Origin of the sequence: Nocardiopsis halotolerans DSM 44410, from assembly GCF_000341065.1 — a bacterium.
Classification (GTDB): domain Bacteria; phylum Actinomycetota; class Actinomycetes; order Streptosporangiales; family Streptosporangiaceae; genus Nocardiopsis; species Nocardiopsis halotolerans.
In genome coordinates this window covers 1-56,343 of record NZ_ANAX01000328.1, presented here as the reverse complement: position 1 = coordinate 56,343, position 56,343 = coordinate 1, and the positions used below count along the sequence as shown (strand labels likewise).

55 protein-coding genes, 3 tRNA genes and 2 pseudogenes are annotated in these 56,343 nt (G+C 70.2%); 36 read left to right on the top strand and 24 right to left on the bottom strand.

The window, feature by feature from the left end; translation table 11 throughout:
* Positions 1 to 213 precede the first annotated feature (213 nt).
* From D455_RS0124140 to D455_RS0124130, 3 genes are all read left to right on the top strand, one after another.
* Positions 214 to 732: an NUDIX hydrolase gene (locus tag D455_RS0124140; RefSeq protein ID WP_017573249.1), complete on the top strand. Its 519-nt coding sequence runs from the start codon at positions 214 to 216 to the stop codon at positions 730 to 732.
* A 207-nt stretch (positions 733 to 939) separates the two neighbouring features.
* Positions 940 to 1,359, top strand: coding sequence for a hypothetical protein (locus D455_RS0124135; RefSeq protein ID WP_017573248.1), 420 nt, complete (start codon positions 940 to 942; stop codon positions 1,357 to 1,359).
* A gap of 87 nt (positions 1,360 to 1,446) precedes the next feature.
* The gene (locus D455_RS0124130) at positions 1,447 to 2,250 is read left to right on the top strand and encodes a DUF2786 domain-containing protein (RefSeq protein WP_017573247.1); all 804 of its coding nucleotides are present in this window, start codon (positions 1,447 to 1,449) and stop codon (positions 2,248 to 2,250) included.
* 211 nt (positions 2,251 to 2,461) lie between these two features.
* Here D455_RS0124130 and dnaN read toward each other — a convergent pair whose 3' ends face one another.
* Entirely contained in the window at positions 2,462 to 3,604 is a 1,143-nt protein-coding gene (gene dnaN / locus D455_RS0124125; protein WP_017573246.1) for a DNA polymerase III subunit beta, read from the bottom strand.
* A gap of 168 nt (positions 3,605 to 3,772) precedes the next feature.
* Here dnaN and D455_RS0124120 point away from each other — a divergent pair.
* Positions 3,773 to 3,861 (top strand) — tRNA-Ser (locus D455_RS0124120).
* A 76-nt stretch (positions 3,862 to 3,937) separates the two neighbouring features.
* Here the strand turns inward: D455_RS0124120 and D455_RS0124115 are convergent.
* Both D455_RS0124115 and D455_RS0124105 read right to left on the bottom strand, forming a co-directional pair.
* The gene (locus D455_RS0124115) at positions 3,938 to 4,144 is read right to left on the bottom strand and encodes a hypothetical protein (protein ID WP_026122932.1); all 207 of its coding nucleotides are present in this window, start codon (positions 4,142 to 4,144) and stop codon (positions 3,938 to 3,940) included.
* Between the two features lie 577 nt (positions 4,145 to 4,721).
* Positions 4,722 to 5,501: a GntR family transcriptional regulator gene (locus D455_RS0124105; protein WP_017573244.1), complete on the bottom strand. Its 780-nt coding sequence runs from the start codon at positions 5,499 to 5,501 to the stop codon at positions 4,722 to 4,724.
* Between the two features lie 30 nt (positions 5,502 to 5,531).
* On the opposite strand from D455_RS0124105, the gene D455_RS0124100 reads away from it, so the two are divergent.
* The 3 genes and pseudogenes from D455_RS0124100 to D455_RS35625 all read left to right on the top strand — a co-directional run bounded on the left by D455_RS0124100 (position 5,532) and on the right by D455_RS35625 (position 7,508).
* Entirely contained in the window at positions 5,532 to 5,987 is a 456-nt protein-coding gene (locus D455_RS0124100) for an NUDIX hydrolase (protein ID WP_241480357.1), read from the top strand.
* A gap of 582 nt (positions 5,988 to 6,569) precedes the next feature.
* Positions 6,570 to 6,989 (top strand): annotated as a pseudogene (locus D455_RS35630) (Clp protease N-terminal domain-containing protein); the annotation flags it as partial.
* Between the two features lie 57 nt (positions 6,990 to 7,046).
* A complete protein-coding gene (locus tag D455_RS35625; RefSeq protein WP_026122930.1) occupies positions 7,047 to 7,508 on the top strand; it encodes an NUDIX hydrolase in 462 nt (153 codons plus the stop codon).
* Here D455_RS35625 and D455_RS0124090 read toward each other — a convergent pair.
* On the bottom strand, positions 7,505 to 8,056 hold the full coding sequence (locus tag D455_RS0124090; RefSeq protein ID WP_026122929.1) for a hypothetical protein: 552 nt from the start codon (positions 8,054 to 8,056) through the stop codon (positions 7,505 to 7,507). The genes D455_RS35625 and D455_RS0124090 overlap by 4 nt on opposite strands.
* 408 nt (positions 8,057 to 8,464) lie before the next feature.
* Between D455_RS0124090 and D455_RS31560 the strand changes: the two genes are divergently transcribed.
* The 6 genes from D455_RS31560 to D455_RS0124060 all read left to right on the top strand — a co-directional run bounded on the left by D455_RS31560 (position 8,465) and on the right by D455_RS0124060 (position 10,307).
* Entirely contained in the window at positions 8,465 to 8,848 is a 384-nt protein-coding gene (locus D455_RS31560) for a hypothetical protein (RefSeq protein ID WP_017573240.1), read from the top strand.
* Positions 8,841 to 9,119, top strand: a complete 279-nt coding sequence (locus tag D455_RS34765) for a hypothetical protein (protein ID WP_051064703.1) — start codon at positions 8,841 to 8,843, stop codon at positions 9,117 to 9,119. Before D455_RS31560 ends, D455_RS34765 begins: the two co-directional genes overlap by 8 nt.
* Complete coding sequence (locus D455_RS0124075; protein WP_017573239.1) at positions 9,116 to 9,352, top strand: hypothetical protein; 237 nt, start codon at positions 9,116 to 9,118, stop codon at positions 9,350 to 9,352. Before D455_RS34765 ends, D455_RS0124075 begins: the two co-directional genes overlap by 4 nt.
* Before the next feature lie 40 nt (positions 9,353 to 9,392).
* Complete coding sequence (locus D455_RS0124070; protein WP_026122928.1) at positions 9,393 to 9,578, top strand: hypothetical protein; 186 nt, start codon at positions 9,393 to 9,395, stop codon at positions 9,576 to 9,578.
* 73 nt (positions 9,579 to 9,651) lie between these two features.
* On the top strand, positions 9,652 to 9,843 hold the full coding sequence (locus D455_RS0124065) for a helix-turn-helix domain-containing protein (protein WP_026122927.1): 192 nt from the start codon (positions 9,652 to 9,654) through the stop codon (positions 9,841 to 9,843).
* Between the two features lie 92 nt (positions 9,844 to 9,935).
* Positions 9,936 to 10,307 (top strand): VOC family protein, encoded by a 372-nt coding sequence (locus D455_RS0124060; RefSeq protein WP_026122926.1) that lies wholly within the window; start codon positions 9,936 to 9,938, stop codon positions 10,305 to 10,307.
* A gap of 26 nt (positions 10,308 to 10,333) precedes the next feature.
* Here the strand turns inward: D455_RS0124060 and D455_RS0124055 are convergent, their stop codons facing one another.
* The 3 genes from D455_RS0124055 to D455_RS35955 all read right to left on the bottom strand — a co-directional run bounded on the left by D455_RS0124055 (position 10,334) and on the right by D455_RS35955 (position 14,394).
* Positions 10,334 to 11,281 carry a universal stress protein gene (locus tag D455_RS0124055; RefSeq protein WP_040685090.1) on the bottom strand — a complete coding sequence of 316 codons (948 nt, stop codon included), beginning with the start codon at positions 11,279 to 11,281 and terminating at the stop codon, positions 10,334 to 10,336.
* Between the two features lie 78 nt (positions 11,282 to 11,359).
* Positions 11,360 to 12,268 carry a universal stress protein gene (locus D455_RS0124050; protein WP_017573236.1) on the bottom strand — a complete coding sequence of 303 codons (909 nt, stop codon included), beginning with the start codon at positions 12,266 to 12,268 and terminating at the stop codon, positions 11,360 to 11,362.
* Positions 12,269 to 12,456: 188 nt separating this feature from the next.
* The gene (locus D455_RS35955; protein WP_017573235.1) at positions 12,457 to 14,394 is read right to left on the bottom strand and encodes a nucleotide-binding protein; all 1,938 of its coding nucleotides are present in this window, start codon (positions 14,392 to 14,394) and stop codon (positions 12,457 to 12,459) included.
* A 175-nt stretch (positions 14,395 to 14,569) separates the two neighbouring features.
* Here D455_RS35955 and D455_RS0124040 point away from each other — a divergent pair, with 175 nt between their 5' ends.
* Together D455_RS0124040 and D455_RS0124035 are read left to right on the top strand one after the other, a co-directional pair.
* A complete protein-coding gene (locus D455_RS0124040; protein WP_017573234.1) occupies positions 14,570 to 15,544 on the top strand; it encodes an NAD(P)H-quinone oxidoreductase in 975 nt (324 codons plus the stop codon).
* A gap of 33 nt (positions 15,545 to 15,577) precedes the next feature.
* Entirely contained in the window at positions 15,578 to 16,129 is a 552-nt protein-coding gene (locus D455_RS0124035; RefSeq protein ID WP_017573233.1) for a bacterial proteasome activator family protein, read from the top strand.
* Positions 16,130 to 16,213: 84 nt separating this feature from the next.
* On the opposite strand, the gene serS is transcribed toward D455_RS0124035, so the two are convergent.
* From serS to D455_RS0123995, 8 genes and pseudogenes are all read right to left on the bottom strand, one after another.
* Positions 16,214 to 17,485, bottom strand: coding sequence for a serine--tRNA ligase (serS, locus tag D455_RS0124030; RefSeq protein WP_017573232.1), 1,272 nt, complete (start codon positions 17,483 to 17,485; stop codon positions 16,214 to 16,216).
* Between the two features lie 317 nt (positions 17,486 to 17,802).
* Positions 17,803 to 18,750 (bottom strand): prephenate dehydratase, encoded by a 948-nt coding sequence (pheA, locus tag D455_RS0124025; RefSeq protein ID WP_017573231.1) that lies wholly within the window; start codon positions 18,748 to 18,750, stop codon positions 17,803 to 17,805.
* Positions 18,751 to 18,760: 10 nt separating this feature from the next.
* Entirely contained in the window at positions 18,761 to 19,390 is a 630-nt protein-coding gene (locus tag D455_RS35615) for a DUF4446 family protein (protein ID WP_083922410.1), read from the bottom strand.
* Positions 19,391 to 19,426: 36 nt separating this feature from the next.
* Positions 19,427 to 20,284 carry a glycosyltransferase gene (locus tag D455_RS0124015; RefSeq protein WP_017573229.1) on the bottom strand — a complete coding sequence of 286 codons (858 nt, stop codon included), beginning with the start codon at positions 20,282 to 20,284 and terminating at the stop codon, positions 19,427 to 19,429.
* 11 nt (positions 20,285 to 20,295) lie between these two features.
* Positions 20,296 to 20,652 carry an STAS domain-containing protein gene (locus tag D455_RS0124010; protein WP_193789459.1) on the bottom strand — a complete coding sequence of 119 codons (357 nt, stop codon included), beginning with the start codon at positions 20,650 to 20,652 and terminating at the stop codon, positions 20,296 to 20,298.
* A 113-nt stretch (positions 20,653 to 20,765) separates the two neighbouring features.
* A complete protein-coding gene (locus D455_RS0124005) occupies positions 20,766 to 21,347 on the bottom strand; it encodes an ATP-binding protein (protein ID WP_017573227.1) in 582 nt (193 codons plus the stop codon).
* 123 nt (positions 21,348 to 21,470) lie between these two features.
* A pseudogene (locus D455_RS31540) lies at positions 21,471 to 23,428 on the bottom strand (PAS domain S-box protein).
* An 88-nt stretch (positions 23,429 to 23,516) separates the two neighbouring features.
* A complete protein-coding gene (locus tag D455_RS0123995; protein WP_017573224.1) occupies positions 23,517 to 23,849 on the bottom strand; it encodes a rhodanese-like domain-containing protein in 333 nt (110 codons plus the stop codon).
* A gap of 78 nt (positions 23,850 to 23,927) precedes the next feature.
* Here D455_RS0123995 and D455_RS31535 point away from each other — a divergent pair, with 78 nt between their 5' ends.
* Positions 23,928 to 24,512 carry an SSI family serine proteinase inhibitor gene (locus D455_RS31535; protein ID WP_017573223.1) on the top strand — a complete coding sequence of 195 codons (585 nt, stop codon included), beginning with the start codon at positions 23,928 to 23,930 and terminating at the stop codon, positions 24,510 to 24,512.
* Between the two features lie 285 nt (positions 24,513 to 24,797).
* Here the strand turns inward: D455_RS31535 and D455_RS0123985 are convergent, their stop codons facing one another.
* Positions 24,798 to 25,421, bottom strand: a complete 624-nt coding sequence (locus D455_RS0123985; protein ID WP_017573222.1) for a TenA family protein — start codon at positions 25,419 to 25,421, stop codon at positions 24,798 to 24,800.
* A gap of 339 nt (positions 25,422 to 25,760) precedes the next feature.
* Here D455_RS0123985 and D455_RS0123980 point away from each other — a divergent pair, with 339 nt between their 5' ends.
* The 10 genes from D455_RS0123980 (at position 25,761) to D455_RS0123935 (ending at position 38,584) form a co-directional block, all read left to right on the top strand.
* Entirely contained in the window at positions 25,761 to 28,178 is a 2,418-nt protein-coding gene (locus tag D455_RS0123980; protein ID WP_017573221.1) for a beta-xylosidase/alpha-l-arabinosidase, read from the top strand.
* 206 nt (positions 28,179 to 28,384) lie between these two features.
* Positions 28,385 to 29,506, top strand: a complete 1,122-nt coding sequence (locus D455_RS0123975) for a Gfo/Idh/MocA family protein (RefSeq protein ID WP_017573220.1) — start codon at positions 28,385 to 28,387, stop codon at positions 29,504 to 29,506.
* A gap of 61 nt (positions 29,507 to 29,567) precedes the next feature.
* Positions 29,568 to 30,569 carry an ABC transporter permease gene (locus D455_RS0123970; RefSeq protein WP_026122925.1) on the top strand — a complete coding sequence of 334 codons (1,002 nt, stop codon included), beginning with the start codon at positions 29,568 to 29,570 and terminating at the stop codon, positions 30,567 to 30,569.
* 3 nt (positions 30,570 to 30,572) lie between these two features.
* Positions 30,573 to 31,736 (top strand): ABC transporter permease, encoded by a 1,164-nt coding sequence (locus D455_RS0123965; RefSeq protein WP_017573218.1) that lies wholly within the window; start codon positions 30,573 to 30,575, stop codon positions 31,734 to 31,736.
* Between the two features lie 13 nt (positions 31,737 to 31,749).
* Positions 31,750 to 32,835, top strand: a complete 1,086-nt coding sequence (locus D455_RS0123960) for an ABC transporter ATP-binding protein (RefSeq protein ID WP_017573217.1) — start codon at positions 31,750 to 31,752, stop codon at positions 32,833 to 32,835.
* Positions 32,825 to 33,997: an ABC transporter ATP-binding protein gene (locus D455_RS0123955; RefSeq protein WP_017573216.1), complete on the top strand. Its 1,173-nt coding sequence runs from the start codon at positions 32,825 to 32,827 to the stop codon at positions 33,995 to 33,997. Before D455_RS0123960 ends, D455_RS0123955 begins: the two co-directional genes overlap by 11 nt.
* Before the next feature lie 76 nt (positions 33,998 to 34,073).
* Positions 34,074 to 35,960: an ABC transporter substrate-binding protein gene (locus D455_RS0123950; protein WP_017573215.1), complete on the top strand. Its 1,887-nt coding sequence runs from the start codon at positions 34,074 to 34,076 to the stop codon at positions 35,958 to 35,960.
* Positions 35,961 to 35,966: 6 nt separating this feature from the next.
* Positions 35,967 to 36,956, top strand: coding sequence for a DUF6807 domain-containing protein (locus tag D455_RS0123945; protein WP_017573214.1), 990 nt, complete (start codon positions 35,967 to 35,969; stop codon positions 36,954 to 36,956).
* The gene (locus D455_RS0123940; protein ID WP_017573213.1) at positions 36,953 to 37,696 is read left to right on the top strand and encodes a cupin domain-containing protein; all 744 of its coding nucleotides are present in this window, start codon (positions 36,953 to 36,955) and stop codon (positions 37,694 to 37,696) included. The genes D455_RS0123945 and D455_RS0123940 overlap by 4 nt, the downstream gene beginning before the upstream one ends.
* A gap of 324 nt (positions 37,697 to 38,020) precedes the next feature.
* The gene (locus D455_RS0123935) at positions 38,021 to 38,584 is read left to right on the top strand and encodes a pyridoxamine 5'-phosphate oxidase family protein (protein WP_017573212.1); all 564 of its coding nucleotides are present in this window, start codon (positions 38,021 to 38,023) and stop codon (positions 38,582 to 38,584) included.
* A 402-nt stretch (positions 38,585 to 38,986) separates the two neighbouring features.
* Here D455_RS0123935 and D455_RS0123930 read toward each other — a convergent pair.
* Positions 38,987 to 39,069, bottom strand: a tRNA-Leu gene (locus tag D455_RS0123930).
* Between the two features lie 227 nt (positions 39,070 to 39,296).
* Here D455_RS0123930 and D455_RS0123925 point away from each other — a divergent pair.
* The 8 genes from D455_RS0123925 to D455_RS0123890 all read left to right on the top strand — a co-directional run bounded on the left by D455_RS0123925 (position 39,297) and on the right by D455_RS0123890 (position 49,058).
* The gene (locus D455_RS0123925) at positions 39,297 to 40,064 is read left to right on the top strand and encodes an FhaA domain-containing protein (RefSeq protein WP_449289320.1); all 768 of its coding nucleotides are present in this window, start codon (positions 39,297 to 39,299) and stop codon (positions 40,062 to 40,064) included.
* Positions 40,065 to 40,348: 284 nt separating this feature from the next.
* A complete protein-coding gene (locus D455_RS0123920) occupies positions 40,349 to 40,855 on the top strand; it encodes an FHA domain-containing protein FhaB/FipA (RefSeq protein WP_193789458.1) in 507 nt (168 codons plus the stop codon).
* Positions 40,852 to 42,186 (top strand): Stp1/IreP family PP2C-type Ser/Thr phosphatase, encoded by a 1,335-nt coding sequence (locus D455_RS0123915; RefSeq protein WP_017573209.1) that lies wholly within the window; start codon positions 40,852 to 40,854, stop codon positions 42,184 to 42,186. The genes D455_RS0123920 and D455_RS0123915 overlap by 4 nt, the downstream gene beginning before the upstream one ends.
* A 6-nt stretch (positions 42,187 to 42,192) precedes the next feature.
* Entirely contained in the window at positions 42,193 to 43,605 is a 1,413-nt protein-coding gene (locus tag D455_RS0123910) for an FtsW/RodA/SpoVE family cell cycle protein (protein ID WP_017573208.1), read from the top strand.
* The gene (locus D455_RS0123905) at positions 43,602 to 45,062 is read left to right on the top strand and encodes a peptidoglycan D,D-transpeptidase FtsI family protein (RefSeq protein ID WP_017573207.1); all 1,461 of its coding nucleotides are present in this window, start codon (positions 43,602 to 43,604) and stop codon (positions 45,060 to 45,062) included. The genes D455_RS0123910 and D455_RS0123905 overlap by 4 nt, the downstream gene beginning before the upstream one ends.
* On the top strand, positions 45,059 to 46,633 hold the full coding sequence (locus D455_RS0123900; RefSeq protein ID WP_017573206.1) for a serine/threonine-protein kinase: 1,575 nt from the start codon (positions 45,059 to 45,061) through the stop codon (positions 46,631 to 46,633). Before D455_RS0123905 ends, D455_RS0123900 begins: the two co-directional genes overlap by 4 nt.
* 92 nt (positions 46,634 to 46,725) lie before the next feature.
* Positions 46,726 to 48,582, top strand: coding sequence for a Stk1 family PASTA domain-containing Ser/Thr kinase (gene pknB, locus D455_RS0123895; RefSeq protein WP_017573205.1), 1,857 nt, complete (start codon positions 46,726 to 46,728; stop codon positions 48,580 to 48,582).
* A 221-nt stretch (positions 48,583 to 48,803) separates the two neighbouring features.
* The gene (locus D455_RS0123890) at positions 48,804 to 49,058 is read left to right on the top strand and encodes a cell division protein CrgA (RefSeq protein WP_017573204.1); all 255 of its coding nucleotides are present in this window, start codon (positions 48,804 to 48,806) and stop codon (positions 49,056 to 49,058) included.
* 326 nt (positions 49,059 to 49,384) lie between these two features.
* Here D455_RS0123890 and D455_RS0123885 read toward each other — a convergent pair whose 3' ends face one another.
* Both D455_RS0123885 and D455_RS0123880 read right to left on the bottom strand, forming a co-directional pair.
* A complete protein-coding gene (locus D455_RS0123885) occupies positions 49,385 to 50,299 on the bottom strand; it encodes a rhomboid family intramembrane serine protease (protein WP_169552671.1) in 915 nt (304 codons plus the stop codon).
* A 40-nt stretch (positions 50,300 to 50,339) separates the two neighbouring features.
* Entirely contained in the window at positions 50,340 to 50,831 is a 492-nt protein-coding gene (locus tag D455_RS0123880) for a peptidylprolyl isomerase (protein WP_017573202.1), read from the bottom strand.
* Between the two features lie 305 nt (positions 50,832 to 51,136).
* Here D455_RS0123880 and D455_RS0123875 point away from each other — a divergent pair, with 305 nt between their 5' ends.
* Positions 51,137 to 51,736: a hypothetical protein gene (locus tag D455_RS0123875; protein ID WP_017573201.1), complete on the top strand. Its 600-nt coding sequence runs from the start codon at positions 51,137 to 51,139 to the stop codon at positions 51,734 to 51,736.
* An 84-nt stretch (positions 51,737 to 51,820) separates the two neighbouring features.
* On the opposite strand, the gene D455_RS0123870 is transcribed toward D455_RS0123875, so the two are convergent.
* The 5 genes from D455_RS0123870 to D455_RS0123850 all read right to left on the bottom strand — a co-directional run bounded on the left by D455_RS0123870 (position 51,821) and on the right by D455_RS0123850 (position 55,025).
* Positions 51,821 to 52,441 (bottom strand): DUF1707 and DUF4870 domain-containing protein, encoded by a 621-nt coding sequence (locus D455_RS0123870; protein WP_026122923.1) that lies wholly within the window; start codon positions 52,439 to 52,441, stop codon positions 51,821 to 51,823.
* Positions 52,442 to 52,675: 234 nt separating this feature from the next.
* Complete coding sequence (locus tag D455_RS0123865) at positions 52,676 to 52,990, bottom strand: WhiB family transcriptional regulator (protein ID WP_026122922.1); 315 nt, start codon at positions 52,988 to 52,990, stop codon at positions 52,676 to 52,678.
* 629 nt (positions 52,991 to 53,619) lie between these two features.
* Positions 53,620 to 53,692, bottom strand: a tRNA-Ala gene (locus tag D455_RS0123860).
* 214 nt (positions 53,693 to 53,906) lie between these two features.
* Complete coding sequence (locus D455_RS35610) at positions 53,907 to 54,029, bottom strand: DLW-39 family protein (protein WP_014912962.1); 123 nt, start codon at positions 54,027 to 54,029, stop codon at positions 53,907 to 53,909.
* 165 nt (positions 54,030 to 54,194) lie between these two features.
* Positions 54,195 to 55,025: a helix-turn-helix domain-containing protein gene (locus tag D455_RS0123850; protein WP_017573199.1), complete on the bottom strand. Its 831-nt coding sequence runs from the start codon at positions 55,023 to 55,025 to the stop codon at positions 54,195 to 54,197.
* Between the two features lie 311 nt (positions 55,026 to 55,336).
* On the opposite strand from D455_RS0123850, the gene D455_RS0123845 reads away from it, so the two are divergent.
* On the top strand, positions 55,337 to 55,645 hold the full coding sequence (locus D455_RS0123845; RefSeq protein ID WP_017573198.1) for a hypothetical protein: 309 nt from the start codon (positions 55,337 to 55,339) through the stop codon (positions 55,643 to 55,645).
* The last annotated feature ends 698 nt before the right edge of the window (positions 55,646 to 56,343 follow it).

The window sequence follows — 56,343 nt, the reverse complement described above, 5'->3', positions numbered from 1 at the left end:
TCTCCGAGCGCCTCGGGACGCTTTGTGACCTTCGCCCCCATGGCCCTCTTGGGTTCTCCGCGTCGGCCGCGCCGACATACGACGGCGGAGGCTCGGTGGTGCCTGCGAGATCGGGCACGTACACCGGGGGCTGCGGAAGTCGGTGGACGGGCCGTAGGTTCTACAGAGTGTGTCGAAGACGGCACCGGGTCCGGCGCGGAGTTGGAGGACGTGATGCTGAAGGGCGACGGGAACGGCTGGGTGAGCCTGCCGGACGGTTCCCGTAGGTGGGGGCTGTACGGCGCGGCGGGTCTACTGCTGTACGCCGTCGACGCGGCGGGCGACGGACACGTGCTGCTCCAGCACCGGGCGGGCTGGACCCACATGGGCGGCACCTGGGGCATCCCCGGCGGCGCCCGGGACCGGGACGAGACGCCCCTGGAGGCCGCCGTCCGCGAGTTCCGTGAGGAGGTCCACGGGGACCTGGGCGAGTACACCCTGCTGGGCGTCCACGAGCAGGACCTGACCGTGTGGCGCTACGACACGTTCATGGCGAGGCTGCCGACGCTGACGCCGTTCCGTCCGGGCAACTCCGAGAGCCAGGAGATCCGGTGGGTGCCGGTGGACTCCGCGGCCGCCCTCCCCCTGCTGCCCGCGTTCCGCTCCGCATGGCCGTACCTGCACGCGGAACTGACCTCCGCGTCCTCCTCCTCGCACAACGGCCACGGCCCGGGCACTTCCACGACCGGTTGAACGTTGAACCCTGTGCGGGCCCTCCCGTCGTCCTCCCCGGACGGGCGGCGGCGTCCCGGCGGTGTCCCGGCGGGGCGCTCGTCGGGAGGCGGACTCGGGGGAATGTCAGGGACGGAACCCTGATGCGCTCCGGGCCCCGGACCTGCATGCTGGAGGGGACGGCCCGGTGAAGAGCGGTCGTCACGCCATTCGACTGGAGCAGCGGACATGACACTGGAGCGGGGTAACTCATTCACTCCCGTCGCCTCGGCGACGATGATCTGGCCCTGGACCACCTCCGTGCTGGGCGGCGCGGCCGGTGGTGCCCTCTTCTTCCTCCTGAACCTGGGTTCGGGCCTGGGCGCCATCGCCTCGGGCCTGACCGCCGCGGTGGTCTTCTTCGCGCTGGTCGGCGGCGTGGGCGGCATGATCAGTAAGAAGGCCGACCGCCGGGGCAAGCGCTACGCGTCCACCTACCCGTTCCGGTACGCGGCCGTGCCGGCCGGAATCGGCGGTGCGGGCTACGCCCTCGTCAGCATCTTCAGCGGCGCGATCATCGGCGGACTGTTCGGTGGGCTCTTCGTCGCTGCGGCGATCTGGGTCACCGTGGGCCTCATTGCGATGGTGGTCGGGAACAAGAACGCCTAGGCTCGGTGTTTTCCGCCTTCGGCGGGAGGCCAGACACTCACCTAGGGAGACGACCGGGCGCCGATGACTGAATCTGCTCGTCAGAAGATGGTCGAGCGGGTCCGCGGGCTCCTCCGCATGGCGGAGGACCCCGCGGTTACTGATGCCGAGAGCCAGGCGTTCACCGCCAAGGCAGCCGAGCTGATGACCCGCCACGCGATCGCGGAGGCCGAGGCCCGCGCCGAGAGGGGCGAGGAGCCGGACGCGATCAACCGCATGGACTACACCGTCCCGGGGGTGGGTGGCCACGGCAAGGCGCGGGTGCGGGCGCTGGCCGACATCGCCGCCGCCTACGGGTGCCAGTCCGCGGTGCGGGGGAACACCTCCGAGAACACCGACCGCCTCATCATCCTCGTGGGCACGGTGAGCGCGCTGGACGCGCTGCGGATGCTGCTGCCGTCGATCTCCATGCAGATGGAGGCGTCGGCGAAGTTCATGAGTTCGTCCCACGTGGCGGACATCCGGGAGCTGCGCAACTACACGCGCTCGGAGCTGGAGACCGAGCGCAAGCGCTACTACCGGTCGTTCGTGCGCGCGTACGGGCAGGCGGTGGCCGAGCGGATCCGGGAGTTCCGGGCGCGGTTGCAGGAGATGGCCTCGCCGGGCGGCTCGGGCGGTTCCGGTGAGGGCGTGGACTCCGGGCGCGGCGCGGAGCTGGTGTTGCGGGACGACGTGCAGCGGGTGAGCGAGGAGTTCCAGAAGCAGTTCCCGCAGCTGCGCAAGCACCGGCCCGAGCGCACGCACAGCGCGGCGGGGTACCGGGCGGGTTATCGGCGGGGGCGCCAGGCCGAACTGGGCCTGGACACGCCGGTGGGAAGCGGCGGTTCGTCCTCGTTGGGCGAGGGCGAGTAGGCCTTCTCCGCGAAGTTGTCCACAGGCTGTGCACAGAACCGCCCCCGTGGCTGTTCTCGCATGTCAGAGGGGAAATGCGAGAGTTCCACAGGGGCGGTTCGCGTGTTCCTGAGGGTGATTACCCCGGGTTATCCACAGGCAGAACGCCCGCCTGTGGATAACTCTGTGGATAACGTGGCGGCACGGTAGAGAAAGGGACCAAAACTCTTGTTCAGGACACCCGCAAAGGCTGAACCAGGTAGCGGAAGGACGGCTTCTCACCTTCCTTGACCGGCACGTCGGTGAACACCGCGGGTTTGGTCGGTTCGGTGAAGTTGAGGTGGGCGGTGTCGGTCTCCACACCCGACAACCCGTCCATGAGGTAGTCGGGGCGGAAGGCCAGCCGCAGCGGATCACCCTCGTACCCCACCTCGATCGCCTCCATGGCCTGGGCGTCCTCACCCGAGCCCGCCTCCAGCACGACCTCGTTCCCGGAGAAGGCCAGCCGCAGCGGGGTGTTGCGGTCGGCGACCAGCGCGACGCGCTTGACCGCCTCCGCCAGCGGCGCCACGGCCACCTCGGCGCGCGCGGAGAACTCCTTGGGGAACCAGGCGGCGTACTTGACGAACTCGCTGTCGATCAGCCGGGTGGTGGTGCGGCGCTCGCCGTTCTCGAAGCCGATCATGCCCTCGCCCGGGGAGAGGCTGACGCCCTCGCCTCCGCTGACCGTGGACAGCGCGATGTCCACGTTGGACCGGGTGACCAGGCCGCGGACGGTGTCGTTGAGGGTGCGCGCGGGGACCAGGGCGGCCACGTCCAGGCCCGGGTCGTCGGGGCTCCACCACAGGTCGCGCACGGCGATGCGGTAGCGGTCGGTGGCGACCACGCTCAGGGTGTCGCCGGTGAAGTCGAGGTAGGCGCCGGTGAGCATGGGCAGGGTGTCGTCGCGGCTGGCCGCCGGGGTCACCTGGCGCACGGCCGCGGCGAAGGTGTCCGCGGCGACGGAACCGACCCTGCCGGGCATGCCGGGCAGGGTGGGGTAGTCCTCCAGCGGCATGGTGATGAGGGTGAAGCGCGCAGCCCCGCCGACGATGCGCAGTTTGGGGCCGTCGGTGTCGATGTGCACGGAGCCGGAGGGGAGGTTGCGCACGATCTCGGCCAGGAGGCGGCCGGGGACCAGTGCCGCGCCGGACTCCTCGGAGAGGACCTCGACCGAGGCGCGGGTGGAGACCTCGTAGTCGAAGCCGGACAGGTGCAGGGAGGCGCCGTCGGGGGAGAGCTCCAGCCGGATCCCCGCGAGCACCGGGACGGCGGGCCGGGAGGGCAGGGCCCGGGCCGTCCAGGCGACCGCCTCGGCGAACGCGTCGCGGTCCACTCGAAGTTTCACGGTGAGGCCTCCTCGTAGCGCTGTCGTCCACGACAACGTACCCAGCGGCGACGACAATGCCCCCTGCTTCGGACGAACTCGGCCGGAGGTTCCGGGCGGGCGGCGAGGGCCGATGGTCGTGGGCTACCATGACTGGCGGAGAGTTCCTCTCCGCGGGGAGGGTTCGCATAGCGGCCGAGTGCAGTGCTCTTGAAAAGCACCAAGTCCTTGACGGGACTTCGTGGGTTCAAATCCCACACCCTCCGCAGAAACCGGGGCCGGTGGCCCGGGACGTCACGACCAGCGACTCCCGGGCCACCGGCCCTTCTCCGTGTTCAGCCGCTACCTGTCCGATCGCCAGGGTTCGGGCAACAGCCCGCCCGCGCGCAGGTGTGCGTCCAGCGACGACAACAGCCGGTCGGCCTCGCGCAGGGCCGAGTAGGCCTCACCGGCGTGGCGGGGGCGGGCCCGGAGCGCCTCGGACAGGGAGTCGTACAGCTCCGTGGCCACGTCCGGGTCGAGGACACTCCATGGAATCGGCGTGCTCATGCGACCGCCCCCAGACCCATCAGGACGTCACCGACCAACTGCCTTCGCTGCCGAACCTCGTGAGCCACGTAGTAGCCGCGAACAAGGGCTTCCGGCGGGTCGACCACGGGCAGCCGCTCATGCCGGGTGTCGTCGGGAGCCGGGCGCGGAGCCGGAACCGGGAGAGTCGAGGAAACCGGCCCGCTGGCGACGGTTCCGGGATCGGCGGCGTAGCGACGCACCCGGGAGGCGCGGCACCTGCGGGCCTCAGCACGCACCTCGCGAGCGAGGACACGCGGCGCCGCGTGGAGCCCCCGCGACGGGCGAAGGCATCGGAGGATGACGGCCACCAAGGCCGTTACGATGTGCACTTGTCTGCCTGCTTTCATCAGGTTGACCGCGCCCCCGGATGCCTAGCCCGCATCGCGGGGGTCTGTTGTCTGTGGAGGTTGCGTCTGCACCGCAAGCCATCCCTTATACATGGGAGCAGCCTATCCACTCATGTATAGGAGTAGCGAGATTAGGTTGCCTTACTCATGTACATGAGTCAACCCTGTGGAGCAAAGAAGCCGCTCTACGGCGCCAGTAGCCATGCACCTCAGTCCGTGGCGGGGATCCGGTAGTCAAGTACGAACTGGTCAGCGGCCATGATCGTGTCGCACACCTCCACCACACGGCCGACCGTCGTCGCGGCGTTGCGCGTCAGGTGGATGATCGCGGAGCCGGGACTCAGGCTCAGTGCGCTCGCCTCCTGCTTGGTGGCCAGACGCGCCCGCACGGTCTCGGTGTACTCGGCGAACTCGTGACCGTGCTCTTCCAGCCGGGCGTAGATGCCACCGCCGCCGGGGTTCTCCTCGAAGAGTTCGGGGATGTCCCGCGCCACGTCCCACGGCAGATAGGACGTCGCTTCCTCGGTGGGGGTGCCGTCGCTGAAGTAGAGGCGGCGGCGTGCAAGGACCTTGTCGCCCTCGTCCACGCCCAGGCGCTCAGCGATCTCGGCGGGAGCGGGGACGGGTCCAATGGAAAGGACCTGAACGGTGGGCTTGACCCCGGCCTGTTCGGTCTCCGCGATATAGGCCGCCTTGCCCGCACGGCGGTGGGAGCGCCGGAAGCGGTCCGATGACTTACGGGTGACGGGAGGTCGGGACTTCACGAACGAGCCCTTGCCCTGAAACGTTTCCACCAGGCCGGTCGTGCGGAGCTGGGCCACGGCTTTGCGCACCGTGCCTGAGGAGACGCCGTAACGCTCCATCAGCGCGGTCTCGCTTGGAATCTCCTCGGCGGGAGCCAGGCACCCGGCTCTGATCTGCTCTTCGATGTCGTCCGCGATCTGGAGGTACCGGGGCTTGCCGGACCGCGCCCCTACAGTGCTCGCCATAGTCCTTCTGTTCCTCCTATGCTCCTGCACATGAGTAACAGCACCGGAGACAAGCCGTCAACGCCGTTGCACTCCGTGTCCGTGGCGGGAGCCGTCATCCGCGAGGACGGGCGGATGCTGGTGATCAAGCGCAGGGACAACGGCAACTGGGAGCCACCCGGCGGCGTGCTGGAGTTGGACGAGACCCCCGAGGAGGGTGTTGTCCGCGAGGTCTTGGAGGAGACCGGCATCCGCGTCGAGGTGGAACAGCTCACGGGCGTCTACAAGAACATGGCCCGCGGAATCGTCGCCCTGGTCTTCCGCTGTAAACCGTGCGGGGGCACAGAGCGAGCCACCTCGGAGGCGACCACCGTCGAGTGGCTCATGCCAGATGAGGTCGAGAAGCATATGGTCGAGGTCTATTCCGTGCGACTTCTGGACGCACTCACGTCGGGCACACCACACATCCGAGCCCACAACGGAGTACGCCTCAGTCCAGCCAGGTAGGCATCAGGACCTTGGTTAAAAACCACACATTCACGTGGTGGTGACCGCGAAACGCTGGAGCTGGCTCTTTGGTCGCGGACGGTGAGCGCAGGGGACCGGCTGGTTCCGTGGTCGGCCGACGGGTTCGGGAACCGGCAGATCGCCCAGCGGGGCAGCGTCTCTCCGGGCCAGCGATAGATTTTCAGTCTTCTTCCGCACAACCCTGCATATCAACTCTTATATTCTTGCAGGATCCAGCAATGTGCGTGAGGAGTAATCTGATCGAAGGAGTTTACGGAAATGGCAAGACTTCGGCCTGCAAAGAGTTGCAGCGACGCGTCTACCGTGCCATTCACGGTGACCGGGAACTGAGCCACCAAGGCGACCCGGGAACCGGCGATCGGACGGACGGAGTCAGACACGAGCACCACATTTTGTATATCGATAAGGTAAAATCACTGGTCGAAAACCAAGACAACATGGCGGCCTTCTTCTGTGGCGGATCCAGAAGTTTCCCAAAGCTCAGCACGTAGGCGTCGGCCATGTCGTCATCGGTCGGGGAGGCCTGGGACCAGGGCACTCCGCTTGACTGATGCGAGACTGATGGCCATGTTCGAAAGATACACACCCCAGGCCCGGCAGGTGGTCGGCCTGGCAGAGCACGAGGCGAAGAGGCTCAAGCACAGCTACATCGGGACCGAACACCTGCTTCTCGGGATCATCGGGGAACGTGAAGGCATCGCCGCTCAGACCCTGAAGTTCTTCAATGTCGACTACGCGACGGCTCGGGCGGCAGTGGCCAGGATCGGTGAGCGGGGAACCTGGTTTCGGCCAAAACATCGGCCCTTCCACGTGGATGCCAAGACCGCCTTCATGGGAGCCCTACACGCGGCTACCGAGCGGTCACACAACGCCATAGGCACGGAACACCTACTCTCCGGCCTGTTGCACGAGCAGCACAACGCAGCATCACGCGTACTCGAAAACCTGGGTGTCTCCTCTGAGCACGTCTCTCAGCGGATCAACCGAGCCTTGGACTATGTGACGCATTCAGTTGAGGAAAGGTCCACAGGCAGGAGGATCGACTACTACGACGACCCCGAGGCCCCAGCGGCGAACAGTCTCGTCCCGTCGGTGAACGTGTTCGTGGTCAACGAGTGCAACGAAGTACTGATGATCCGTCGTACCGACAACGACAACTGGGCCGTGCCCGGTGGCACCCTTGACCTGGGCGAGTCGGTACCGCAGTCCGCCGTTCGGGAAACCCTGGAGGAGACGGGGGTGACGTGTGAGATCACCGGAATCGTGGGCATCTACAGCGACCCGAAGCACATCATCTACTACACCAACGACGGTGAGGCCCGACAGGAGTTCTCCATCGCCTTCACCGCACGTCCGATGTCGGGTGAGCCCACACCGAGCGACGAGTCCAAGGAAGTCGTCTGGGTACCCAAGGACAAGCTGACCGAGTACCGCATGGACCGGTCCATGCGTGTGCGCGTGGACCACTTCCTCAGCGGAGGCCCCACCCACATCGGTTAGCGCTGGCCTGAGGAAGTGACCTCACCGTCGTTCTCCGAGTCCACATTCCAGCGCTCGGGCAGTTCGTCTCCGCAGAAGACGCAGACGAACTCGCCTTCACGCACGATGTTGCGTTCCTGGCACCAGGTACAACGGCGGAAGACGAACTCGTACGTGAACCCGCAGGGGCGTTCCAATCCGATGCGATCCAGGGCTTCGGCGACGGCGGGCCACGAGTCGGCATCCGGACAGTAACCCGTCGACTGGTTACTGATCTCGTGGACCACCCAACGATCGCCCCTGCGGAAGAAACCGATCTCGCCAGCGCTCAGTACTCGCCCGCCACCGGCACACGCCACGTGTTCGCTGCGCCGCGGTGCCAGCCGTAGGGCACCCTCGGTATCGACGACGAAGGTGAACGGTTCCGCCCACTCGTCCGCTGAACGTGCGGCGGCCCAGGCATCGAAGTCATCCGCGGAGTGAACCCGCCGCCCTTCATCGCCGGGGCGGACCATCGTCTTCAGTTCGGCAGGACCCACATACCGGTAGCTCCGACCCGGCGTGATCATGTCGTTCCGGATGCGGCCAACCGCCTCTCTACGTTTCGTACCGGCGCCGTCAGCAGCGCTGAGGAGCGGGTGATGGAGCGGCTCCCGCGCCCCGTGGACATGCCTCACATGTACCACGCTAACCTGCGTCCGTTTCGACTTCTTCGACGAACCGACCCCTGCCATGGACAGCTACGAGTCCGGTCCCCTCCAGTTCTGAGAGGGACAGTCGTGCCCCTTCGTGTGGTGTGACTTCACAAGATCACGAAGGGGCAGCATCTGGTCCAGGCCGGGTCTCGTTGGGGCCATCTTCCAGCGTCTCCGGGCGCCTCGGCTCGGTACCTTGTGGCCCAAGACTGTGTCAGGGGCAGCGGTCCATGCGGTTCAAGGGAGGCCCTCAGCAGTGCGCTGGCGAGAGAAGGGACGTGTGTGAAGAACGAGGCGGTCGGCCTCTCACCGGGTGACCTCGTCCGCGTCCGGGTCACGAGCCATCAGCCCTGGGGCGTGACGACCCGGGTGGTCGGACACGAGGGCACGGGCTCATCCGTCGACGCGGTACGCATCGACTCCCCGGAAGGCGGGCGGGCTGACGACCCGTACTTTCCCGAGGTCGGGGCCGAGCTGACCGCCGTCGTGTTCCGGGTAGGGACGGAGCAGCGCCCGTGGGTCCACCTCTCCCTGCGTCGCGCCCATCTTGAGAACCCCACGAACCTGATCGAACGGTCACCAGCGTCCGAGCTCCTGAAAGAGCGCGGTCAAACGCTGCGAGGTCAGTACGCACGGCGTCGGGAAAGCTGGAGGCACCTTGCCTGAGGAGTGGCGCAGCATCGACCGGCTGATCCTGGACGGACAGAACATCCAGGCCATTCAGGCGATCCGTGAGAAGTTCGGCCACCTGCGTCTACACGAGGCCGTCGATCTTCTGGAAACGCGCTTCGAGCACCTTCATGACAGCCGACCGGATGACTCAACGGTGAGCTCCGAAGGCCACCGGGGCAACCTCCACTCGTACGTGTTGGACGAAGCAGGAGATCAGCCACCTACCCAACCGAACTCAACTGTGGAGCAAGGAGCCAGCGCATGAACCCCCTCGGCTGGCGTTACGTCATCACGATCATCGGGGTGAGCGTTCCCGTCGTTCTGATGATCTCCCTGCCACTGGCCCTCCTGACCGACTGGGCGCCGGGGATCGCGACTGGGCTGGGAGGGCTTGCCGGGGGCCTCGTGGCTCCGCTGGCCGCCCACTGGTTCTGGTCGGGGCGCGGCCGGTCGCAGAACTCCTCCGGGAACCAGAACCAGCGTGAGAACCATCGCTGAACGAAGGGCTCCGGTGCCGCTGATCCGATGGAGCGCCGTTGTGGGTTTCGGCGTTCCCTACCTGGCGGGAACGCTCCTGCTCAGCTACGTGAGCGCCGCGTGGGCTTTCGTCTGGGCGGGGCTGTACTTCGCCGTCCTGTTCGGCTGGGCCGCATGGGAGCGGCGACGGCGTTCGAGGCGATCTCGTGGGCCCACCCCTCCCACCGGAGAGAAGCACGTCCCGTAAGCGTGCGTTACGGCGGCACCGAACTGCTGGAGTCTCGCTTCGAGCACCTTCCTACAGCCGACCGGATGACTTCATGGTGAGCCCCGACGGCCACCGATACGACTTCCGCCCACAGGCACTGCTCGGCGATCCGGACTGTGCCCGGCCGCTACCCGACCAACCGCCAGGGCTCTGGCAGCGGTCCACGGTGCGGCGTGCCATCGCGGTGCTCGTGGAGGAGGAACCCGTGTCCACGGTGCCCCAGCGCGGCACGTTCCGGAAGTAGCTTCACGAACCAGTGGGCTGGCCCGGGGGCGCTTCGGCGACGTGTCGACATGTCGGCGCATCGTTTCCGCGTGGCTGGGCAGTATGCGGCACATGATCGGACGACTGCACACCATCGCCATCGACTGCCCCGACCCCGACGCGCTCGCGGACTTCTACGCCGAACTGCTCGGGTTGCCCGTGACCAGGCGGAGCCGACAGTGGGTGGTCCTCGGCGAGGGGTGGCCGCAGGTCGCCTTCCAGCGCGCACCCGACCACAAGCCCCCCGCCTGGCCGGACCCCGAGCGGCCCCAGCAGATGCACCTCGACGTCTGGGTGGAGGACATCGAGGCGGCGGAGGAACGCGTGCTGGCGCTCGGGGCCAGCAGACTCGCGGTCGCGGAGGACGACCCCGGTGACCTGTTCCGGGTCTACGCCGACCCCGCCGGTCACCCCTTCTGCCTGGAGTACTCGCGGGACACCTGATCCCCGGGGCGCCCGCACGGGCGCCCCTACTCCTCCTCTCCGGCGTGGTGCGGGAGGATCACCACCGGAACCTCGGAGTGGTGCAGTACGCCCTGGCCGACCGAACCCAGGAGCAGCCCGCGCACGGTCCCCCGCCCCCGGGAGCCCACGACGATCGCGTCGGCGCGCGGCGCGTCCTCGGTGGCCTCGGCGGCACGCAGCAGCGCGTTCACCGGACTGTCCTGCGTACGCACCACGCTGACCTCGATGTCGAGGTCCTCGCGCCGCCTGCCGGTGGCCTCGACCAGCATCTCGCCCACCAGCTCCTCGGACCTGCGGTCGAACAGCTTCTCCTGGGGCTCGTAACCCATCGCGGTCATCGCGACCGGGTCGTACGGGTAGGGCACCTCCCAGCTGTTGACCACGACGAGCTCACCGTTGCTCTCCCGTGTCAGGTCCACGGCCAGGCGCAGCGCCCGGCGCGAGTTCGGGGAACCGTCCACCCCGACCACGATCCGCCGAAGGGAGGTGGTCTCGGGGCTGGGACCGTGCGAGGGCACCACCACGACCGGACACGGCGCCTGCGCGGCCACGCGGACACTGACCGAACCCACGAACACGGACGCGAACGCGCCCAGCCCCCGCGTACCGACCACGATGAGGTCGTGCACCCGACTGTGGCTCAGCAGCGCCAGCGGCGGCTCCTCCATCGCGGTCTCGGTCTCCACGACCACCGACGGCTGAACACGCCTCGCATGCTCCGCGGCGCTGGTCAACACCTCGTCGGCCTGGCCGGAGATCTCCTCGGTGGGGTCGAAGCGGGCGTATCCGGCGTTCGCGGACACGATCAGCGGCATCCCCAGCGCGTGGACGATCCGGAGCGGCACCCTCCTGCGGACGGCCTCGGCCGCCGCCCACTCCAGCGCCGCACGCGAGTGGTCGGAACCGTCGACCCCGACCACGACCCTGGCCGAATGCTCCTCGTTGCTTGGCATGGTTTCCCCCTTAGCACTGCGGTCCATCATCACCGCGAAAGGCGGTCGCCCCCGGCAACGGCGCGGGGACGCACCGCATCACTCGTCTCCGGAGTGCGGCGGCAGGACGGCGACGGGCACACGAGCGTGCCGCAACACCCCCTGGCTGACCGAGCCCATCACCAGCCCCCGGACCCCTCCGCGCCCGCGCGATCCCACCACCAGCAGGTCCGCGTCCTGCCCGGCCTCCAGAAGGGCGTCCACCGGGTTGGACTGCGTCCGGAGCGCCGTGATCTCCAGGTGCTCGGTCCGGTCGTCGACCACCTCCGCGAGCAGCCCCGCGACCACCTCCTCGGACTGGCGGTCGAACATGTCCTCGTGCAGGAGGCGGGCGTCCGCGGTCAGGGACTCGGCGTCCGCGGGCAGCGGCATCTCCCAGCTGTTGACCACCACGACCTCCGACCCGCTCACCAGGGCCTCGTGCAGGGCGAACCGGAGCGCCCGGCGGGAGGAATCGGAACCGTCCACACCCACCACGACACGCCCCCGGTGCGGCGGCGGGTTCTCCACGTGCGGGACGACCACCACGGGGCAGGGCGCTTCGGAGGAGGCGCGCACGCTGACCGAGCCGAGCATGATCGCCCGGACCCCGCCCAGACCGCGCGTCCCCACCACGATGACGTCCTCGGGCAGGGCCTCGTCGAGCAGGGCCGCGGGCGCGTCCTCCGGCGCCAGGACGGTCGCCACGTCCACCTCGGGTCGCGCCTGGTCCGCGTACGCGGCACCGGCGGTGAGCAGGTCGTGTCCCGCCTCCCGCAGGTCCTCGACGGTCGCGCGGCCGGACGCGCCGTGGGCACCGGTCACCACCGGCGTCCCCACGCCGTGCACGATCCGCAGCTGGACACCGCGCCTGGCGGCCTCCTCCGTCGCCCAGACCAGGGCGGCGTGGGAGGCGGGTGTACCGTCCAGGCCGATCACGACCGCGGGCGGGCGTTCCCGTTCGTCCATCACGGCCCCCTTTCCCTCACTCCTCCCCTGTCCGGAAGCGGCCCCGGGAAAACAGTGGGAGGGCCGGTGTGCCGTCTCCGGCCCCACCTCCCCCCCGCCGGGCGAACGCCTCCCCGACGGTCGCGGCCAGTTGGAGGTAGGCGTCCCGTGTGGCGGGTNAGGGCCGGTGTGCCGTCTCCGGCCCCACCTCACCCCCGCCGGGCGAACGCCTCCCCGACGGTCGCGGCCAGTTGGAGGTAGGCGTCCCGTGTGGCGGGTGCGAGCTGTTCCAGGTCCACCTCCGCACCCTCCTCCAGGTGACCGTCCCAAGGAACCCGCACCACGTCGCGGCAGCGACCGGCGAAGTGCTCCTCCAGCCTGTTGAGGTCCACGCTGCTCTTGCTGTTGGACCGCACCATCGACAGGACCACCACGGCGTTGCCGACGAGCGCACCGTGGCCGTGCGCCTCCAGCCAGTCCAGGGTGGCGCTGGCGCTGCGCGCCCCGTCCACGGACGCTGAGCTGACCAGGACCACCTGGTCGGCCAGCCCCAGCACCCCGCGCATCGCCGAGTGCAGGAGGCCGGTGCCGCAGTCGGTGATGCAGATGGAGTAGAAGTGCTCGACGATCCGGGAGACCTCCCGGTAGTCGGCGTCGCTGAACGCCTCGGAGACCGCGGGGTCGCGGTCGGAGGCCAGGATCTCCAGGCGGCTGGGCGCCTGGGAGGTGAACCCGCGGATGTCGGCGTAGCGCGACACCAGGTGGCGCTCGTTGAGCAGGTCGCGGATGGTCGCGGCGGTCTCCAGCCGCACCTTGTCCGACAGCGTGCCCCGGTCGGGGTTGGCGTCCACCGCGAGTACCCGGTCGCCGCGCAGGGACGCCAGCGTGGCGCCGAGGGCGACCGTGGTGGTCGTCTTGCCGACCCCGCCCTTGAGGCTGAGCACGGCCACACGGTGGTGCCCGGACGCCACGGGCGTACTGGCGCGGGCCACCAGCTCGCGTTCGCGCAGGACCTTGGCGGACTCCCCCGGGTTGATCAGGCCCAGGGTGGCGGTGTGCACGGCACGGCGCCACCCTCCGCTCGGACCCTGCCGCCGGTTGCGCACGAGGGTGGCGGCGTTGAGCGCGTCGGAGGTCTGCCGGTCCTGGTCGGTGCGCCGTTGGACGGGCGGGCCGGAGGACGCCGGTGCGGCCGGTGGCGGCGCGAGGTCCGCGCGCGGTCCGGTGAGCGCGGGCGGCGGTTCGGGGGCATGGGGCGGTACCGGCCGGGAGGGCTCGCCCGGCGCTGGCGCCGGAGGAACGCCGGGTGCCGGGTGCCCCCCTCCCGGCGGAGACCCCGGTTCCGTCCCGGTCGCCGGTCCCGTCCCCCGTTCGGGGTTGGTCTCCTGGCCGGGGTCCGTTCCCCGGACGGGCCCCGGCCCCTGGTCCGGATCGGTTTCCTGGGCGGGCCCCGGACGCGGTCCCGACACCGGTCCCGACGGCCCCGCGAGCGGACCGTCGCGTTCGGTCTCCAAGGGAGGCAACTGCTCGGGTTCGGGCACGTCGGAGTCGCGGCGCGACCTGCGGGGCGCCAACGGATCCTCCCCGCCCGGCCGGGCGGGGCGTTGGAGGCGCTGTCGCTGGGGGCGTCCGGGGCGTTGCGGGCGCCTGCGCGAGGCCCCCGGCATCAGGCGGACGGTGGCACCCCTCACCTCGTCCTCGGAGTCGTCGGAGGCGTCTGAGTTCTCAGAGCCGTCGGAGTCCTCCGTGGCGCCGGGGGATTCCGCCACCTCGGGAACCTCACGGAACACGGAGGCTTCCGGCCCCTCGGGCACCTCCGGCTCCGCCTCTCCCCCGACCTCCCCACCGGTGTCCCCGGCACCGTCCGCCGGGGCCGCCTCCCGCGGTCCCGACCCCGGCGGCAGCGGGAACGGGGTGTCCTCGGGCATGCGGGCGTAGGGAGGCGGAGGCGGCGCCTCCCCCTCGAACCCGCCGAACCACTGCTCGCGGGGAGAGGGCGCGGGCGCCACCGAACCCCGCACGGTGGCGGCCTCCTCGAACTCCTCCGGGCCACCCTCCGAGGCGCCCGGTTCGACGTGCTCCTCGGCCTCGGGTCCGGAGCCCGCCTCCGAGCCCTGACCCGACCCGTTCTGTTCCTGGTGTGCCACCGGAGTTCTCCTGCTTCAAGGGGGTGTGCTGTGGTGGGAGGGATACCCCAGCGGGGAAGAGACGGGATCCGCTCCCTGGGTTCACTCTTACCCGCCCAGCACCTCCGAAGCATCGGACGGGTGGACGGAGCGATCCGTTGCTTGCCGTGGAGCCTCCCCGGGTACTGTCTGGCTCATGCACGCGATCCGTATCACCGAACCGGGCGGCCCCGAGGCCCTGGCCTGGTCCGAGGTTTCCGACCCAGTCCCCGGCCAGGGAGAGGTCCTGGTGGACGTGGCCGCCAGCGCGGCCAACCGGGCCGACGTCGCCCAGCGCCAGGGCAACTACGCGCCGCCGCCCGGAGCCTCCGAGTACCCCGGGCTGGAGTGCTCGGGCACCGTCGCGGCGCTCGGCCCCGGCACCGAGGACTCGGGCTGGTCCGTCGGCGACCCCGTGTGCGCCCTGCTGTCCGGGGGCGGCTACGCCGAGAGGGTCTCCGTGCCGGTGGGCCAGCTGCTGCCGGTGCCCGAGGGCGTCGACCTGGTGGAGGCCGCCGCGCTGCCCGAGGTGGCCTGCACCGTGTGGTCCAACCTGGTGATGGTCGGCGGCCTGCGCGCGGGGGAGACCGTCCTGGTCCACGGCGGCGGCAGTGGCATCGGTACCTTCGCCGTCCAGTTCGCCCGTGCCCTGGGCGCACGGGTGGCGGTCACGGCGGGCAGCCAGGAGAAACTGGAGCGCTGCCGCGCGCTGGGCGCGGAGATCCTCATCAACTACAAGGAGGAGGACTTCGCCGAGCGCATGCGCGCGGAGGGCGGTGCCGACCTCGTCCTCGACATCATGGGCGGCGCCTACCTGGACCCCAACCTGCGCTCACTGGCCACGAACGGCCGTCTGGTGATCATCGCGCTGATGGGCGGGCGCCGGGCCGAGGCCGACCTGGGTCGTATGCTCGCCAAAAGGCTCTCCGTCCACGCGACGACCCTCCGTTCCCGTCCCCTGGACGAGAAGGCGGCCATCGTCGCGGGAGTACTCGAGCAGGTGTGGCCGTTGGTAGAAAATGGAACCATCCGCCCCGTCGTCGACCGTTCGATCCCGATGCGGAACGCGGCGGAGGCGCACCGCGTCATGGAATCGAGCGCGCACACCGGCAAGATCCTTCTCACCCTCTGACGGCGTGCCGACGACATCCACGTAAGGGGACTGATGAGCAGCGCAGACGACCGGGACGAGCAGTCCCGGGTACTGGTCATGGGAGCCGAGGAGAACGGCGTGACCGACGATGAGGGTTCGGAGGAGCCCCGCACCCTCGCCGACATGGTGGAGCAGCCCGCAAAGGTGATGCGGATCGGCAGCATGATCCGCCAGCTCCTGGACGAGGTGAAGGCCGCTCCGCTGGACGAGGCGAGCCGGGCCAGGCTCAAGGAGATCCACACCTCGTCCATCAAGGAGCTGGAGGACGGTCTGGCGCCCGAGCTCATCGAGGAGCTGGAGCGGCTGCCCCTGCCGTTCGCCGAGGGTTCGGCGCCCAGTGACGCCGAGTTGCGTATCGCGCAGGCGCAGCTGGTGGGATGGCTGGAGGGCCTGTTCCACGGCATCCAGACGACCCTGTTCGCCCAGCAGATGGCGGCCCGCGCCCAGCTGGAGAACATGCGCAAGGCCCTGCCGCCCGGCGTCGCCGGTCTCCAGGGCCAGGGCCCCGGCGGCGTCCCCGGTGGCCCCGGCGAGGAGCCGCACGGCTCGGGGCCGTACCTGTAACGCGCACGACGAAGGAGCCCGCTCCCGGTGGGGGCGGGCTCCCTCGTGTCACGGGTGGCCGGATGCGGCCGGGCGTTCGGCGGCCTACTTCCTCCCGCTGACCGGCTCCAGGACGTCACGGCCCAGGTAGGGGCGCAGCGCCTCGGGGACCACCACGGAGCCGTCCTCGCGCTGGTGGTTCTCCAGGATGGCCACGATCCACCGGGTGGTGGCCAGCGTGCCGTTCAGGGTGGCGGCGAAGCGCGGCTTGCCGTCCTCTCCCCGGAAGCGCACGTTGAGTCGGCGGGCCTGGAACTCGGTGCAGTTGGAGGTGGAGGTCAGCTCGCGGTAGGTCTCCTGGGTGGGGACCCACGCCTCGCAGTCGTACTTGCGGGCGGCGCTGGTACCCAGGTCACCGCCGGCGATGTCCACCACGCGGTAGGGCAGTTCCAGCTTGTCCAGCATCTCCCGCTCCCAGGCGAGCAGCCGCCCGTGCTCCTCGTGCGCCTGGTCCGGGTGGGTGTAAACGAACATCTCCACCTTGTTGAACTGGTGGACGCGGATGACGCCGCGGGTGTCCTTGCCGTAGGAGCCCGCCTCGCGGCGGAAGCACGGCGACCAGCCGATGTAGCGGTTGGGCAGGGCGTCGGCGGGCAGGATCTCCCCCGAGTGGTACCCGGCCAGCGGCACCTCGGAGGTGCCCACGAGGTAGAGGTCGTCCGCGGGCAGGTGGTAGACCTCGTCGGCGTGCGAGCCGAGGAACCCGGTGCCCTCCATGGTCTCGGGCCGGACCAGCACCGGCGGGATCATCGGTGTGAAGCCCGCCTGGACGGCCTGGTTCATCGCCATGTTGAGCAGCGCCAGCTCCAGCTGGGCGCCCACGCCGGTGAGGAAGTAGAACCGGGCCCCGGAGACCTTGGCGCCGCGCTCCATGTCGATGGCGCCGAGCATCTCGCCCAGCTCCAGGTGGTCGCGCGGGGTGAAGTCGAACGAGCGCGGGGTGCCGACGGTCTCCATGACCCTGAAGTCGTCCACGCCGCCCTCGGGCGCGCCCTCCTCCACGAGGTTGGGCACGCCGCCCAGGACGGTGTCCAGCTCGTCGGCGAGGCGGCCGGCCTCCGCCTCGGCCTCCTTGACCTCGGCGGCCAGCGCCTTGGCCCTGGTCAGGAGCTCCTCGCGCTCCTCGGGGGAGGCCTTGGAGACGGACTTGCCCACGCTCTTCTGCTCGGCGCGCAGGGTCTCGAACCGGGACAGCGCGGCGCGGCGGTCGGCGTCGAGCCCGAGCAGCTGGTCGACGACGGAGGAATCCTCCCCGCGGGCCCGCTGCGAGGCACGGAGTCGTTCGGGGTCTTCTCGAAGAGCGCGAAGGTCGATCACGTCTTGCAGGTTACCGTCCGGGCCCCGTCCCCCCGACATCTTTTCCACAACCGCGCCCCGAGCTGTGGAAACGGCTCAGCGCCCGTTCGCGGGCGGGGGCGCCGGCGCCGCGGGGATCGTTCGGGCGCCGGAGCGGGACCGCGCGCGGTGAGCTGACCGGATCCGTCGCCGGTGTGACGCGTGGGTTTCGACCTGCGCTGATCCTGTACTTCTGGCGAGGTTCGACCGTCGAGGCTCGCCACAGGTACGAGGTCACGGCGAACCGGGCGGGTCGGTGCACCCTGACGGTCACCGCGCCACGGGCGTGCGGTGGCCGCTCAGTCGACCTGACCGGCCCGGACCCGTGCCAGCCACAGTTCGGCCTCGGCGAAGTCGGCGTCGGTGGCCGTGCGGGGCCGCAGCGGCGGATCGGTCTCGACGGTCCGCCCACCGCGCGGGTAACTGCCCAGGAAGCGGACGTCCCGGCACACCCTCCGGATGCCCATGAGCGCCTCGCCGACCCGGGCCTCGGCCACGTGTCCCTCGGCGTCGATGCAGAAGCAGTAACTGCCGAGCCCGTCGCCCGTGGGGCGCGACTCCAGCCGGGTGAGGTTGACCCCGCGCACGGCGAACTGGTTGAGCACCTCGATCAGGGCTCCGGGGTGGTCGTCGGCGATGAAGGCGACCAGGGACGTCAGGTCGGACCCGGTGGGCGCGGGCGGCACGCCGGGGCGGGACAGGTAGATGAAGCGGGTCGCGGCGTCGGAGTGGTCACCGATCCCGGAGGCCAGGGAACGCAGGCCGTACCGCTCCCCGGCGATCACCGCGCAGATGGCCGCGTCGTAGGGCGCGCCCGGCTCGGCGACGGCGCGCGCGGCGGCGGCCGTGGAGGAGACGGTGTGCGTGTCGGCCTCGGGAAGGTTCCGGGCCAGCCAGCCCCGGCACTGGGCGAGGGCGTGGGGGTGGGTGGCCACCCGCTTGACGTCCTCCAGGACCGTCCCACCCCGGGCGAACAGGGAGAACTCGACGGGTACGGCCGTCTCCCCGGTGATGAGCAGCGGATCGCCGTTGACCAGTTCGGCGATGGTGGCGGTGACGCCGCCCTCGACCGAGTTCTCCAGGGGGACGACGCCGCCGTCGACCTCACCGGCGCGGACCGCGCCGAAGACCGCCGCGACCCCCTCCCGGGGAACGCGGGCCGCCGCGGGCGCTTCCGGGCGCAGGTCGCGCAGTGCGGCTTCGGTGAAGGTGCCCTCGGGGCCGAGGTAGGCGTAACGGTTGGGCATACTCACCAGGCTATACGGATCGCTGGGCGGCGGTGGTCTCCGCGCTCTCGTGCCCTTCCGCGCCTCCGCCGGTCCCTCCACCGCCGTTCTCCGTGCGGCTCTTCTCCGTACGACCGCCCCCGGTGCCCGGCGGGGTGGAGGCGACCCGCACGTCCGGTGGCATGGGGTCGACCGACGTGTTCCCGGCCGAACCGCTTCCGAACAGGCCGCTTCCGGCCGGACTGCTTCCGGCCGTCATGGTGGCGCCGACCCCCTCACCCAGCCGGGCCGACCGGACGACCCGGTGTTCCTCCGGGCTGAGCAGGATGTCGGAGTCCCCGCCCACCACGGGTTTGGCGTAGGTGCGCGACTCGGTGCGCCCGTTGATGGAGGTGACGACCACGCCGTCGCCCTCGCTGTTGAGCAGGGCCAGGGAGAAGGAGCGGGCGCCGGACATCTCCTCCAGGGCGTCGTAGTGGAGCACCGCCACGTCGCGGACGGCGAGCGGGTCCGCGCCCGAGGCGCTGACCTCCGCCCTCCGGTGAGCGAGTGCCTGGAACTCGCTGCCGACCTCGCGGATTCTGGACAGCGCGTACCAGCCGAGGGCGAGCGCGCCCAGACCCAGGAGCATTCCCGTCAGAGCCAGAATCGTAGTGAACACAGGGCGAGCGTATAGCTACGGACTGCACCCATGGGGTCACTTCGTGCGGTTTCTCCAACTCATGTGCCCGACTTTGCGCGACAGTTGCCCTCCTGACGCGCGTGTGCGCGTCCGCGTCCGGTCCCATCCGCGCCGGACCGCGGGCCGGAACTCGCGCACCGCGAGGGCCCGCGCCACGTCGGCGAACTGGTGGGCGCGGTGCAACTGCGCGCGCAGGTCGGTGCCGGTGGCCCGGTGCTCGAGGGGCACCTCCACCTCCAGCACCCGGAAGCCCGCGCGCAGCACGTCGATGGTCAGACCGGTCTCCACACCGAAGCCCGCGGCCAGCGGCTTGGCCGCCTCGAAGGCGGCGCGCGTCAGGCAGCGCTGGCCGCTGAGGGGCTGTTCGGGTTCCCAGCCGGTGGCCTTGCGGACGCCGCCGCGCGCGAGCCGCACCACGAAGCCGTGGCCGCCCAGACGCATGCGGGTGGCGGGGAAGAGCGCGATGGTCATGTCGGCCTTGCCGCCGGTGACCGGTGCGATCAACGGAGCCGCGTCCGCCGCGGTCGCCTCCAGGTCGGCGTCCAGGAACAGCAGGTGACGCGGGGGGCGGGACGCCCCGCCCTCGGTCCCGTGCTCCTCGTGCTCCTCGATGAGTCGGACGCCCTCCGCGCCCGTCTCCATCGCCGCTCCCTTGCCGCGGTTGCGGCTGTGCCTGAGGACACGGGCCCCGGCTTCGAGCGCGACGTCGGACGTGCGGTCGGCGGAACCGTCGTCGACCACGACGACCAGGTCCACCCCGGGCAGTGCGCGTGCGGCCCGCACGGTGCCACCCACGCGTACCGCCTCGTCCTTGGCGGCGATCACCACGGCGACCCCGGATTCGTCCGGTCCGCCGCCCTCCCCCCGCAGCACGCGCTGTCCGTCTACTGGGCGGTGCCGGTACCCGCGGCCACCGGCAGCGCGTCGAGGTCGGGGTGGATCACGAACACCTCGTCCAGTCCGGTCACCTCCAGGACCTTGGTGACCGCGTACTTGGGCGCCGCGAGTTCCACGTCGCCGCCCTTGTCCCGGGAACGCTTCATGGCGGAGAGCAGCACGCTGATGCCGGTCGAGTCGCAGAACTCCACCCGCGACATGTCGACGACCAGACGCCGTGCCCCGTCCTCCAGGGCTCCGATGAGCTCGTCGCGCAACTGGGGTGCCGTGTACAGGTCGATCTCACCGCCCACGGTTACCACCGCGACGTCGTCCTGAGATCGGCTTGATATCTTCAACTCCACAGTCGTGACTGTAGCGGCCACACCATCCCCGGGCCACCTCGTTGACGGTGTTTCGCGACATCGGTGACGTTCCTCCGGAGAGGACCGCCCACCCTTCCGCGGAGCGGGCTCCCTCAGAGCAGGGCGCTCCGTGCGTCCGCGCCCCCGCTGGTGTGGACCCGCAGTTCGACGACGTCCGCGGCGGTTTCCGGGTACGGGACCTCCACCTCGTGGGAGGCGCCCTCGGCGGGGATCTCCAGGACCGCCCACACCGTGGTGGTGGTCGCCTCGATCTCGGTGCCCCACCGGCCGGACAGGGACTGGACGATACCCAGGCCCCGGCCGCCCAGGCCGGACAGGGAGGGCCGCGCCACCCGGGGCATGGTGCTGGAGCCGCCGTCGCGTACGGCGATCTCCACCCAGCCGCACGTCTGCGACGCGCGGTCCACCTCGGCCCTCCAGGACACGCCGACGCTGTCCTCGGGGTTCTCCGGGGTGGGCAGGGGCCTGGCGTGGCGCAGGGCGTTGCTGACGAGTTCGCTGAGGACGAGGGCCGCGTCGTCCACGCAGTCCTCGCTGATCTCCATGGACCGCAGGTCACGACACAGCCGCTGTCTGGCACCCGTCACGCTGGCGGGTGCGTGGGGGAGCGTGACGCTCCGCTCGACCGTGTGCGGGCGGTCGCCCGCGTCGAGTGGGGTGTGGTCTCCTGACACGTTCAGTCCCTGCGCGTTGATACTTTCTCGGGCCGTCCGGAACCCGCCCGATGTGTGCCAGCGAATTCCACCAGGGGTGGAAATGCCCCGATCACCTCGGAAGGAAACCCACCGCGAGGTGAATCACGGCGTACGACTCGCACGTCGGCGCGGGGATCCCTGACGTGACAGGGGTTCGGGGGTTGGTGATGTTTTTGTTGATTCCTGGGACTCAGGTGGCCTGTGAGGTCCCTCGACCCGTGTGGGGGGAGCGGACGGAGGGTCCTCCTCCCTGTACAGGGGCACCGTGAACCGCATGCGCGCCCCGTGCTCCAACCGCTGGGCGGTGACGTCGCCGCCCTGATCCCGGGCCAGCTGGCGGACGATGTACAGGCCGAGGCCGAGACCGCCGAAACGGGACTCCTCGCCGCGCACACCGGACTGGACGAAGCGTTCGAAGATCCGCTCCTCGTCCCCGGGCCGCAGCCCCACGCCCTCGTCGTCGACCACGACCGCGACGGCGTCGCCCTCCTCACGTGCGCTGACGTGCACGTTGCCGCCGCCGGGGGAGAACTTGAGGGCGTTGTCCAGCAACTGGTCCATGATCATGCCCGTGGCCAGCGGGTCGCCCGCCGTCGGAGGGAACTCGGGAAGGGCGTCCAGGACCACGTCGTGCCGGTCGGACAGGGGCCGGAAGGCGCTGACCGCCTGCCGCAGCACCTCGGGCAGGTCGAACCGGTCGCGGCTGACCCGCATCTCGCCGCGCGCGACGTCCGAGCCCAGCTGGAGCCGGTCCACCAGGGCGGCCAGGGCCGCGGACCTCTCCGCGATGGTGCCGACGGCCTGGTACTGCGCGTCCGGGGTGAGCCGGGACCACTTGCGCAGGAGGGTGGTGGCGTAGCCGTGGATGACGGTGATGGGGGTGCGCAGCTCGTGCCCGCTCGTGGCCAGGAAGTCCTCGCGCTCGTCCTCCATGGCCTTCTGCGCGGTGATGTCGCGAAAGTCCACCACCCACTCGTGGGTACGAGGGATCTGCGCCATGAGGATCTCCAGCCAGCGGCCGTCCCCGAGTCTGTGTTTGACCGGCTGGCCGTGGCACGCGGGCAGCGGGAACGGCNNNNGAGCTCCCCCGCCGAGCGGTTCCACTTGCGCACGCGTCCGCCGAAGTCCAGCACGGCGATCCCGTCGGCGCTGGAGTCGGCCACCGCCTGTTCGTGGACGCGTTGTCGGTTGAGCTCCTCGTAGGCCAGCGCGTTGCCGATGGCCACCCCGGCGTGCGCGGCGAGCAGTTCGAGCAACTCCAGCTCCACGTGCCCCACCTTGCGCTGGCTGTAGAGCGCGTACAGGGCGCCGTAGGGCCGGCCGTGCACGTTGGACACGCCCAGCGCGATGGTGTGCAGCCCGGGCAGGTCGGCCCAGACCAGGTCCTGGAGACCACGGGTGTCCTCGTTGGCCAACAGCACGGACTTGCCACTGCGCAGCAGCTCGCCGAACAGGCTGTCGTCCAGTGCCGCGCTGAAACCCTGGAGCTCCTCCGACAGCTCCGAGATGCTGACCAGCTCCACGCGGTCCTCGTTGAGCAGGACGAAGCCGCCCGCGTCAGCGCCGGTCAGTTCGGTGATCCCGCGGGAGATGCGGTCGAGCACGGTCCTGCGGCTGAGGTCGGCGTTGATGTCGACGACCACGTCGGTGAGCCGGCGCACGAGGCGGGCGCGCTCCATCGCCGAGGAGCGGGCCTGGACGTCGCTGTCCGAGGGGTAGAGGTTGAGCACCCACCCGGCGACGCCGCCGTCGGCGTCGGGCACCCGGTTGGTGTTGATGCGCACGTCGACGACCGTGCCGTCCTTGCGGATCCGGCGCGTGTGGATGGACAGCGGCGTCCCGGCGCGCACGTGTTCGAGCACCGCGCCGTGCTCGGCCCGCAGCTCGGCGGGGACGATCGGCAGTTCGCCCCCGAGCACCTCCTCCGCACTCCAGCCGAACAACCGCTCGGCGGCCTGGTTCCAGAGGGAGACTCGGAGCTCACTGTCGACACAGACCACCGCGTCCGCTGAGGCGGCCAGCACGGCTTCGGCGCTGAGGGGCGCGCGCTCGGAACTCACGACGTCATAGTGCCACCCGGAGGCGGCCGAAGGGCAGGCCTTTGCGCAATCGGAGCCAAATCGACCGGGTCGGCCCCGGACGCCGGCCCTAGATGACGCGGGGCTCGGCCCCCGCCTCCGCGGCCATGTCGCGCCCGGCGTGGTGCCAGGCCTGCATGCCGCCGGAGACGTTGACCGAGTCCCATCCGGCCTGGTTCATCGCCGCGACGGCCTGCGCGGAACGGCCGCCCGCACGGCAGATGACGTAGACCCGCTGGTCGCGCGGGACCTCGTTCGCGCGCTGGTTCAGCTCGCCGAGCGGGATGTGCGTCGCGTCGGGCGCGTGGCCCGCGTTCCACTCGTCGTCCTCGCGGACGTCGAGCAGGTAGGCGCCCTCGGGCACCTCGGTGACGTTGGCCTCCGGAACACCGTTGCCGAACATGTGACCCCCTGTATCCGTGTACTTCGTCAAATGTGAGAATTCGGGGAACCCCGAGGAACTTCCCCACGTCTGAACCGTATGGCCCAGAACACACTCGCGACGGCTCTGCCGGTCCGCCTCGCCGCTCTCGCGGCCCTTGGCCTGCTTATCACGGCCTGTGGCAACGAGCCCGCCGAGGTGAGCGCACCGGCACCCGAGTCCGCATCCGACGAGACCCCGAGTCCCTCCGAGTCCGAATCCGGCGAGGACACCTCCTCCCCACCGGAGGGTTCCTCGGAGGAGGCCTCCCCCGAGGAGCCCTCCGAGGGGGACGAGGGCACGAACGCCGACACCCGACTGACGATCGAACGCTCCCTGAGCGGCGACGAGGCCCTCGAACCCGCGGAGGGCTACGAGACGGGGACGTGGACCCTCACCTGCGCCCCCGCGGGCGGCGACCACCCCGATCCCGAGGCGGCGTGCGCCGAGATCGAGGAGGTCGGCGTGAACCCGTTCGTCCGCGACGACACTTCCGACATGATGTGCACGATGCAGGTGGGCGGCCCCGAGGTCGTCCACGTGACCGGGCACATCGGTGAGACCGAGGTCGACACCGAGTTCAACAAGCGCGACGGCTGCGAGATCGACCGGTTCGAGACCGTGTCGACGGTCATCGCCCCCTGACCGACGCTCCGCGCGCCGGGGGACGGCGCCGTCCTCATGGGGAACGGCGCCGCCCCCGTGTCTTCGCGGAAGGCGGTGTCCCGTGAGCGCGGTTGTCCACAGGTGACGGAACGGGGTTGTCGCCGGTCGGGAGGATGGCCGACTCTGGAACACGGGGGGACGCACGGCGCCCACAGGGGGAACGTGGTCCCCCCGAACCCAGGCTAGATGCCGCCTTCCGGGTGTCACCAGACCGATCTTCGTCCTGTGGACAACCCCGTGATCGCTTCCGTGTGCGCCTCAGCCTCAGGAGGCGCGCACGGTGAACGGGGTGTCCCAGAAGGCGACCTCGTGGCGCATGCCCTCCAGGAAGAAGCGCTCGGCGCGCTCGGGGTCCGGCTCGGCCTCCTCCAGCATCCGTGCGTAGTGCTCGGTGAGGGTGGTGAACTCCGGGTCGGCGTAGGTGTCGACCCACCTGCGGTAGCGCGGCTCCTCGGGCCGGTTCTCGGCCAGCGCCAGGCCGAGCTGGTTGTACCCCCACATACACGGGTAGACGGCGGCGAGCCCGTCGCGGTAGTCGGCGGCGGCGTCGAGCAGCCAGGCGGTGTAGTCCGCGCACGCCGGACCCTTGTCCCGGGTGCTCAGGTCCGCGCCGAACTCCCCGGACAGGGAGCGGTGCAGCTCCAGCTCCTCGGTGAGCGTGCTGTGCGCGATGCCCACCAGGTCGGCGAGGTGGCCGTCGGGCGCCTGCCAGGCCAGCCGGGAGAAGGCGCGCGCGTAGTCGAGCAGGTAGAGGTGGTCCTGCTCCAGCCAGTACCGGAAGGCCCGCTCGTCCAGGTCGCCCCGGGCGATTCCGGCGACGGTCGGATGCGCCAGCTGCTCGGCGACCAGCGGCCGCCCGATCTCATGGAGTCGTTCGGTGATACCCACGCCCGAAGTGTCCCATCTGCCCGTTCGGGCGCACGGAGCGACCCTGACAACCGCACGACAGACCCTCCGAAACTTTCGAAATCGAAGCGGTTCCCTGCATTCGCTCGGCGAAACCTTTCCTTTTTCTGCCATCGCGAGCCCCCTTCGGCATCGCAGGTCATGACACACATGTGACTTGTACCTCCGGAGGGGGTTGACCAGATTTCCGCGAATACGTACATTTTCCGTCAGTAAGTTTCGATACTAGTTTCGAAAGTTTCGAACACCCATGGCACGCGGACCACCACCCGGGCGCGTCTCCCCTTCGCACCCCCACCGAGCACAGAAAGGCACACCCACATGACCGGACCCTCGGACCACGTCGCTGAGGAGGCCACCGCCGACGGCTGGCGGGACCCCTCCCTCCCGGCCGCGACGCGCGTCGAGCGACTTCTGGGGGCGATGACCCTGGAGGAGAAGGTCGCCCAGCTGCACGGTGTGTGGGTGAGCGCGAACGCCTCCGGCGAACCCGTCGCACCGCACCAGCACGACCTCACCCAGGAACCCCCGGCGTGGGAGAAGGTCATCGAGCACGGCCTCGGCCAGCTCACCCGCCCCTTCGGTACCGCCCCGGTGGACCCGGCCGCCGGACGGGCGTCCCTGGCCCGCAGCCAGCGCGAGATCATGGCCGCCAACCGCTTCGGCATCCCGGCCGTCGCCCACGAGGAGTGTCTGGCCGGGTTCGCCGCCTGGACCGCGACGATCTATCCCGTCCCCCTCGCCTGGGGCGCCAGCTTCGACCCCGACCTGGTCGAGCGCATGGCCGCCCAGATCGGCACGAGCATGCGGCGGGTCGGCGCCCACCAGGGCCTGGCCCCCGTCCTGGACGTGGCCCGCGACCCCCGCTGGGGCCGCACCGAGGAGACCATCGGCGAGGATCCCCACCTCGTGGCGACCGTCGGCACCGCCTACGTGCGCGGCCTCCAGTCCGCCGGGATCGTGGCCACCCTCAAGCACTTCGTCGGGTACTCGGCCTCGCGCGGCGGCCGCAACCTGGCACCGGTCTCGATCGGCCCGCGCGAGTTCGCCGACGTCCTGGTTCCCCCCTTCGAGATGGCCGTGCGCGAGGGCGGCGCACGGTCGGTCATGAGCGCCTACAACGACAACGACGGGCTGCCGGCCGCCTCGGACACCGGCCTGCTCACCGGCCTGCTGCGGGATCAGTGGGGGTTCGAGGGCACCGTGGTCGCCGACTACTTCGGCATCGCCTTCCTCCAGACCCTGCACCGCGTCGCCGACACCACCGCGCGGGCCGGGGGCCTGGCCCTGACCGCGGGTGTGGACGTCGAACTGCCCACCGTGCACTGCTACGGCGACCAGCTCACCGACCTGGTCCGCTCCGGCGAGGTGTCCGAGGACCTGGTCGACCGGGCCGCCCGGCGTGTGCTGCTCCAGAAGTGCGAGCTGGGCCTGCTCGACTCCGGATGGTCGCCCGAACCCGAGAACCCCGACGGCCCCGTGGACCTGGACCCCGCGGAGCACCGCGCGCTGGCCCGCGACCTCGCCGAGCGCTCCGTGGTCCTGCTGTCCAACCCCCGCGGCGTGCTCCCCCTGGCCGACACCGGTGACCTGGCCCTGGTCGGTCCGCTCGCCGACACCGCCGACGCCGCGCTCGGCTGCTACTCCTTCCCCGCCCACGTGGGCAGGCGCCACCCCGGGACCGCGGTCGGCGTGGAGATCCCCACCCTGTTGGAGTCCCTGCGCGCCGAACTGCCCGGCACCCGCGTGGAGCACCTCGACGGGTGCGCGGTCGACGACGGCTCCACCGAGGGGTTCGACGAGGCCGTACGGGCGGCGACGCGCGCCCGGGTGTGCGTGGCCGTGCTGGGTGACCGCTCCGACCTGTTCGGCCGGGGCACCTCCGGTGAGGGGTGTGACGCGGAGGACCTGCGCCTGCCCGGCGTCCAGCAGGAGCTCCTGGAGGCCCTGGTCGAGACCGGGACCCCCGTGGTCGCGGTGCTGGTGTCCGGGCGCCCCTACGCGCTGGGCCCGGTCACCGACCGGCTCGCCGCCGTCGTCCAGGCCTTCATGCCCGGAGAGGAGGGCATGCCCGCCCTGGCGCGGGTGCTCACCGGCCGGGTCAACCCCAGCGGACGTCTGCCGGTGTCCGTGCCGCGCGCGTCCGGCGGCCAGCCCACCACCTACCTCGGCCCCGACCTGGCCCAGCGCAGCGACGTCAGTTCGGTGGACCCGACCGCGCTGTACCCCTTCGGGCACGGCCTGTCCTACACCCGGTTCGACTGGGAGGACCCGCGTGTGAACGGCCTCTCCGCGAGCCCGGACGGGGCCCTCGTGATCGGCACCGACGGGGAGGTCACCGTCGGCTGCACGGTCCGCAACACCGGTGAGACCGCCGGGACCGAGGTCGTCCAGCTCTACCTGCACGATCCCGTCGCCCAGGTGGCCCTGCCCCGCAGACGCCTGGTCGGCTACGCGCGGGTGCACCTGGAGGCGGGCGAGGAGCGGGCGGTCGACTTCACCGTCCACGCCGACCTGTCCTCCTACACCGGCCCGGACGGTCGACGCGTGGTCGAGTCCGGCCGCCTGGACCTGCTGCTGTCCGCGTCCAGCGACGACGTCCGGCACACCGTCCCGGTCATGGTCGACGGACCGACGCGCGTCGTGGACCACACCCGGCGCCTGACGTGCGACGTCCGGCTCGGCCCCGTCGACCGGGGCGGGAACGCCGACCGGAGGGAGGTCGCCGCGAGCGGCTGAGCGGTCCCCGAAGGCACGAACCCCGCCGCCCGCCCGACATCCGCCACCGTCCGTCCGGGTGCCCGCCCGGGCACCCGGACCGCACCGGCCCACGCACACCAGGCAAGCGCTTACCAGAGAGGAGCGACTCCCCCACCACCGACGACTCCCGCGAAGGCTCCTCGATCCCACCACCCCACCCCCCGTTTCAGAGGAGAGAACGACAGATGCACACCCCCTCCCCCTCCCCGGCCGCCGGCCCGTCCACAGGCCCGGTCCGCGTCGCGCTCGTGGGCGCCGGGAACATCGCCCGCTTCCACGCCGAGGCGCTGCGCTCCCTGCCGGACCGGGCCGAGATCGTCGCCGCCGTCGACGTCGACACCGACGCCCTGACCGCGTTCCGCTCCCGCTTCGCGATCCCGGCCGGCCACACCGACCTGTCCGAGATGCTGGACCGGGAACGGCCGGAACTGGTGCACGTGTGCACCCCGCCCGGTCTGCACCGGCCCCAGGTGGAGACCTGCCTGGGCGCGGGCGCGTCCGTGCTGGTGGAGAAACCGCCGGCGCTGAGCCTGTCCGAGGCGGAGAAGATGGCCGCCGCCGAGGGAGGGGAACGCGGGCCGTGGATGGCCACGGTGTTCCAGCACCGCTTCGGCTCGGGCGCCCGCCGGGTCCGCGCGCTGTCGGAGGCCGGTGTGCTGGGACGCCCCCTGGTGGCGGCCTGCCACACGACGTGGTTCCGGCCCCAGGAGTACTTCGACGTGCCGTGGCGCGGCAGGTGGGAGACCGAGGGCGGCGGTCCGACCATGGGACACGGCATCCACCAGATGGACCTGCTGCTCTCCCTGCTGGGCGAGTGGACGGAGGTGTCGGCGGTCGCCCGGCGCCAGGCCCGCGACGTCGAGACCGAGGACGTGTCCCTGGCCCGGGTGGACTTCGCCAACGGTGCGGTGGCCAGCGTGGTCAACAGCCTGGTCTCCCCGCAGGAGGAGAGCCGGATCCGGATCGACTTCGAGCGGGCCACCGTCGAGGTCGTCCACCTGTACGGCTACGGCGACGAGAACTGGCGGATCACTCCGGCCCCCGGCTTCGAGGAGGAGGTCACGTCCGCGTGGGAGGCCGGGGAGCACGGGACCAGCAGCGGTCACCACGCCCAGATCGCCCGGGTGCTGGACGCGCTGCGCGACGGGACCGCCCCACCGGTGACCTCCGCCGAGTCGCTGCGGACGATGCGCCTGGTCGCGGGCGTCTACGCCTCCGCCTTCCGGGGAGTGCCCGTCACCCCCGCCGACCTGGGCCCGGAGTCGCCGTTCCACGCGCGGATGGACGGCGGTGCGGTCCGGTGGTGACGCGCCCCCGCGCGCGTCGTCGGTCGGGCCGCCGCCCGGCACCCGCCCGGAGGGGGACGCCGTGCGCCACTACGTGATCCGCCGCCTGCTGTACATGATCCCGACGCTGTTCGCGATCTCACTGGTCGCGTTCCTGGTCATCCAGTTGCCCCCGGGCGACTACCTGACCGCCTACATCGCCGAGCTGTCCGCGCAGGGCCAGGGCGTGAACAGCGCCCAGATCCGCGCGTTGGAGGAGAGGTACGGGCTCGACGACCCCTTCTTCGTCCAGTACTGGAACTGGATCTCCGGCATCCTCCTGCACGGCGACTTCGGCCAGTCCTTCCAGTACAGCCGTGCCGTGTCCGACCTCATGTGGGACCGGATCGGCCTCACCCTCGCCCTGGCCGTCTCCACCCTGCTGCTGAGCTGGGCGATCGCCTTCCCCATCGGGGTGTACTCGGCGGTCCGCCAGTACTCGCTGGGCGACTACGCGGTCACGTTCGTCGGATTCGTCGGCCTGGCCACCCCGAACTTCATGCTCGCGCTGCTCTTCGCCTGGGTGTCCTACCGCTACTTCGGCGAGAGCGTGGGCGGCATCGTCTCACGCGAGTACGCCGACTCCGTCTGGAACCTGGGCAAGGTCCTGGACGTGGCGTCCAACCTGTGGATACCGGTGCTGATCATCGGTACCGCGGGAACGGCGGCGCTCATCCGGGTGCTGCGCGCCAACCTCCTGGACGAACTGCGCAAGCCCTACGTCACCACGGCCCGCGCCAAGGGCCTGCCCGAGTGGCGGGTCCTCCTCAAGTACCCCGTGCGCATGTCGCTCAGCCCCTTCATCAGCACCATCGGCTGGATCCTGCCCACGCTCGTGGGCGGCGAGGTGATGGTCTCCATCGTGCTGAGCCTGGAGACGACCGGCCCCCTGCTGATCGAGTCCCTGCGCAACCAGGACATGTACCTGGCGGGGAGCTTCATCCTCGTCCTCGGCGTGCTGACGGTCGTCGGCACCCTGCTGTCCGACCTGCTGCTGGCCTGGTGGGACCCCCGCATCCGCCACCACCACGTCGAGAGGGCGTGACACATGGCCCTGCCCGACCGCCCTCCGTCCACGGAGGCGTCCCGCGAACCCCTCACCGGGAACGAGGTTCCCGACGCCGAGTCCCCCCGGGCCCTGCCGGGGGACGCGCCCCAACGGGTGCTCATCTGGCGGCGCTTCCGCCGCAACAAGCTGGCCGTCACCGGCGCGCTCGTGCTGTGCGCGCTCCTGCTGGTGTCGGTGTTCTCCGAGTTCGTCGCGCCCAGCACCCCCGACGCCTACGACGCCGAACGCACCTACGCCCCGCCGCAGCGACTCCACTTCGTGGACACCAGCGACGGCTTCGACCTGGGCCTGTACGTGTACGACTACCAGGTGGAGCGCGACCCCGAAACGCTCGCCAACGTCTACACCGTCGACGAGTCCGAGAAGATCCCCGTCGGCTTCCTCGTACGCGGTGAGCCCTACGAACTCTGGGGCCTGATCCCCTCCGACATCCACCTGATCGGCGCCAGCGACCCCGACCAGGACGTCCACCTGCTGGGCGCCGACCGCAACGGCCGCGACATGGCCTCCCGGATCGTCTACGGCACCCGGGTGTCGATGTCCATCGGCCTGGCGGGGGTGGCGCTGTCCTTCGTCCTCGGCCTCGTGCTCGGGGGGCTCTCCGGATACCTCGGCGGGCGCGTCGACAACGGCATCCAGCGCGTCATCGAGTTCCTGATGTCCATCCCCACGATCCCGCTGTGGATGGGCCTGTCCGCCGCCGTGCCCCGCGAGTGGGGCTCGGTGCAGACCTACGTCGCCATCACCGTGCTCCTCTCCCTCATCGGCTGGACCGACCTGGCGCGCGTGGTGCGCGGCCGGTTCCTGTCGCTGCGGCGGGAGGACTTCGTGACGGCCGCCCGNTGCGGCACCGGCCGGATCATCGGCCGCCACATGCTGCCGTCCTTCACCAGCCACATCATCGCCTCACTGACCCTGGCGGTGCCGTTCATGATCCTGGCCGAGACCTCGCTGTCCTTCCTGGGGCTGGGCCTCCAGCCGCCGGTCGTGAGCTGGGGAGTGCTCCTCCAGGAGGCACAGAACATCCACTCGATCGCCAACGCCCCCTGGCTCCTGCTGCCCGGGGCCGCGGTGACCGTGGCGGTGCTGGTGCTCAACTTCGTCGGCGACGGCGTCCGCGACGCCGCCGACCCGTACAGGTAGGGAGGTGGTCGCCATGACGGCCGACACCCGCGACGACGTCGTCCTGGACATCCAGGGCCTCCGGACGCACTTCACCACCGACGACACCGTGGTGCGCGCCGTGGACGGGGTGGACCTGGCGGTCCGCCGGGGCGGCACGCTGTGCGTGGTCGGTGAGAGCGGCTGCGGCAAGAGCGCCATGGCCCGCTCGGTCCTGCAACTGGTGGAGCGACCCGGCCGGGTGGTGGACGGGAAGGTCCTCCTGCACCCGGACGGGGGCGGCGGGGAACCCGTGGACCTGGCCGCGCTCCACCCCACGGGGAGGGAGATCCGCTCCGTGCGGGGCCGCGAGGTCGCCATGGTCTTCCAGGAACCCATGGCCTCGTTGTCCCTGGTCCACACCGTCGGCAACCAGATCGGCGAGTCCCTGCGCCTGCACCGCGGACTGTCCCGCAAGGAGGCCCGCGCACGCTCCGTCGACCTGCTCGAACGCGTGCGCGTCCCCGGCGCCGAACGCGTCGTGGACTCCTATCCCTTCCAGCTCTCCGGCGGCATGTGCCAGCGCGTCATGATCGCGATGGCGCTGGCGTGCGGCCCGCGCGTGCTCATCGCCGACGAGCCCACCACCGCCCTGGACGTGACCACGCAGGCCCAGATCCTCGACCTGTTCGCCGACCTGCGCCGCGACACCGGCATGGGCCTGCTGTTCATCACCCACGACATGGGCGTGGTCGCCGAGATCGCCGACGAGGTCGCCGTCATGTACCTGGGCACCGTGGTCGAGCAGGGACCGGTGGACGAGATCTTCCACGATCCCCGGCACCCCTACACCCGGGCCCTGCTGGAGGCGGTCCCCCGGATCGGGGCGTCCCGCTCGCACCGCCTGCCCACCATCCGGGGCACCATCCCCGACCCGGGCGACCAACCCACCGGATGCGTGTTCCGCACCCGCTGCCCCGACGCCGTGGAGGGGCTGTGCGACACCACCGTCCCCCCGGTCACCGTCCCGGGACCCGGACGCCGGGTGCGCTGCCTCCTGGACGAGGGACCCGCGCCCGCCACCGCCTCCGGCGGGGGAGACACCGTCCCGACCGGCAAGGAGACCGTCGATGCCGACTGAGACACCGGCCAGCCCACAGGTCCCCGCGCCGACCGGCGCGGAGAACACCCCCGCGCCCGGGACTCCGGGCGCGGCACCGACCGAACCCGTCCTGAGCGTCCGCGGCCTGGAGGTGGACTACCCCGTGCGCGGGCGGGCCCGGCGCGGGCCCCGCCACGTGCGGGCCGTCGCCGGGGTGGACCTGGACGTGTACGAGGGCGAGACCCTCGGCCTGGTCGGGGAGTCCGGGTGCGGCAAGACCACCCTGGGTTCGAGCATCATGCGGGCCCGCCCGGAGGCCTCCGGGCGCATCCGCTACCGCGCGGCCGACGGCCGCGTCCTGGAGGCCCTGGACCTGTCCGGCGACGACACCACCACCTACCAGCGTGAGGTGCGGATGGTCTTCCAGGACCCGCAGTCCTCCCTCAACCCCCGGATGACCCTGCGCGACATCGTCGGGGAGCCCCTGCGGATGCTGCTGGGGCTGCGGGGGGACGCGCTGGAGGCGCGGGTCCGCGAGGTCATGGAACGGGTGGGGTTGCACACCAGCCACCTGCGCCGCTACCCGCACGCGTTCTCCGGCGGCCAGCGCCAGCGCGCGGCCATCGCCCGGGCCCTGGTCCCCGGCCCGCGCCTGGTCGTGGCCGACGAGGCGGTCAGCGCCCTGGACACCTCCGTACGCTCGCAGATCCTCAACCTCCTCCAGGACCTCCAGGGCGACCTGGGCCTGACCTACCTCTTCGTCTCGCACGACCTGTCGGTGGTCGAGCACGTGTGCGACCGGGTCGCGGTCATGTACCTGGGCCGGATCGTGGAGGTAGCGCCCACCGACGACCTGTTCGCGAGGCCGCTGCACCCCTACACCGAGGCGCTGATCTCCGCGGTGCCCATCCCCGACCCGCGGCTGCGCGGCACCCGCGAGCGCATCCGGCTCACCGGTGAGGTGCCCGACCCCTCACGGCCGCCGACCGGGTGCGCCTTCCACCCCCGGTGCCGGTACGCCACCGACCTGTGCGCCACCGAGGTCCCTGCGCCGCGCGAGGCCGCGCCGGGCCGCACGGTGGCCTGTCACCACGCCGAGGAACTCGACCTGGCCGGGATCACCGAACGCACCGTTCCCGGCACCACGAGCACCAACCCCCCGGCCCGCGCCACGCGGGAACCCCCCACGAAGCAGGAGTGACGCAACCATGAGACGACGAACGACAGGCGGTAGGAGGCGGTGGCTGGGAGCCACCGCGGGCGCGGCGGCGGTCGTGATGACCGCCGGATGCTCCTTCTTCTCCCTCGACCCCGGGACCGAGGAGACCGAGAGGGTGGAGGCCAACGGCGAGGCGCCGATGCTCGCCGCCCTCGTGGAGTCGGGCGACCTCCCCCCGCTGGAGGAGCGGCTGCCCGACGAACCGCTGGTGGTGGAGCCCCACGACCGCGTCGGCGTGTACGGCGGCGAGTGGAACACCGCCATCCTGGGCGTGGGCGACTGGCCCTGGCTGGGCAGGACCGTGGGCTACGAGAACCTGACCCGCTGGGACCCGGAGTGGCAGGGGGCGATCCCCAACCTCGCCGAGTCCTGGGAGTACAACGAGGACGCCACCCAGCTGACCTTCACCCTGCGCGCGGGCCTGCGCTGGTCCGACGGCGAACCGTTCACCTCCGACGACGTCGTGTTCGCCTTCAACGACGTCTTCAACAACGAGGACCTGACCCCGGTCGCGGCGGCGAGCCCCGGCACGGCCGAGAAGGTCGACGACCAGACCTTCACCATCACCTTCGACGAGCCCGACGCCCTGTGGGCCGGGTCCGACCTCCTCCAGTACCAGGTGGTGAACAAGCCCAGGCACTACCTGGAGCAGTTCCACATCGACCACAACCCCGACGCCGACGAGCTGGCCGAGGAACTCGGGTACACCGACTGGGTCGAGATGTTCGAGGACAAGGCGGGGGTGATCGACAGCGCCCGGTACTGGCAGAACCCCGACATGCCCACCATGTACCCCTGGCAGGTCGTGGAGCCGCTGGCCGACTCCGGGCGGATGGTCCTGGAACGCAACCCCTACTACTGGAAGGTCGACACCGAGGGCAACCAGCTGCCCTACATCGACCGGGTCGTCTTCGACATCCTGCCGGACGAGGAGGTCATGCTGGTCCGGGCCCTCAACGGCGAGTTCGACATGCACTCGCGGCACTTCAACACCCTGGAGAACCGGCCCACCCTGGCCGAGGCGCGCGAGTCGGGCGGCTACGAGTTCTTCGAGCTCCGGCCCGCGGAGATGAACACGGCGATGGTCTCCCTCAACCTCACCCACCCGGACGAGGAGCTGCGGCGGACCTTCAACGACGAGGACTTCCGGATCGCGCTCTCGCACGCCATCAACCGCCAGGACATCATCGACGTCGTCTACCGGGGACAGGGCGAACCCTGGCAGGGCGCGCCGCGCGAGGACAGCCCCTTTTACAACGAGGAACTGGCCAAGCAGTACACCGAGTACGACGTCGACCTGGCCAACCGGATCCTGGACGAGGCGGGGTACGACGAGCGCGACTCCGACGGCTTCCGGACGAGCCCGCGCGGCGAGACCGTGCGCTTCACCCTGTCGGTGCCCACGGACTTCCGCCCCGACATCGTGGACTCGATGGAGATGGTCGTGGGCTTCTGGCAGGAGCTGGACATCGACGTGGAACTCAACACCGAGGACCGCTCGCTGTGGCAGACCCGCCGGGAGAACAACGAGCACGACGCCAACGTGTGGTCGGGCGACAACGGCATGATGGACGCGATGTACGACCCGCGCTGGTACGCGCCCACGCAGAGCGGTGAGTCCAACTTCGCCATCCCGTGGGCCCAGTGGTACGTCTCCGACGGCCAGGACACGCGCTCACAGGAGCCGCCGGACGACGTGAGGGCGCACCTGGAGCTGTACGACGCCGTCCAGGCCGAACCCGACCCCGAGGCCCGGATCGGGCTGATGCGCGACTTCCTGGCGGTCTCCCAGGAGCAGTTCTACGCCATGGGGATCAGCCTGAGCCCCACCGGCTACGGGATCGTCGCGGACCACTTCCACAACGTGCCCGAGTCGATGCCCTCCTCCGGCAACTACAACGACCCGGGACCGACCAACCCCGAGCAGTACTTCATCGAGGAGTGACGGCCGATGTCCTCTCACAACACGGCGAACACGGCGGGGGAGCCCGTCCGGAGCGGCCTGGGACTGGTCCATGAGCAGGGGCGCTCACTGCGCCTGACCCACGACGGCGGCGACCTCGTCCGCTACGTGTACCAGCCCTGGGACGTCCAGCTGGAGTCGCCGCGCCCCTACCTCCACCCCATCCGCACCCTGGGCGGCGACACCGTCAGCCTGTACCGGCCGCACGACCACGTGTGGCACAAGGGGATCGCCTGGTCCCTCCCCAACGTCGGATCGGCCAACTTCTGGGGCGGCCCGACCTACCTCCGGGACACGGGGTACCGGCAGCTCGCCAACGACGGCTCGACCCAGCACCGGTCCTTCGACCGGATCGAGGCCTCACCGGAACGGGTCTCGATCGGCGAACGGCTGGAGTGGGTGACCGAGCAGGGCGAGACCTGGTTCTCCGAACGGCGGGGGCTGCGGTTCACCGCGGCCCCCGACCGGGGGGCCTGGACGATGGTGTTCACGACCTCCTTCACCAACCTCACCGAGGAGGAGATCCCCTTCGGCAGCCCCACCACGGAGGGGCGGCCCAACGCCGGGTACGGGGGCCTGTTCTGGCGCGGGCCCCGTTCCTTCAGCGGGGGCCGCGCCTACGCCGAGGGACGGGAGGGCGACGACGACCTCATGGGGACGCGGTCGCCCTGGCTGGCCTTCACCGGCCGCCACGACGGCACGGACGGGGCGTCGACGCTGGCGTTCGTGGACGCCCCGGACAACCCCGGCCACCCCGTGAAGTGGTTCGTGCGCAGCGGGATCTTCGCCTGTGTGTGCCCGGCCCCCTTCTTCGACGAGGTGGTGCCGGTCGGCGCGGGGGAGACCCTCGCCTACCGGTACGCGGTGGTCGTCGCCGACGGCGACCGCGGGGCCGGGGGCGCCAAGGCCCTCGCCGACCTCGGCTTGGGCGAACTGGAGCGCGCGGCGTCCGAGGGAGCCGCCGGGGAGGTGGCGTGAACGCCCCGCGCGTCCCCGGATTCCCCGGGGGAACCGCCGTCTCGCACCTGCGGGTCTACGACTGGCCCGCCGTCGACGGGCACGCGGGCGGCTCTCCCCACCTGCACACCGCCTCGGCGGAGGGGTACGTGGTGCTCCGGGGCGAGGGCTCCCTGGAGAGCCTCAGCGGCGCCGGGTTCCAGCGGACCCGGCTGCGTCCCGGCAGCCTGCTGTGGTTCACCCCGGGAACCGTGCACCGGCTGATCAACGACAGCGGCGACCTGGAGATCCTGGTCGTCATGCAGAACGCGGGCCTGCCGGAGTCGGGCGACGCCGTGCTCACCTACCCCGGCAGGATCCTGGCCGATCCGGACGCCTACCGCCGCGCCACCGTGCTGCCCGATGCGGTCACCTCGGCCGAGCGGGCGGCCCGGGAGCGCCGCGACCTGGCCGTGGAGGGTTATCTGGAGCTGCGGGCGCGGGTGGAACGGGAGGGTCCGGACGCGCTGAAGGGGCTGTACAGGGCCGCCACGGAGCTCGTCCGCGACCGGGTCGCCGGGTGGCACCACCACGTCGAGCAGGGAGCGGTCCACCAGGCGCGGACCACCGTGCGACACCTGGAGTCCCTGGGCCGGGGTGACGGAGAACACCTCTCGGAGTCCGCCGTCTACACCGCCGACTCCCCTCCCGGGCCGCTGCGCAGCGGCATGTGCGGACACCTGCGGGTGTGGGACCTCGACGGTGCGAGGAGGGCCGACTGAACGGCGGACACGCGAGCCGCCGGAGATGAGACGCGGATGAGGCAACGGGTGCGCCGGGGACGGAGGGCGGAGCAGAACCGCCGACCGTCCCCGGCCACACCGCGGTGACGCCGGGCCCGTCCCCGCGGTGCTGACGCGTGTCCGGAGACCGACGTGTGGCCGGAGGGCACGCGGCGGCTGGTGCCCCCGGTCGGCGCGGGGAGGAACCGCACCGGCCCACCAGCCGGATCGGCCCGCCGCCCGGCCCGAGGAAACGCGCCCCACCGCCTCCCTCCGGCCGACGCCTCACTCCCCGCGTGGCCCAGGAGTGCCAGACTCCCTCCCATGGCAAAGATCCATGAGGCCATCACCGACCGCATGGCCCGTTTCCTCCTCGACCAACCCGTCTTCTTCGTCGGCACCGCGCCCCTGTCCCACGAGGGCCACGTCAACGTCTCCCCCAAGGGCATGGGCGGCACCTTCGCCGTGCTCGACGAGCACCGCGTCGCCTACCTCGACTACACCGCCTCCGGCATCGAGACCATCTCCCACCTGCGGGAGAACGGACGCATCGTCCTGATGTTCTGCGCCTTCTCCGGACCGCCCAACATCGTCCGCCTGCACGGGGTCGGCCGCGTCGTCACCCCCGACGATCCCGAGTTCGCGGACCTGCGCACCCGCTTCTCCAAAGAACGCACCCTCGGCCAACGCGCCGTCATCGTCGTGGACGTCCACCGCGTCTCCGACTCCTGCGGCTTCTCCGTCCCCCTCATGGACCTGCGCGGCGACCGCGACCTCCTCGACCGGCACCACGAACACCGCGATCCGGGCTACTTCACCGACTACCAACGCACCCGCAACGCCACGAGCATCGACGGCCTCCCCGGTATGCCCGACACGCCCGCCTGAGAGCGCCGGATCCCCCCGCGGGACGCCCCCATGGCCGTGTCACGCCGCTGAGGGAGCGGGACGGGCGCCAGTGCGCCCATCCCGTAACCGTTCGGTGTCGGAACGGTCCCACGGAGGCCGGGCTGGGCCGGCTCCGAGGCCGCGGAAGACCTCCACGACGACGAAGGTCCCGTGCTCCGGAGAGCACGGGACCCTGGTGACGCCGGTGACGTAGCATGGCTGACGTCGATGTTCCTGGCGGAGGCGCGGGGGTACCCCCCGCAAAAGAACTGCGGGCTGCGGCGAACCGACCGGACGTCGGCGAGCAGCAACCCGCACCGGGGGCGCGGGGGTACCCCCCGCAAAAGAACTGCGGGCTGCGGCGAGCTGACCGGAGGTCAGCGAGCAGCAACCCGCAACACGTGGGCGAGGAGGGATTTGAACCCTCACATCCTTTCGGACACACGGACCTGAACCGTGCGCGTCTACCGTTCCGCCACCCGCCCGAGCGACTTCATTCAGTTGTGTTGCCAGGTGATCCGGGCTTTTCGTCCGGTTCCCCCTGGCGACATGCATAAGGCTAGCACGGTCTGAAGGTGGGTCGCACACGCTTTTCGGTCCACCGGTCCACGGGCCCTCACGGGCCGTCCCGGGGTGCGACTGAAACCAGGGGCACCCCGACGCGGTTACGATCGTCTACACATACGAAGTGGAGTACAAAGGGAGGTACCTCGTGGGAGTGCTCCAACGCTTCGAGCGCAGGCTTGAGGGCATGATCGAAGGCACCTTCGCGATGGCCTTCAAGTCGGAGCTCCAACCGGTCGAGGTGGCGAGCGCCGTCCAGCGTGAGATGGACGAGCGCGCGGCGATCGTCGCCCAGGGCCGCACCCTGGTCCCGAACGACTTCATCGTCGAACTGGCCGCCAGCGACAGGGAACGCCTGGAGGTCTACGCCGACAGTCTGGGCCAGGAACTGTCCAAGCTGGCACGCGACTACGCGACGGAGCAGGGTTACTCCTTCGTCGGGCCGGTACGCGTCCACTTCAGGTCCGACGAGGGCCTCAAGACCGGTCGCTTCCGGATCCGGTCCGGAGTCGTGCGCGGCACCATGGTCGGCAAGGACGGCGAGGTCCGCCAGCCCGTCGGTGACCCCGGCCCGACCGGGGGCCAGCAGCAGACCGGACGTCCGCGTCTGCTGATCTCCCCCGGAGGGGCCGCGGCCGAGGGCAGCATCGCCAGTCACGGCATGCAGCAGTCCTTCGAGCTGACCACACCGGTCACGCTGCTGGGGCGCGGCACCGACTGCGACCTGCGTCTGGTCGACAACGGCGTATCACGCCACCACGTGGAGATCCGTCTGGACGGCGACGAGGCCATCCTGGTGGACAAGGGCTCGACGAACGGGACCTTCGTCAACGGACAGCAGGTCAGGCAGGCCCGTCTGGTGGACGGCAGCAGGATCAGCCTCGGCCGCACCACGATGACGTTCCGCCGCGACTGACGCCCCGGCGGAACCGACCGACCAGACCCGACGGAACCACAACCAACGCCGTCACGGCGGCGTCTGACAAGGGGCGGGCCGACCGCGTCCGGGGCCCGCTGTCGGATATCCGGCCGGGAGGGTAGTCTCCGCGAAGACCTGACCGATCGGGCACAATGGCCGCGGCCGAAGGCCGCGACCGGCGATCTCGACACACTCACCAACCCGAAGGTGGGGAAGACACGGTGGCGGCGCCGATGACCGCCATCCCGGCCGAAGCACGACAGGGGCTGAAGAGCAGTTCGATGTCCAACTTGACCCTCATACTGATCAAGATCGCGTATCTCGCGGTGCTTTGGCTGTTCATCCTCACCGCGATCGGTGTGATCCGCACGGACCTCTTCGGCTCCAAGAAGAAACCCCGGCGGAAGCCCCGCCCCGCGCCGCGTCCTCCGTCCCGTCAGGACGCCGGCCCCTCGTACTCGTCGAAGCCCTCCCGGCCGCCGCGTCCGCGTCGGAACGAGCCCACCGCCCTGGTCGTGACCCAGGGGTCGCTCAAGGGAACCAGCGTCGACCTGGGCGTCCAGCCCATCCTCATCGGACGCGCCCCGGACTCCACGCTCGTCATCACCGACGACTACGCGTCCGGCCGCCACGCGCGCGTCTACTCCGACAACGGCCGCTGGTTCGTGGAGGACCTGAACTCGACGAACGGCACCTACCTCGGCCAGCAGAAGCTGAACCGCCCCCAGCCCATCACGGTGGGTCAGCCCATCCGTATCGGCAAAACCGTCCTGGAACTGCGCAAATGACAATCGCTCTCCGATACGCGGCGTACTCCGACGTAGGATGCCTCCGCGAAGGCAACGAAGACTCCGGCTACGCCGGCCAGAACCTCCTCGCGGTCGCCGACGGCATGGGCGGTTACGCGGGCGGCGAGGTGGCCAGCTCCATCGCGATCTCCTCGATCCGCACCCTCGACTCCGAGCCGCCTCGCACCGACGAGATGGCCGAGGTGCTCCAGCGCGCCGTCGAGCAGGCCAACGCCTCCCTCTCGCGCAGGATCATGGAGGAGCCCCAGCTGGAGAACATGGGCACCACCCTGACGGCCATGCTCTGGGCCGGTCCCCGGGTGGCGCTCATCCACATCGGCGACTCCCGCGCCTACCTGATGCGCGGTCCCCGCTTCGAGCAGATCACCCACGACCACACCCTGGTGCAGACACTGGTGGACGAGGGCAAGATCACCGAGGAGGAGGTCGCCACCCACCCGCAGCGCTCCCTCATCCTGCGCGCCCTCGACGGCAAGAGCCCGGTCGACCCCGACATCTCCATCAGCGAGGCCAAGGCGGGCGACCGCTACCTGCTCTGCTCCGACGGGCTCTCCGGCGTGGTGAGCAAGAAGACCATCCACGAGACCCTCGCCACCGAGGCCGACCCGCGCGGCGCGGCCAAGAAGCTCATCGAGCTGGCCATCCGCGGGGGAGGACCGGACAACATCACCGCGGTCGTCGCCGACGTCATCGAGACCGAGACCGACCACGAGGGTCCCACGCGCACCGCCCAGGTGGTCGGCGCCGCAGACCAGCGGCGCGAGAACGTCGACCAGGGCAACGACACCCCCGCCAGACGGGCCCAGGAACTGCGCGGCTCCGGCGACACCGCCGAGATGGACCCGATCCGGGACGACGCCCCGGGGCAGGCCCCTCCGGGCGGCGCCTACCAGGAACCCCACAACGACGACCACGACGAATACGAGGCCCCGCCCACCAACCGGCGGGGCCGTCCGGAACCCGAGTACCGCCAGAAGCGCTGGTGGCCGGTGATCCTGGTGTTCCTGCTCGTGGTCGCCATCGTCGCGGGCGCCACCTACTACTTCGGCCGCCAGTACGTGAACGGCCAGTACTACGTGGGCCCCTCCTCCAACGGGGAGACGGTCAGCATCTACCAGGGCATCAACACCGACATCGCGGGCTTCAACCTGTCGGAGGAGGTGGAGGACACCGGGATCACCCTGGAGTCGCTCTCGGAGGCCGACCGCCAGAGCGTGGAGAACACCTTCCCGACGGAGAGCCTGGCGGACGCCCAGGAGCGCGTCGACACGCTGGAGACCGCGGCCGACGCGCGAGAAGGGTCCGGGTGATCTGACATGAGCAAGGCCCCCGCGCCCGAGGCTCCGACCGAGCTGCCCCCCGTCAAGCGGCGCAACGCCGAGCTGGTCCTCATCATCTTCGCCATCGCGATCACCATGGCGGGCATCGCGATCGCGGGTCTCAACATCAGCGGAGAGATCCCCTCCGCGATGTGGACGGTGGGCCTGACCTTCGCCGCGATGGCGGCGGCGGCACACGTGGCGATGCGGTTCGTGGCGCCCTACGCCGACCCGCTGATCCTGCCCTGCACGCTGTTCCTCAACGGGATCGGCGTGGCGATGATCTGGCGGGTCAGCGCGGGCGAGGCCGAGAACGCCGAGAGCGCCGGCGCCGGTTCACAGCTGATGTGGACGGCGATCGGCCTGGCCGTGTGCTTCCTCATCATCATCTTCCTGAAGGATCCGCGGGTCCTCCAGCGCTACACCTACATCAGCGGCCTGGTCGCGATCTTCCTCCTCGCGCTCCCGATCATCCCCGGCCTGGGCCAGGAGGTGTACGGCGCTCGGCTGTGGATCAACATCCCCGGTCTGGGCACCATGCAGCCCTCGGAGTTCGCCAAGATCGCGCTGGTGATCTTCCTGGCGTCCTACCTGATGAACAAACGCCAGGTCCTCCAGATCGTCGGCAAGCCGATCAAGGTCGGCCGCTTCACGCTCATCGAGCTGCCCCGGGCCCGCGACCTGGCGCCGATCCTGGTCGGCTGGGTGCTGGCCATCGGCATCCTGGTCCTGCTGCGCGACCTGGGCACCTCGCTGCTGCTCTTCGGCACGTTCCTGGCGATGCTGTACGTGGCCACCCAGCGCTCCTCGTGGGTGACCATCGGCCTGGCCATGTTCGCGGTCGGGGCGTTCACCGCCTACCTGCTCTTCTGGCACGTCAAGGCCCGTGTCAACATCTGGTTCAACGCCTTCGACCAGGAGGTCTACTACGCGGTCGGCGGCAGCCAGCAGCTGGTGGAGGGACTGGTCGGCATGGCCTACGGCGGGCTCTTCGGCACCGGTCTGGGCGCCGGGGAGCTGTACAGCACCTTCGCCGCCGACAGCGACCTCATCCTCGCCACGCTCGGCGAGGAACTGGGACTGACCGGTCTGCTCGCCGTGCTGATGGTCCTCGGCCTGCTGGTGGAGCGCGGCATGCGCGTCGCGCTCGCGGTCACCGGCTCGTTCAACAAGCTGCTGGCCAGCGGTGTCGCCTTCCTGCTCGCCTACCAGGTCTTCATCGTCCTGGGCGGGCTGACCAGGGTCATCCCGCTGACCGGTTCGACCACGCCCTTCATGGCGGCGGGCGGTTCGGCCCTGGTGGCGAGCTGGATCATGATGGGCATCCTGCTCCGCATCAGTGACAACGCCCGCCGACCCGCACCACAGGCCATCCAGGACGAGGGCGCGACACAGGTGATCCGACGATGAACACACCGATCCGCAGACTCAGTATCTTCGCCTTCCTCCTGATCCTGATCCTGATGGGCAACGTCACGTGGCTCCAGGGATTCCAGGCGGAGGCGATCCGCGACGACCCGCTCAACACACGCCAGTACAGCGAGCGGCTGAGCGAGGCGCGCGGTCCCATCCAGATCGCCGGGGAGAACGTCGCCTACTCGGAGGACATCTCCGGGGAGGACGGGCAGCCGCGCTACCAGCGCATGTACGAGGGCGGTCCCCTGTACACGCCGATCGTCGGCTCCTTCCGCGCCTACGGCGCCTCGGGCATCGAACGCACCGAGAACGCGCTGCTCAACGGCACCGACGACCGTCTCGCGGTACGCAACTTCCGCGACATCATCACCGGCCGTGAGCCCGAGGGCGCGCAGGTCCAGCTGACCCTCAACCCCGAGGTGCAGCAGGCGGCCTACGAGGGTTTCGAGCAGCTGAACGGCAAGAACGGCGCGGCCGTCGCGCTCGACCCCGAGACGGGGGCGATCCTGGGCGCGGTGTCCTACCCGTCCTACGACGCCAACGACGTCGTCAGCATCGACGACATCGAGGCGGCCACGCAGAACTACACGGAGCTGGAGAACAACCCGGACAAGCCGCTGCTGAACCGGGCCCTCCACGAGTACTACCCCCCGGGTTCGACGTTCAAGGTCGTGACCGCCGCGGCGGCCATCGAGTACCTGGGCGCCACCCCCGAGACCACCCAGGAGGCGCCCGACGTCATGGACCTGGGCGGGGAGCTGCCCAACGCCACCCCCGGCCAAACCTGCAACGGCGGCGAGCCCGACACCCTGGCGCACTCGATCCAGATCTCCTGCAACACCTCGATGGCCAACTGGGCGCTCGACATCGGCGGCGAGAACCTGTCGGAACAGGCCACCGCGTTCGGGTTCAACCGCGAGGAGGGGGACCTGAACGTCCCGATCCCCGTGCTCCCGAGCAACGCTCCGGTGGAGACCGACCGCAACATCCTGGCCCGTGCCGGTATCGGCCAGTCCAACGTGCAGGCGACCCCGCTCCAGATGGCGATGGTCGCCGCGGGCGTGGCCAACGGCGGTGAGGTCATGAAGCCCTACTCCGTGGACACCGTGCGCGACTCGGACCTGTCCGTCATCACCCAGACCAGCCCGGAGACCTACTCCCAGGCGGTCAGCGCCAGCACGGCCCAGGACCTCAAGGAGATGATGACCCTGGTCACCCAGCCGGGCGGCTCGGGTCCCAACGCGGCCATCCCGGGTATGGAGGTCGCCGGCAAGACCGGTACCGCCGAGACCGGTCCGGACAGTCCCACCCACAACTGGTTCATCGGCTTCGCCCCGGCGGACGACCCCCAGATCGCGGTCGCGGTCGTCGTCGAGTTCGGCGACGTCAGCGGTGGCGAGCTCGCGGCTCCGATCGGCCGCGAGATGATGGAGGCAGTGGTCCTGGAGTGAACGCCTACGAACCGTCTTCCCAGAACGGTCCCGGTGGACTCACCGGGACCGTTCTGAGCGACCGCTACCGCCTGGAGGAACAGGTGGGTTCCGGCGGCATGGGCACGGTGTGGAAGGCGACCGACACCCTGCTCAACCGGCCCGTCGCGGTGAAGCTGCTGCACCTCTCGCAGATGGCCGAACCCACGGCCAGGGAGCGGTTCCGGACCGAGGGCCGCATCACCGCGGGGCTCTCCCACCCCGGGATCGCCCAGGTCTACGACTACGGCGAGGAGAACGGCCGCGCCTTCCTGGTCATGGAACTCGTGGTCGGCGAACCGCTCTCCCAGGTGCTGCGGGAGAAGGGCAACCTGAGCCCGGACCAGACCCTGGACTTCGTGTACCAGGCGGCCAAGGCCCTGGCCGCCGCCCACGCGCGCGGCGTGGTGCACCGCGACATCAAGCCGGGCAACCTGCTGGTCACTCCGGAGGACCAGCTCAAGCTCACCGACTTCGGTATCGCCCGGGGCGACATGTCGGTGACCCTCACCCAGACCGGCATGGTCATGGGAACAGCGCAGTACATCTCACCCGAGCAGGCGTCGGGCAGGCCGGCGACCGCCTCCTCGGACCTGTACGCGCTCGGTGTGGTGGCCTACGAGTGCCTGGCGGGGACACCGCCGTTCACCGGTGACACCCCGGTGGCGCTGGCCCTGGCGCACACCCGCGAGGACCCGCCGGAACTGCCCGCGCACATCCCCGCGGACGTCGACCACCTGGTCTCCTCCCTGCTGCTGAAGGACCCGGAGGAGCGGCCCGCGACCGCCAGTGAGGTCGCCCACATGGCCGCGGTGATCCGATCCAACGCCGGAACCGGGCCGCCGACGCCCTCCACGGGGTTCGACGGCATGGCCCAGACCGCGGTGGTGGGAGCGGTCGGCGATCCCGACCCGGGTTCCCCGTCGTCCCGGACCGGCGGCCAGCCGACCGCGGCCCCTGACCAGGGAGGGGAGTCCGCTACGCTGGCCGGGGCACCGGAGCGCCGCAGGATCAGCGTTCCCATGGTCCTCACGGCGATCGCCGCCGTGATCCTGATCGCCGCCGCACTGGTGGGCGGGATGCTGTGGGGCGGTGGTGCCGACAACAACAACGCACTGCGCGACGCCGACCAGTCCCCGGCCGTGACCGACTCCCCGTCCCAGGAGGAGAGGGAGGAGCCCGTGGAGACCGCTCCGGAGGAGACCCCCGTGGCACCCGAGGGGGACACCGACTGGAACACGGGTCCGCGGGAACCCACGGATCCGGAGAGTCCCTCTCCCAGCGAGGACTCCCCGGAGAGCGACCCGTCCGACGGTACCGGCGGGGACGAGGGATCCGAGAACGGACCGACCACCCCGCCGGACCAGGGGACCGACGAGCCGACCAATCCGAATCCACCGGACACCGACGGCGGTAACGACGATGGAAACGAGGGTGGCGGCGGAGAGGACGGCGGATCCGGCGGCGGTGACAACGGTGGCGGCGGAAACGGCGGCACCGGTGACACCGGCGGTGGCAACGGTGGCGGCACTGACGACGGCGGAACCGGATAGAACGACACACCCAGACACCATGAGCGAGAGACGTTCAGGGTAGGCGGCGGCCCGCGGGCGGCCTCCGGAAGACACGAGGATCAGTACACGACATGTCCCAGCCCCGGCTCCTTGGCGGACGCTACGAGCTCGACGGCATCGTCGGGCGCGGCGGCATGGCCGAGGTCTACCGCGCACGCGACCTGCGCCTCGATCGACTCGTCGCGATCAAGACCCTCCGACACGATCTGGCCCGCGACCACGTGTTCCAGGCGCGGTTCAGGCGGGAGGCGCAGTCCGCGGCCTCCCTGAACCACCCCGCCATCATCGCCGTGTACGACACCGGCGAGGACATGGTCGACGGGGTGTCCATCCCGTACATCGTCATGGAGTACGTGGACGGGCGAACCCTGAAGGAACTGCTGGACGACGACCGCCGCCTGCTGCCGGAGCGCTCGGCGGAACTGGTCGACGGCATCCTCAAGGCGCTGGAGTACAGCCACGACAACGGGATCGTCCACCGCGACATCAAGCCCGCCAACGTGATGCTGACGCGCAACGCCGAGGTCAAGGTGATGGACTTCGGCATCGCCCGCGCGATGGGCGACGACCAGGCGACGATGACGCAGACCTCGCAGGTCATCGGTACCGCCCAGTACCTGTCCCCGGAACAGGCGCGCGGCGAGCGGGTCGACCCGCGCAGCGACATCTACTCCACGGGCTGCGTGCTCTACGAACTGCTCACCGGCCGCCCGCCCTTCACCGGTGACTCCCCCGTCTCGATCGCCTACCAGCACGTGCGTGAGGAGCCGGTCCCGCCGAGCGAGATCGACCCCCAGGTCCCCGACTGGCTGGAGGACGTCACCCTCCGGGCGATGACCAAGAGCCGCGAGGAGCGTTACCAGAACGCGGCGGAGATGCGCGCGGACATCCAGCGCGGCCTGGCCGGGATGCCCACCCAGGCGGGCACCATGGCCATGGCCGCCGCGGGCGCCACGACGGCGATACCGCCCGCCGCCGGTGGCCGGTACGACGACTACGACGACTACGAGGACGACTACGACGACCGCTACGACGACCGCAGGCGGGGCGGCGGCGGGAAGGCCGCCGCGCTGTGGGTCCTGCTCGGCGTCGGCGTGATCGCCTCCATCGCGCTGCTGTTCTTCCTGATCAACGGCGGGTTCGGCGGCGAACCCGAAGCGCCGACCGCCGCGGTCCCCGAAGTGGCCGGGTCCACCGCTGACGAGGCGCAGACCGAACTCGGTGAGGCGGGCTTCGAGGACGTCACCACCGAGCAGCAGGCGAGCGAGGACGTCGAGGAGGGCACCACGATCGGCACCGACCCGGAGGCCGGTGAGGAGGTGGCCCTGGACACCGAGATCACGCTGTTCGTCTCCAGCGGCCCGGACGCCGCCGAGATCCCGAGGGTGCAGGGGCAGGTCGAGTCCGAGGCGCTGAACACGCTGAACGGCGCGGGCTTCGAGAACGTCACCACCCAGGAACAGGCGAGCGAGGACGTCGAGGCCGGCAACGCGATCGGCACCGACCCCGCCGCCGGTGAGGAGGTCGCACCGGACACCGAGATCACGCTGCTGGTCTCCTCGGGCCCCGGCCAGGTACAGGTGCCCGACCTGATCGGGATGACGCGCTCCGGCGCGGAGGCCGCCCTGGCGCCGCTGGAGCTGAACGCCTCCTTCACGGAGGAGGAGACATCGGAGGCCCCGGCTGGCACGATCATCAGCCAGGACCCCCAGAACGGACAGAGCGTGGAACCCGGGTCCACGGTGAACATCGTCATCGCGATGGCACCCGCCACCCAGTCGCCTCCGCCCGGTAACGGCCAGGAGTCCCCGCCGGACGGGGGCGACCANNCCGACGGTGAGAACGGCGGCGGCAACGGTGGCGAGAACGGCGGTGACCAGCCTCCGGGCGGTGACGACGACCTGTTCCCCTCCGTCCGCAGGGACTGAGCGAGCCGGGAGACGTCGACGAACGGGCCGCTCCGCGCGCAGGCGCGGGGCGGCCCGTTCGCGTGGGGGGCGCACCGGACGGCACCGGAGGGCGTGACCCGCCACGCGGGTACGGGTGTGGTGCGTGTGATCCGGTACATCCCACCGGTGACGGGGGCTCCCCCCGGGGCGTAGACTGTGTTCTCGTTCAGGAACACGCCCCACGTACTGGAGCAGCGACCGTGCCCAAGTCCCGCAGCGATCGCAAGAAGAAGGCCGTCTACACGCCGCCTCCTTCGAAGGAGAAGCCCAAGGTCAGCCCGCGCTGGCTCGTCCCCCTGATGCTGGGCTTCTTCATCCTGGGCATCCTGTGGATCGCGGTCTACTACATCGCCGGCGACCAGGTCCCCTACATGCGTGACTGGAGCCAGTGGAACCTGCTGATCGGCTTCAGCGGGATCATCGTGGCCGTCATCCTCTCCACACGCTGGCACTGACCCCTCCCGCCCGGCGGATCCCCGCGGCCCGACCGTCCCCCGTTCGGTGGCCGCTCCGTCCGGCGACCGCGGGTGCCACCGGCCGTACCGTGTCCGCGCCCGCGTGAACAGTATCGACACAGGTTATCCACAGGGTTATCCACAGGCTGTGGGTAGCTCCGTCTCGCATGCCCGCGAAAGGCGCGGGCGAGGGATCCCGACAGGTGCCGCGAGAGGACCGTGTCGCCGGTCGGGTCGGACGCCACCTCTCCCGGGCACCCCCTGACGGCGGAGACCACGTGACGGCGGGAGCCCCGGAGGCGTTCCCCCCGAGGCCCTCCCCTCCGTCAGCCGAGGATGATCAGCGGTGCCGTGACCACCAGGGCCACGAGGACGGCGGCGAACGCCCCCGCCAGCAGGACGTGCGTGAGTGTGCGGGTCCCGGCCCCCGCGGACCGCCCGGGCAGGTAGGCGAACACGGCTCCGAGGGCGAACCCGGCGACCAGACCGCCGATGTGCGCTGTCCAGGAGATGCCCGGGACCGTGAAGGTCAGCACGAGGTTGACCGCCAGCAGGACACCGACCATGCGCAGGTCCAGGCGCAGCCGCCTGCCCAGGACGAACACCGCCCCGAAGAGGGCGAAGATCGCGCCGGAGGCGCCGACACCGAGCTGGTTCGGCGCCATCAGGAGGCTGAGTACCGACCCCGCGAGCGCTCCGAGCACCCACAGGGTCAGGAAACGGCCGTGCCCCAGCCAGCGTTCCAGCTGCGTGCCCAGGACGTACATGGCGTACCCGTTGAACAGCAGGTGGAAGACGCCGCCGTGCAGGAACGCGCCCGTGATCAGCCGGTACCACTCACCGGCGAGCACCCCCAGGAAGGTCCCGTCCTCCCACTGGAGGAGGCCGAGCATGCCGAACTCCCCGACCAGCGGCGAGAGGCGTGCCTGCCCGATCGGATCGGACGTGCCCAGCTGGGCGAGGAAGACCGCCGCGATCAGGCCGATGATCGTCCAGGTGACGTACGGCCTGTTGACGATCCTGCCCCCGAATGTGGTCCGGGCCCGACGCATCCCCCGGTTCCCCTCCGCGACGCAGCCGGGGCACTGGAAGCCCACGGACGCCTCGACCATGCAGTCCGGGCAGATCGGCCGCTCACACCTGCTACAGCTGACCCCGGTCTCCCTGTCGGAGTGCCGGTAGCAGGTACGCGGGGCCGGGCGCTCCGCTCCCGTTCCGGACGGCGGCGGAGATGCGGTCATGGGCGGATCCCCCTTCCTCGGGCTCGGGGCGCCGTCGCCGCTATCGGGTGATCTCGATGCTGTTGATCACCACGTCCTCGCGAGGACGGTCCTGGGAGTCGGTGGCGACCTTCGAGATCTCGGTGACCACCTTCTCCCCCTCGACNCAGTACGGCTTCTCCACGGTGATGAAGAACTGCGAGCCGTTGGTGCCCGGGCCCGCGTTGGCCATGGCCAGCAGGAACGGGCGGTCGAAGCGCAGGTTCGGGTGGATCTCGTCCTTGAAGGTGTAGCCGGGGCCGCCGCGGCCGGTACCGAGCGGGTCGCCGCCCTGGATCATGAAGCCGTCGATGACACGGTGGAAGATCGTGCCCTCGTACAGGCTGCTGTTGGACGGCTTGCCCGTGGTGGGGTCCATCCACTGCTTCGAGCCCTCGGCCAGCCCCACGAAGTTGGCGACCGTCTCCGGCGCCTCCTCCTCGAACAGCTTGACGACGATGGTTCCCTTGGAGGTGTTCAGCCGCGCGGTGGGCTGACCCTTGGAGTCCGACACCTACGTGCCTTTCGGTCGACTTCGTTTACGTGCTCACGTTACCCGTCCGTCCCCCGGGCTTGACCTGAATCCGGTGTGGTTCCGCGGCGTCCGGGCAGCTCGCCGGGGCACCGGTACGGGGTGGAGCCCGAGGAGACAAACCGTCGGGCGGTGTCGAAACGAAGATCACACCCGGAGAGGACGTATGTTGAGATAACACCCGGGTAACGGGTAGGGGCGACGAGGAAACCGCCCGTGTGACGTGGACCGTCGGCCGTATCGGGTAGAGGCCACGGAAACTGGCGAACGATCGAAGGAGCGTCGAGGTGTCTATCACTTCCAAGCAACGCAGGGCACGCAAGGACGCGGAGGCGACCCTCGCCCGCCTCCAGGACGCGGCCCGCGAGCAGGCCGATCGGTTCGGACCGTACGCCGACCAGGCGCGCGACCAGGCCGCTCTGAGGCTCCTCCAGGCACGCGGTTGGACCGCTCCCCGGTTGGAGAACGCCGCGCTGCGCGTGGAGGACACCGTGGCGCCGCGGGTGGCCGGGATGCTCACCGCGGCGGCCCAGCGCGTCGACCCGAACCCCGGCCGCCGCGGGCTGAAGCTGTTCCGACGTGGCAAGCGCCGTGTCCCCCGGGGGATCCTGATCGGCGGTGCCGCGGTGGTCGGCGGCTTGGTGGTGTATTCGCTGGTCCGCATGCGTCAGGCCTCCCAGGACGCCGAGTGGCAGGAGCACCTGGACCAGGCGCGTGACCAGGTCCGCGAGACGCGGGAGAACCTGGAGGAGCGGGCCTCGGAGACGTCCGACAAGGCTTCGGAGACCGCCAAGGCGGCCAGGACCACCAAGGGCAAGGCCAAGGAGACCGTTCGCGCGGCCGCGGGGGAGAGCCGGGCCAAGGAGAACGGCAAGCCCGGCCACTGACAGCAGTGACGAGAGACGGACCGCCGCGCGGGGTGGGGGAGTCCCCGCCCGCGGGCTGGTTCCCTCTCCGGGTTCCGTCGGCGCTCAGTCCTCCTTGATGGCGCGGAAGAACATGGGGTAGCGCCAGTCCTTGCCCAGGAGGCTGGCGATGCTGGCGACGGCCGGGAGGACCATCCAGCCCAGGGCGACCGCCAGCGTCACCAGGAGTGGCGCGACGAGCCAGAAGAGAAGCAGGCTCGCGATCCCGGTGATGATGCAGAAGATCTGGAAGTTGAGCGACTCCAGGGCCTGGCGCCGCACGTAGGGCGAGAGCCTGTCGCCGGCGAGCAGGAACACCAGGGGAGCGACGAGGGGGAAGAAGTAGTTCCCGCCGTGCCCGACCGCGGCCACGATCCGCTCCGCGGTGGTGCTCTCCGGGGAGGCCTGCTGCCCGCTCCGGCCGCCGAAGACGCCGGCGGCCGGCCTCTCGGGCTCTCCCGACGGGGTGACTCCCAGGTCCTCGGTGAGGGGGACCAGGTCGGCCCCGAACTTGGCCCGTATGGCCTTCTCGGTGCGCTCGTCGAGCTCCTCCTCGTCGAGCTGGCCGCGGCCGAAGGCCTCCTGGAGGACCTTGATCGTGGCGTCACGTTCGGCGTCGGTGAGGCGGATCTGCGGCCTGGCCTGCGGTTCCCAGGGGCGCCTCGCCGGATACTGAGGGTCCTGCACAGCCACTCCCATTCCCACTCCCAACGGCGACGGGAGTACGGCTCCGATCAGCCGTACTCCCACCATGATGCGTCACCAGGACGAGTATGGGTATCGGGACCGTCCCTGATTCTCCCCTGATCCGCGTCTCCCCCTTTCGACGGAGGCGGCCCCGACTTTCGTCTGTGATCCGGTCGCCGGGGCTCCTCTCGGCCGTTCGGGGCCCGTCTCGCGGGGCGCGGTCCCGCCCGAGGACTACTGCCGCACGGGGACGGGCGCGGCGTCCTGGGCCCGCTCCCGCTCGTACTGGCGCTCGGCGCTGGTGAGCAGCTCGTACCAGTTGGTGACGTCCTTGCGCCGACGCAGCAGGGCACGGCGCTCGCGTTCGGTCATACCCCCCCAGACACCGAACTCGATGCGGCCGTCCAGCGCCTCGGCGAGGCACTGGGTACGGACCGGGCAGCCCCGGCAGATCAGTTTGGCGCGGTTCTGGGCAGCGCCCTGCACGAACAACGCGTCGGGGTCGATCTCACGGCATTTGGCACGAGCTGCCATCTTCTCATTCCACATGTTGCCCCACTCCCAAGATCAGCATGTGTGGTGATCGGAATCCGCCGACCGGCGCGACCGTCGGCGGGTGAGGAGACGCGGACCGGTCCGAGGACGGTGTCACGGGGCCGGGCGAGGGCCGCACGGCTCGTCTTCGGGGGTCGATCGTTTCGGCGCGCTGTCTTCCTCGTTGTCGCTGGTGTCGAAACTACGGTTCGTCCCAGTTCACCAACAGACCCCAAGAGGCCTATTTCTCGTATGGCTCAGTAGGACCATTGCACTTAGGGGAGGTGTCATCATACACATACGCAGAGTAACTGCATGTGGTAGAAGCGGGCCCGCGCAACCCACAGGAAAGGCCACCCGGCAACCTTTCCCCGACAGGTGCCGTGACCTGCGCTTTCATGCCGTGTCTGAGGCGATCACGCGCGGTCGGACTCGGCGGGGCGAAGAGGACTCTGTGTCATCCAACTCACCCGAACGGACTATACGGACCCCTGGCCGCACACCCCATTTGCGGCCTTCGGGGACGAATCGGAACTACCGATTAGTAACCTTTTCCGAGCAGCGACGAAACGCCACTTTTCGCTTTTATGCCCCGATACGCAGAACGGGGACCCTCCCGTGGGAGGGTCCCCGTCTTTCCTCGGTGGAGCCAAGGGGAGTCGAACCCCTGACCTCCGGTATGCAAAACCGGCGCTCTGCCAGCTGAGCTATGGCCCCGCGGACCCGGGCGCAGGCCCTGGTCGCTCTGGAGAGCATACCTTCATCGGGGGCGGTCCCGCTCACCCCTCCGCCCGGGGCCAGGAGCAGCACAAAGCCGTGGGTCGCACCTCGGGATCTTCGGCCCACCCACGTCTTCGTGTTGCTCATGAGCGGGCCGGGACGGCGCACACCGCGCCCGTCCTCGGTTCGCCCGGTGGATCAGGTCCGTCGGTCAGCTCTCGCTGGCCGCCGTGGCCTCGGTCCACAGGTCGAGCTCGGCGCGGTCCGCCTGGATCTTGCGGTAGACGGCGAAAGCCCCGAGGGCCACCAGCGCCAGAACGATGATCTTCTTCACTGTCTGGACCCTTTCGTTGACGTGGAAGCGGGCTCCCGTACGAGACGGGGGCTCCGCAGAGAACTTTATGAGGTTGTCACCAAGCAGACTAGCAAGCCGTCGGGAGCGGTCCCCGCCACAGTCGACCGTTTTTCCGCACAAGACGTGAAGGGAGCCTCCGGGGCCTCAGGTCAGCAGCGCCATCCGGCGCAGAATGCCTGTGGTGACCTGCGGGGACGCCGCGATCCGGGTGAGTTCGGACCACACCTGTTTGCAGGCCGCGACCGACTCCTCCGCCTCCACGATCGAACCGCCGTGGGTGGCCTCGACGTACGCCAGCGCGGCCTCGTCCTCGTCGAACTCCAGCACGGAGAAGGGACCGGACACGCCCGGGTGGGGACCGGTCGAGGTGGGCAGCAGCTGCACCGTCACGCGGTCCGAGCTGGTGGCCAGTTCCACGATGCGGTTGGTCTGCGCGCGGAGCAGTCCGAGGTTCCCGGCCACCCGTTGGAGGGCGTCCTCCTCGATGATGGCGTGGTAGTCGAATCCGCCCTGGTCGAGAACCTCCTGGCGCTTGAGGTAGGCGGCCACCATGCGTTCGACGGTGTGCTCGCCGTGCCCCAGGGCCCGTGCCACCGAAGCGGTGTAGTCGGGCGTCTGGAGAAGGTCCGGCACGAGAATGCCCGCGTAGGACTGCACGGAGACCGCGCCCGCCTCGTTGCCCACGTACGCGGACGACAGCACGTCCTCGTACTCGGTCCACCAGGGGCGCAGCCGCGACTCCCGGACGAGCGTGAGAATGGCCTCGCGCTGCCCACCCGTCACGCCGTACAGGCGCAGCAGGGCGGAGATCTCCATGACCGACGGCCACTTGCGGATACCGGTCTCGATGTGACCGAGTTTGGCCGGGGACCACTCCAGCTCCTCCGCGACGTCGCTGAGGGTCATGCCCGCGTGTACGCGATGGCGGCGGAGTTCGGCGGACAGGCGCCGACGACGGACCGTGGGGCTGGTCATAACGCTGTTCCCATGACGCAGAGTGGCGGAGTTGTACCACCAGCGAAACACGCCGCCTAGCATCTAGCAATGCGTTTCTAGGAAACAGCTGCCGATTCGATGCATTACGGAGGCCGGAAACCCCACGGGTCGGGCGACAAACCCATCCTTTGTCACGAAAAACGGTGGACTGCACCCCCACAGGCACCAGGCATTTCCTCACGTCACAGGAGCCACAGCAGCTTGAGGGCGTCAGCCCCGTATGTCTCAACCGCGTACGATGCTTGAGGTGTCCGCTCCGGCGGGCGTGACCGTACACATAGAGGAAACCCATGAGCTACCCCATTGACGACGCCGAGCAGCTGATCGCGAACGCGGAGGCGGAGATGCCGCCGAGCACCCGCTCCCGTCTCATCGCGAAACTCCGCATGGGGAAGCACATCGACGACGCTGCCTCCGAGCTCGGTATCACCACCACGCAGGTCTTCGCGACCGCCCGCATCCTCACTGCCTTCGGCGAGCAGCTCGACTCCACCCTCACCGAGCAGAGGGACCCATCCCTGCCGCACGGGACCGTGACGGGGTACAACAAGCGCTGCCGCTGCCCTGAGTGCCGCAGCGCCCTCCAGCAGCGCGTCTGAGCCCCAGGGGGCGGGAGAGGCGCTCACAGCGCCTCTGAGGCGCCCCTGAGGCGCTCTGGAAGGTTCCGGCCGTGTCCTCGGAGAGGATCAGGCCTGTCCCTGAGTGAACAGGCCGACCACCTGCGCTAACACCTCGTTAACCGAGACTTCTCGAACCAATACGGCCGACACAGGCTTATCGGCTCTGGCTCGGGGAAAACCGCAGACCATGAACGAGTACGTGGACTGGTCGGCGATGAGCGAAGAAGACTTCGTGGCGCTGCTGCGGCAGCTCATCGAAACCCCCGAAGCCGACGAGGACTGACAGAGACCACACCGACGACGCGGGCATCGCCCCCCTTCTCTCCCTCCAGGCGTGCACCAGTCTCCCTCCAGGCGTGCACCAGCCCAGGGGGATCGAGCACGTGCCCTGGCGGCTGCCGCAGGAGGTGGCGTGGAGCGTGCTGGTGTCATGCTGTCGTGTACCTGTGGGGTGAGCCGTGTACCCGTGGGGCGGGTGGTGATGGTCCACCCCGAACTCCGCCGTGCACCCACGAGACCCAACCCACACCAGGAAAAGAAACCCAAAGGAAAGAGAACACCACACTCCCCAACCCTGGGAGGGCGTCCGCGCGATCAAGAACCACCCACACCTGGGAACCACCCCAGGGCCACCCCGCACACAAACCCCACCCCAGTGCACAAACGCACAAACCACC

What these genes read in the sequence shown, in the direction of transcription:
- D455_RS0124140 (WP_017573249.1), top strand. Translation starts at nt 214, where the DNA reads ATGCTGAAGGGCGACGGGAACGGCTGGGTGAGCCTGCCGGACGGTTCC.
- D455_RS0124135 (WP_017573248.1), top strand. Translation starts at nt 940, where the DNA reads ATGACACTGGAGCGGGGTAACTCATTCACTCCCGTCGCCTCGGCGACG.
- D455_RS0124130 (WP_017573247.1), top strand. Translation starts at nt 1,447, where the DNA reads ATGGTCGAGCGGGTCCGCGGGCTCCTCCGCATGGCGGAGGACCCCGCG.
- D455_RS0124115 (WP_026122932.1), bottom strand. Translation starts at nt 4,144, where the DNA reads ATGAGCACGCCGATTCCATGGAGTGTCCTCGACCCGGACGTGGCCACG.
- D455_RS0124105 (WP_017573244.1), bottom strand. Translation starts at nt 5,501, where the DNA reads ATGGCGAGCACTGTAGGGGCGCGGTCCGGCAAGCCCCGGTACCTCCAG.
- D455_RS0124100 (WP_241480357.1), top strand. Translation starts at nt 5,532, where the DNA reads ATGAGTAACAGCACCGGAGACAAGCCGTCAACGCCGTTGCACTCCGTG.
- D455_RS0124090 (WP_026122929.1), bottom strand. Translation starts at nt 8,056, where the DNA reads ATGATCACGCCGGGTCGGAGCTACCGGTATGTGGGTCCTGCCGAACTG.
- D455_RS0124075 (WP_017573239.1), top strand. Translation starts at nt 9,116, where the DNA reads ATGAACCCCCTCGGCTGGCGTTACGTCATCACGATCATCGGGGTGAGC.
- D455_RS0124065 (WP_026122927.1), top strand. Translation starts at nt 9,652, where the DNA reads ATGGTGAGCCCCGACGGCCACCGATACGACTTCCGCCCACAGGCACTG.
- D455_RS0124060 (WP_026122926.1), top strand. Translation starts at nt 9,936, where the DNA reads ATGATCGGACGACTGCACACCATCGCCATCGACTGCCCCGACCCCGAC.
- D455_RS0124055 (WP_040685090.1), bottom strand. Translation starts at nt 11,281, where the DNA reads ATGCCAAGCAACGAGGAGCATTCGGCCAGGGTCGTGGTCGGGGTCGAC.
- D455_RS0124050 (WP_017573236.1), bottom strand. Translation starts at nt 12,268, where the DNA reads ATGGACGAACGGGAACGCCCGCCCGCGGTCGTGATCGGCCTGGACGGT.
- D455_RS0124040 (WP_017573234.1), top strand. Translation starts at nt 14,570, where the DNA reads ATGCACGCGATCCGTATCACCGAACCGGGCGGCCCCGAGGCCCTGGCC.
- D455_RS0124035 (WP_017573233.1), top strand. Translation starts at nt 15,578, where the DNA reads ATGAGCAGCGCAGACGACCGGGACGAGCAGTCCCGGGTACTGGTCATG.
- pheA (WP_017573231.1), bottom strand. Translation starts at nt 18,750, where the DNA reads ATGCCCAACCGTTACGCCTACCTCGGCCCCGAGGGCACCTTCACCGAA.
- D455_RS0123995 (WP_017573224.1), bottom strand. Translation starts at nt 23,849, where the DNA reads ATGTTCGGCAACGGTGTTCCGGAGGCCAACGTCACCGAGGTGCCCGAG.
- D455_RS31535 (WP_017573223.1), top strand. Translation starts at nt 23,928, where the DNA reads ATGGCCCAGAACACACTCGCGACGGCTCTGCCGGTCCGCCTCGCCGCT.
- D455_RS0123980 (WP_017573221.1), top strand. Translation starts at nt 25,761, where the DNA reads ATGACCGGACCCTCGGACCACGTCGCTGAGGAGGCCACCGCCGACGGC.
- D455_RS0123975 (WP_017573220.1), top strand. Translation starts at nt 28,385, where the DNA reads ATGCACACCCCCTCCCCCTCCCCGGCCGCCGGCCCGTCCACAGGCCCG.
- D455_RS0123960 (WP_017573217.1), top strand. Translation starts at nt 31,750, where the DNA reads ATGACGGCCGACACCCGCGACGACGTCGTCCTGGACATCCAGGGCCTC.
- D455_RS0123955 (WP_017573216.1), top strand. Translation starts at nt 32,825, where the DNA reads ATGCCGACTGAGACACCGGCCAGCCCACAGGTCCCCGCGCCGACCGGC.
- D455_RS0123950 (WP_017573215.1), top strand. Translation starts at nt 34,074, where the DNA reads ATGACCGCCGGATGCTCCTTCTTCTCCCTCGACCCCGGGACCGAGGAG.
- D455_RS0123945 (WP_017573214.1), top strand. Translation starts at nt 35,967, where the DNA reads ATGTCCTCTCACAACACGGCGAACACGGCGGGGGAGCCCGTCCGGAGC.
- D455_RS0123935 (WP_017573212.1), top strand. Translation starts at nt 38,021, where the DNA reads ATGGCAAAGATCCATGAGGCCATCACCGACCGCATGGCCCGTTTCCTC.
- D455_RS0123920 (WP_193789458.1), top strand. Translation starts at nt 40,349, where the DNA reads ATGTCCAACTTGACCCTCATACTGATCAAGATCGCGTATCTCGCGGTG.
- D455_RS0123915 (WP_017573209.1), top strand. Translation starts at nt 40,852, where the DNA reads ATGACAATCGCTCTCCGATACGCGGCGTACTCCGACGTAGGATGCCTC.
- D455_RS0123910 (WP_017573208.1), top strand. Translation starts at nt 42,193, where the DNA reads ATGAGCAAGGCCCCCGCGCCCGAGGCTCCGACCGAGCTGCCCCCCGTC.
- D455_RS0123905 (WP_017573207.1), top strand. Translation starts at nt 43,602, where the DNA reads ATGAACACACCGATCCGCAGACTCAGTATCTTCGCCTTCCTCCTGATC.
- D455_RS0123885 (WP_169552671.1), bottom strand. Translation starts at nt 50,299, where the DNA reads ATGACCGCATCTCCGCCGCCGTCCGGAACGGGAGCGGAGCGCCCGGCC.
- D455_RS0123865 (WP_026122922.1), bottom strand. Translation starts at nt 52,990, where the DNA reads ATGTGGAATGAGAAGATGGCAGCTCGTGCCAAATGCCGTGAGATCGAC.
- D455_RS0123850 (WP_017573199.1), bottom strand. Translation starts at nt 55,025, where the DNA reads ATGACCAGCCCCACGGTCCGTCGTCGGCGCCTGTCCGCCGAACTCCGC.
- D455_RS0123845 (WP_017573198.1), top strand. Translation starts at nt 55,337, where the DNA reads ATGAGCTACCCCATTGACGACGCCGAGCAGCTGATCGCGAACGCGGAG.